The organism is Variovorax humicola, assembly GCF_037889915.1.
Lineage (GTDB): Bacteria > Pseudomonadota > Gammaproteobacteria > Burkholderiales > Burkholderiaceae_C > Variovorax > Variovorax humicola.
Genome location: NZ_JBBKZV010000030.1, coordinates 1 through 57,671, shown reverse-complemented (window position 1 = coordinate 57,671; position 57,671 = coordinate 1). Strand labels below are relative to the sequence as shown.

45 protein-coding genes, 1 tRNA gene and 3 pseudogenes (1 of these 49 running past the window's edge) are annotated in these 57,671 nt (G+C 64.4%); 17 read left to right on the top strand and 32 right to left on the bottom strand.

What is annotated here, in order from left to right:
* The 3 genes from pepN to WKW80_RS29880 all read left to right on the top strand — a co-directional run.
* Positions 1-2,473, top strand: partial view of an aminopeptidase N gene (gene pepN, locus WKW80_RS29890; RefSeq protein ID WP_340367225.1) — the 3' portion only. 221 nt of this gene lie to the left of the window's left edge; the window shows 2,473 of its 2,694 coding nt (coding positions 222-2,694); the start codon falls outside the window, past its left edge; the stop codon is at positions 2,471-2,473.
* A 25-nt stretch (positions 2,474-2,498) separates the two neighbouring features.
* Complete coding sequence (locus WKW80_RS29885; RefSeq protein ID WP_340367224.1) at positions 2,499-3,506, top strand: class 1 fructose-bisphosphatase; 1,008 nt, start codon at positions 2,499-2,501, stop codon at positions 3,504-3,506.
* A 10-nt stretch (positions 3,507-3,516) separates the two neighbouring features.
* Positions 3,517-3,592: transfer RNA gene (locus tag WKW80_RS29880), tRNA-Thr, on the top strand.
* A 296-nt stretch (positions 3,593-3,888) separates the two neighbouring features.
* Here WKW80_RS29880 and WKW80_RS29875 read toward each other — a convergent pair.
* The gene (locus WKW80_RS29875) at positions 3,889-4,209 is read right to left on the bottom strand and encodes a hypothetical protein (RefSeq protein ID WP_340367223.1); all 321 of its coding nucleotides are present in this window, start codon (positions 4,207-4,209) and stop codon (positions 3,889-3,891) included.
* A gap of 26 nt (positions 4,210-4,235) precedes the next feature.
* Entirely contained in the window at positions 4,236-5,549 is a 1,314-nt protein-coding gene (locus WKW80_RS29870) for a hemolysin family protein (RefSeq protein ID WP_340367222.1), read from the bottom strand.
* 23 nt (positions 5,550-5,572) lie between these two features.
* On the opposite strand from WKW80_RS29870, the gene WKW80_RS29865 reads away from it, so the two are divergent.
* A complete protein-coding gene (locus WKW80_RS29865) occupies positions 5,573-6,415 on the top strand; it encodes a symmetrical bis(5'-nucleosyl)-tetraphosphatase (protein ID WP_340367221.1) in 843 nt (280 codons plus the stop codon).
* Between the two features lie 33 nt (positions 6,416-6,448).
* On the opposite strand, the gene WKW80_RS29860 is transcribed toward WKW80_RS29865, so the two are convergent.
* Entirely contained in the window at positions 6,449-7,918 is a 1,470-nt protein-coding gene (locus WKW80_RS29860; RefSeq protein ID WP_340367220.1) for a DEAD/DEAH box helicase, read from the bottom strand.
* A gap of 73 nt (positions 7,919-7,991) precedes the next feature.
* Positions 7,992-9,200: an MFS transporter gene (locus WKW80_RS29855; RefSeq protein ID WP_340367219.1), complete on the bottom strand. Its 1,209-nt coding sequence runs from the start codon at positions 9,198-9,200 to the stop codon at positions 7,992-7,994.
* On the opposite strand from WKW80_RS29855, the gene WKW80_RS29850 reads away from it, so the two are divergent.
* Positions 9,199-9,921, top strand: a complete 723-nt coding sequence (locus tag WKW80_RS29850; protein WP_340367218.1) for a TetR/AcrR family transcriptional regulator — start codon at positions 9,199-9,201, stop codon at positions 9,919-9,921. The two genes, WKW80_RS29855 and WKW80_RS29850, sit on opposite strands and share 2 nt — an antisense overlap.
* On the opposite strand, the gene ypfJ is transcribed toward WKW80_RS29850, so the two are convergent.
* From ypfJ to guaD, 3 genes are all read right to left on the bottom strand, one after another.
* On the bottom strand, positions 9,918-10,790 hold the full coding sequence (ypfJ, locus tag WKW80_RS29845) for a KPN_02809 family neutral zinc metallopeptidase (RefSeq protein ID WP_340367217.1): 873 nt from the start codon (positions 10,788-10,790) through the stop codon (positions 9,918-9,920). The genes WKW80_RS29850 and ypfJ overlap by 4 nt on opposite strands.
* Before the next feature lie 204 nt (positions 10,791-10,994).
* Positions 10,995-11,561: a dCTP deaminase gene (gene dcd, locus WKW80_RS29840; protein WP_340367216.1), complete on the bottom strand. Its 567-nt coding sequence runs from the start codon at positions 11,559-11,561 to the stop codon at positions 10,995-10,997.
* Positions 11,558-12,898 carry a guanine deaminase gene (guaD, locus tag WKW80_RS29835; protein ID WP_340367252.1) on the bottom strand — a complete coding sequence of 447 codons (1,341 nt, stop codon included), beginning with the start codon at positions 12,896-12,898 and terminating at the stop codon, positions 11,558-11,560. The genes dcd and guaD overlap by 4 nt, the downstream gene beginning before the upstream one ends.
* Positions 12,899-13,042: 144 nt before the next feature.
* Here guaD and WKW80_RS29830 point away from each other — a divergent pair, with 144 nt between their 5' ends.
* Together WKW80_RS29830 and WKW80_RS29825 are read left to right on the top strand one after the other, a co-directional pair.
* Positions 13,043-14,188, top strand: a complete 1,146-nt coding sequence (locus WKW80_RS29830) for a glycosyltransferase family 4 protein (protein ID WP_340367215.1) — start codon at positions 13,043-13,045, stop codon at positions 14,186-14,188.
* Entirely contained in the window at positions 14,185-14,847 is a 663-nt protein-coding gene (locus WKW80_RS29825; RefSeq protein ID WP_340367214.1) for an acyltransferase, read from the top strand. Before WKW80_RS29830 ends, WKW80_RS29825 begins: the two co-directional genes overlap by 4 nt.
* Before the next feature lie 33 nt (positions 14,848-14,880).
* On the opposite strand, the pseudogene WKW80_RS29820 reads toward WKW80_RS29825, so the two are convergent.
* The 3 genes and pseudogenes from WKW80_RS29820 to WKW80_RS29810 all read right to left on the bottom strand — a co-directional run.
* Positions 14,881-15,183: pseudogene (locus WKW80_RS29820) on the bottom strand (BMP family ABC transporter substrate-binding protein); the annotation flags it as partial.
* 224 nt (positions 15,184-15,407) lie between these two features.
* Positions 15,408-15,611 (bottom strand): annotated as a pseudogene (locus tag WKW80_RS29815) (transposase); the annotation flags it as partial.
* Between the two features lie 104 nt (positions 15,612-15,715).
* Complete coding sequence (locus WKW80_RS29810; protein WP_340367213.1) at positions 15,716-17,140, bottom strand: aminotransferase-like domain-containing protein; 1,425 nt, start codon at positions 17,138-17,140, stop codon at positions 15,716-15,718.
* A gap of 72 nt (positions 17,141-17,212) precedes the next feature.
* Here WKW80_RS29810 and WKW80_RS29805 point away from each other — a divergent pair, with 72 nt between their 5' ends.
* From WKW80_RS29805 to WKW80_RS29795, 3 genes are all read left to right on the top strand, one after another.
* A complete protein-coding gene (locus tag WKW80_RS29805) occupies positions 17,213-18,124 on the top strand; it encodes a TauD/TfdA dioxygenase family protein (RefSeq protein WP_340367212.1) in 912 nt (303 codons plus the stop codon).
* A gap of 59 nt (positions 18,125-18,183) precedes the next feature.
* Positions 18,184-19,056, top strand: coding sequence for a DMT family transporter (locus tag WKW80_RS29800; RefSeq protein ID WP_340367211.1), 873 nt, complete (start codon positions 18,184-18,186; stop codon positions 19,054-19,056).
* A 465-nt stretch (positions 19,057-19,521) separates the two neighbouring features.
* A complete protein-coding gene (locus tag WKW80_RS29795; protein WP_340367210.1) occupies positions 19,522-21,633 on the top strand; it encodes a flavin monoamine oxidase family protein in 2,112 nt (703 codons plus the stop codon).
* Positions 21,634-21,661: 28 nt separating this feature from the next.
* On the opposite strand, the gene WKW80_RS29790 is transcribed toward WKW80_RS29795, so the two are convergent.
* From WKW80_RS29790 to xdhA, 9 genes are all read right to left on the bottom strand, one after another.
* Positions 21,662-22,759, bottom strand: a complete 1,098-nt coding sequence (locus WKW80_RS29790; protein WP_340367209.1) for a BMP family ABC transporter substrate-binding protein — start codon at positions 22,757-22,759, stop codon at positions 21,662-21,664.
* Positions 22,760-22,831: 72 nt separating this feature from the next.
* Positions 22,832-23,869 (bottom strand): adenosine deaminase, encoded by a 1,038-nt coding sequence (locus WKW80_RS29785; protein WP_340367208.1) that lies wholly within the window; start codon positions 23,867-23,869, stop codon positions 22,832-22,834.
* Between the two features lie 65 nt (positions 23,870-23,934).
* Positions 23,935-25,110, bottom strand: coding sequence for a BMP family ABC transporter substrate-binding protein (locus WKW80_RS29780; RefSeq protein WP_340367207.1), 1,176 nt, complete (start codon positions 25,108-25,110; stop codon positions 23,935-23,937).
* 55 nt (positions 25,111-25,165) lie between these two features.
* Positions 25,166-26,086, bottom strand: coding sequence for an ABC transporter permease (locus WKW80_RS29775; RefSeq protein ID WP_340367206.1), 921 nt, complete (start codon positions 26,084-26,086; stop codon positions 25,166-25,168).
* A 2-nt stretch (positions 26,087-26,088) separates the two neighbouring features.
* Positions 26,089-27,243, bottom strand: coding sequence for an ABC transporter permease (locus tag WKW80_RS29770; protein ID WP_340367205.1), 1,155 nt, complete (start codon positions 27,241-27,243; stop codon positions 26,089-26,091).
* On the bottom strand, positions 27,230-28,765 hold the full coding sequence (locus tag WKW80_RS29765) for an ABC transporter ATP-binding protein (protein WP_340367204.1): 1,536 nt from the start codon (positions 28,763-28,765) through the stop codon (positions 27,230-27,232). Before WKW80_RS29765 ends, WKW80_RS29770 begins: the two co-directional genes overlap by 14 nt.
* Before the next feature lie 105 nt (positions 28,766-28,870).
* Positions 28,871-29,830, bottom strand: coding sequence for a LysR family transcriptional regulator (locus tag WKW80_RS29760; protein WP_340367203.1), 960 nt, complete (start codon positions 29,828-29,830; stop codon positions 28,871-28,873).
* A 10-nt stretch (positions 29,831-29,840) separates the two neighbouring features.
* A complete protein-coding gene (xdhB, locus tag WKW80_RS29755) occupies positions 29,841-32,264 on the bottom strand; it encodes a xanthine dehydrogenase molybdopterin binding subunit (RefSeq protein WP_340367202.1) in 2,424 nt (807 codons plus the stop codon).
* Positions 32,265-32,266: 2 nt separating this feature from the next.
* Entirely contained in the window at positions 32,267-33,835 is a 1,569-nt protein-coding gene (gene xdhA, locus WKW80_RS29750) for a xanthine dehydrogenase small subunit (protein WP_340367201.1), read from the bottom strand.
* Between the two features lie 306 nt (positions 33,836-34,141).
* Between xdhA and WKW80_RS29745 the strand changes: the two genes are divergently transcribed.
* The 3 genes from WKW80_RS29745 (at position 34,142) to WKW80_RS29735 (ending at position 37,383) form a co-directional block, all read left to right on the top strand.
* Entirely contained in the window at positions 34,142-35,059 is a 918-nt protein-coding gene (locus tag WKW80_RS29745) for an aldo/keto reductase (protein ID WP_340367251.1), read from the top strand.
* A 274-nt stretch (positions 35,060-35,333) separates the two neighbouring features.
* Positions 35,334-36,272 carry a bestrophin family protein gene (locus WKW80_RS29740; protein ID WP_340367200.1) on the top strand — a complete coding sequence of 313 codons (939 nt, stop codon included), beginning with the start codon at positions 35,334-35,336 and terminating at the stop codon, positions 36,270-36,272.
* 247 nt (positions 36,273-36,519) lie between these two features.
* On the top strand, positions 36,520-37,383 hold the full coding sequence (locus WKW80_RS29735; protein WP_340367199.1) for an alpha/beta hydrolase: 864 nt from the start codon (positions 36,520-36,522) through the stop codon (positions 37,381-37,383).
* A gap of 50 nt (positions 37,384-37,433) precedes the next feature.
* Here WKW80_RS29735 and WKW80_RS29730 read toward each other — a convergent pair whose 3' ends face one another.
* The 9 genes and pseudogenes from WKW80_RS29730 to WKW80_RS29690 form a co-directional block, all read right to left on the bottom strand.
* Positions 37,434-38,807 (bottom strand): class II 3-deoxy-7-phosphoheptulonate synthase, encoded by a 1,374-nt coding sequence (locus tag WKW80_RS29730; protein WP_340367198.1) that lies wholly within the window; start codon positions 38,805-38,807, stop codon positions 37,434-37,436.
* 46 nt (positions 38,808-38,853) lie between these two features.
* On the bottom strand, positions 38,854-39,771 hold the full coding sequence (phhA, locus tag WKW80_RS29725; protein ID WP_340367197.1) for a phenylalanine 4-monooxygenase: 918 nt from the start codon (positions 39,769-39,771) through the stop codon (positions 38,854-38,856).
* A 158-nt stretch (positions 39,772-39,929) separates the two neighbouring features.
* Complete coding sequence (gene hppD / locus WKW80_RS29720; protein WP_340367196.1) at positions 39,930-41,015, bottom strand: 4-hydroxyphenylpyruvate dioxygenase; 1,086 nt, start codon at positions 41,013-41,015, stop codon at positions 39,930-39,932.
* A 243-nt stretch (positions 41,016-41,258) separates the two neighbouring features.
* Entirely contained in the window at positions 41,259-43,877 is a 2,619-nt protein-coding gene (gene mdeB / locus WKW80_RS29715) for an alpha-ketoglutarate dehydrogenase (RefSeq protein WP_340367195.1), read from the bottom strand.
* 222 nt (positions 43,878-44,099) lie between these two features.
* Positions 44,100-45,497: pseudogene (locus tag WKW80_RS29710) on the bottom strand (8-oxoguanine deaminase); the annotation flags it as partial.
* Position 45,498: 1 nt separating this feature from the next.
* Positions 45,499-46,920: a nucleobase:cation symporter-2 family protein gene (locus WKW80_RS29705; protein WP_340367194.1), complete on the bottom strand. Its 1,422-nt coding sequence runs from the start codon at positions 46,918-46,920 to the stop codon at positions 45,499-45,501.
* Positions 46,921-47,072: 152 nt separating this feature from the next.
* Positions 47,073-47,978, bottom strand: coding sequence for a LysR family transcriptional regulator (locus WKW80_RS29700; protein ID WP_340367193.1), 906 nt, complete (start codon positions 47,976-47,978; stop codon positions 47,073-47,075).
* Positions 47,978-48,547, bottom strand: a complete 570-nt coding sequence (locus WKW80_RS29695; RefSeq protein ID WP_340367192.1) for a nucleoside 2-deoxyribosyltransferase — start codon at positions 48,545-48,547, stop codon at positions 47,978-47,980. Before WKW80_RS29695 ends, WKW80_RS29700 begins: the two co-directional genes overlap by 1 nt.
* Positions 48,544-49,785, bottom strand: coding sequence for a metal-dependent hydrolase family protein (locus WKW80_RS29690; protein ID WP_340367191.1), 1,242 nt, complete (start codon positions 49,783-49,785; stop codon positions 48,544-48,546). The genes WKW80_RS29695 and WKW80_RS29690 overlap by 4 nt, the downstream gene beginning before the upstream one ends.
* Before the next feature lie 160 nt (positions 49,786-49,945).
* On the opposite strand from WKW80_RS29690, the gene WKW80_RS29685 reads away from it, so the two are divergent.
* The 4 genes from WKW80_RS29685 (at position 49,946) to WKW80_RS29670 (ending at position 53,917) form a co-directional block, all read left to right on the top strand.
* Positions 49,946-51,346 carry an FAD-binding oxidoreductase gene (locus tag WKW80_RS29685; RefSeq protein ID WP_340367190.1) on the top strand — a complete coding sequence of 467 codons (1,401 nt, stop codon included), beginning with the start codon at positions 49,946-49,948 and terminating at the stop codon, positions 51,344-51,346.
* 262 nt (positions 51,347-51,608) lie between these two features.
* Positions 51,609-51,878, top strand: a complete 270-nt coding sequence (locus WKW80_RS29680) for a hypothetical protein (RefSeq protein ID WP_340367189.1) — start codon at positions 51,609-51,611, stop codon at positions 51,876-51,878.
* Between the two features lie 165 nt (positions 51,879-52,043).
* Positions 52,044-53,432 carry an 8-oxoguanine deaminase gene (locus tag WKW80_RS29675; RefSeq protein ID WP_340367188.1) on the top strand — a complete coding sequence of 463 codons (1,389 nt, stop codon included), beginning with the start codon at positions 52,044-52,046 and terminating at the stop codon, positions 53,430-53,432.
* A gap of 5 nt (positions 53,433-53,437) precedes the next feature.
* Complete coding sequence (locus WKW80_RS29670; RefSeq protein ID WP_340367187.1) at positions 53,438-53,917, top strand: hypothetical protein; 480 nt, start codon at positions 53,438-53,440, stop codon at positions 53,915-53,917.
* A gap of 37 nt (positions 53,918-53,954) precedes the next feature.
* On the opposite strand, the gene WKW80_RS29665 is transcribed toward WKW80_RS29670, so the two are convergent.
* The 4 genes from WKW80_RS29665 to WKW80_RS29650 form a co-directional block, all read right to left on the bottom strand.
* Positions 53,955-56,066 carry a T6SS effector phospholipase Tle3 domain-containing protein gene (locus WKW80_RS29665; protein ID WP_340367186.1) on the bottom strand — a complete coding sequence of 704 codons (2,112 nt, stop codon included), beginning with the start codon at positions 56,064-56,066 and terminating at the stop codon, positions 53,955-53,957.
* A gap of 3 nt (positions 56,067-56,069) precedes the next feature.
* On the bottom strand, positions 56,070-56,732 hold the full coding sequence (locus WKW80_RS29660; RefSeq protein ID WP_340367185.1) for a T6SS immunity protein Tli3 family protein: 663 nt from the start codon (positions 56,730-56,732) through the stop codon (positions 56,070-56,072).
* Positions 56,733-56,857: 125 nt separating this feature from the next.
* On the bottom strand, positions 56,858-57,220 hold the full coding sequence (locus WKW80_RS29655) for a hypothetical protein (protein WP_340367184.1): 363 nt from the start codon (positions 57,218-57,220) through the stop codon (positions 56,858-56,860).
* A 3-nt stretch (positions 57,221-57,223) separates the two neighbouring features.
* On the bottom strand, positions 57,224-57,671 hold a 448-nt coding region (locus tag WKW80_RS29650; protein WP_340367183.1), incomplete at its 5' end, for a T6SS immunity protein Tli3 family protein.

Genomic DNA, 57,671 nt, shown 5'->3' with positions numbered 1-57,671 from the left:
GGGTGCCTCGTTCCGCATGGAGGGCGATCAGCTGGTCATCGACGCGCTGCCAGACGCCTTCGAACTCGAAATCTTCACGACCTGCTGCCCGGCCAAGAACACCAAGCTCATGGGCCTGTTCGTGAGCGAGGACACCTTCTTCACGCAGTGCGAGGCCGAAGGGTTCCGCCGCATCACCTACTTCCTCGACCGTCCGGACGTCATGGCGAGCTACCAGGTCATGCTGCGCGCCAACAGGTCGGCCTATCCGGTGCTGCTCTCGAACGGCAACCTGGTCGAACAAGGCGATCTGCCCGAAGGCCGCCACTACGCGAAGTGGGTGGACCCGTTCAAGAAGCCCAGCTACCTTTTCGCCCTCGTGGCCGGCAAGCTCGTCGCGCGCGAGCAGCGCATCAAGGCGCGCAATGGCAAGGAACACCTGCTTCAGGTGTACGTGCGCAGCGGCGACCTCGACAAGACCGAACACGCGATGAACTCGCTGATCCACTCGATCGCCTGGGACGAGGCCCGCTTCGGCCTGCCGCTGGACCTCGACCGCTTCATGATCGTCGCGACCAGCGACTTCAACATGGGCGCGATGGAAAACAAGGGCCTGAACATCTTCAACACGAAGTACGTTCTGGCCAACCAGGCCACCGCCACCGACGCCGACTACAGCAACATCGAAAGCGTGGTCGGCCACGAGTACTTCCACAACTGGAGCGGCGACCGCGTCACCTGTCGCGACTGGTTCCAGCTTTCGCTGAAGGAAGGCCTCACTGTCTTCCGCGACCAGGAATTCAGTCAGGATCTGTGCGCCGACGCCTCGGCCCGCGCCGTCAAGCGCATCGAGGACGTGCGCGTGCTGCGCACCTCCCAATTCCCCGAAGACGCCGGCCCGATGGCCCACCCCGTGCGGCCCGACAGCTACATCGAGATCAGCAACTTCTACACCGTCACCATCTACGAGAAAGGCGCAGAGGTCGTGCGCATGATGCAGACGCTGGTCGGACGCAAGGGTTTCGCGCGCGGCATCACGCTGTACTTCGAGCGCCACGACGGCCACGCCGTGACCTGCGACGACTTCGCCCAGGCGATCGCCGATGCGAACCCCGAGTCCGAACTGGCCGCGTTGCTGCCCCAGTTCAAGCGTTGGTACTCGCAAGCCGGCACGCCGCGCGTCGCTACACAAGGCCACTACGACGCCGTCGCGCGCACCTACACGCTCAACTTCACGCAGAGTTGCGCGCCCACGCCGGGCCAATCGATCAAGGAGCCCTTCGTGATTCCGGTCACGCTCGGCTTGCTGGCGCAAGATGGCCAGGAACTGACGCTGCACCTCGCGGGCGACGAAGATGCGGACGCCGTCAGGTCGCACACACTGGTGCTTACCCAACAACACGAAAGCGTGACGTTCAACGGCATCGACAGCGAACCGGTTCCGTCGATCCTGCGAGGCTTCAGCGCACCGGTGAGGCTCGACTTCGAGTACACCGACGCACAGTTGCTGACCTTGCTGGCCAACGACCCCGACCCGTTCAACCGCTGGGAAGCCGGCCAACGCCTGGCCCTGCGCAGCGCCATCAGCCTGATCACCAGCGGCGCCGACGTGGTGGGCACCACGACGCTGAATGACGCGTTCGTCGACGCCATGCGTGGCGTGCTGCGCAACCCAACGCTCGACTCGGCCTTCAAGGAACTGGTGCTCACGCTGCCGTCGGAGACCTACATCGCCGAGCAACTCGAGGTAGTCGACCCGCAGCGCGTCCATGCCGTGCGCGAAGCGATGCGTGCGCAACTCGCCACCGCCCTGTTCAGCGACTGGGAATGGGCTTACGAGCAGAACCAGGACACCGGCGCGTACAACCCCGATCCGCTCTCCGCCGGCCGCCGCGCGCTGGCCGGCCTTGCGCTGGTCAACCTGTGCCTTGCGGCGCGCGCATCGGGCGACAGCGTGTGGCCTGGCAAGACGCTGCAGCGCTTCAAGGACGCGGGCAACATGACCGACCGCTTCAATGCGCTGAACGCGCTGGTGTCGTCCGGCCATGCGCTGGCGCAACAGGCACTCGCACGCTTCCATGCGATCTTCAAGAACGAGGCGCTGGTCATCGACAAGTGGTTCTCGTTGCAGGCCGGCTCGCCCGACCGCGGCGGCAACGTGCTTGCGCTGGTCAAGCAGTTGATGAAACACCCGGACTTCTCTCTCAAGAATCCGAATCGCGCGCGCAGCGTGATCTTCAGTTACTGCAGCGCCAACCCCGGCGCCTTCCACCGCGCTGACGCGGCCGGATATGTCTGGTGGAGCGACCGCGTGATCGAACTCGACGCGATCAATCCGCAAGTCGCCGCGCGACTCGCTCGCGCGCTCGACCGCTGGAGCAAGCTCGCAGAACCCTACCGCAGCGCCGCCCGCGAAGCCATCGCGCGCATCGCCGCACGACCCGACCTCAGCAAGGACACGCAGGAAGTCGTGACCCGTGCTTTGGCCGGATGAGATGACGACCACCAACCGATTGAACATGGCACAGAACATTTCACTGACCCGTTACCTCGTCGAGCAGCAACGCATCGACGACAAGATCCCCGCGCAACTGCGCCTGCTGCTCGAAGTGGTGGCGCGTGCATGCAAGAGCATCAGCCAGGCCGTCAACAAGGGCGCGCTCGGTGGCGTGCTCGGTTCGGCCGAAAGCGAGAACGTGCAGGGCGAAATCCAGAAGAAGCTCGACATCATCGCCAACGAAGTGCTGATCGAGGCCAACGAATGGGGAGGCCACCTCGCCGCAATGGCCAGCGAGGAAATGGACACCATCCATCTCGTGCCCAACCGCTATCCGCAAGGCGAATATCTGCTGCTGTTCGACCCGCTCGACGGTTCCAGCAACATCGACGTGAACGTGAGCATCGGTACCATCTTCAGCGTGCTGAAGAAGCCCGAAGGACAGGCCGGCGTGCAGGAGTCCGATTTCCTGCAGGCCGGCAACAAGCAGGTCGCGGCCGGCTACTGCATCTACGGCCCGCAGACCACGCTGGTGCTGACCGTGGGCGATGGCGTCGCGATGTTCACGCTCGACCGCGAACAGGGCTCGTTCATCCTTACGCAGGAAAACCTCACGATCCCGGCGGACACGAAGGAGTTCGCGATCAACATGAGCAACAAGCGCCACTGGGCGCCGCCAGTCACGCGCTACATCGACGAGTGCCTCGAGGGCAAGGACGGCCCGCGGGGCAAGGACTTCAACATGCGCTGGATTGCCAGCATGGTGACGGACGTACATCGCATCCTCATGCGCGGCGGCATCTTCATGTACCCGTGGGACAAGCGCGAGCCCGAGAAGGCCGGCAAGCTGCGCCTGATGTACGAGGCCAACCCGATGAGCTGGCTCGTGGAGCAAGCCGGCGGCTTGGCCACCAACGGCCGCCAACGCATCCTCGACCTGGAACCCGGCAAGCTGCACGAGCGCGTCGCCGTGATCCTTGGCTCAAAAAATGAAGTGGAACGCGCGACCCGCTATCACGACACGCTATAATGGAAGGCTAGCCGGTGTAGCTCAGTCGGTAGAGCAGCTCATTCGTAATGAGAAGGTCGGGTGTTCGATTCATCTCTCCGGCACCAAGTCAGTAAAGGAAACCTTGCTATCAAATTGGTAGCAAGGTTTTTTCTTTTGGTTCCGCGTAGGCGCTGCGTAGGCGCCAGCGCCACGACTGAGGGGCGGCGCTAGATCATTCATGGTCGGCGACCATTTGGGGCTGAACGCCAGTCAACCACGCAATGCTCAATCAGCATGGGCCCGCTTCCATAACGACTATCAAGAGCGGCAGATTGGATCGAATGTCAATTCCGCCAGCAGTACCCGAAACAACCCCGTGGTGCGACCGCCGGCCGGCAGCAACGCCTGCGTCGCGACCCAGCTACTCGGTTGGCGGCATCACGATCCGCCGCTTCTTCTTCACAGTCACCGTCACGGCAGGCGACGGTGCTCGCGGGATATTGACAATCGGCTCGCCCGGCTTGGTGCCCGTGGCGGCACGCAGGGCGAACTCGACACGGCTGCGGTTCAGCGTCTCGACGATGTCGCCGTTGACTTGCGCGTAGTCACCGTCGGGCATCCTCGCCAGCGCGCCGATCTGCATACCGCGTTGCACGGTTCCAATCAATTGAAAGCCATCACGCTGGTACGTGAACATCTGCCACCGAGGGCCAACAATGATACGGAGAGGTTCCTGGCTCATGAATAAATCGTTCGGGTTGGCCGTATTCAGCCGTCATCAAGAGCGTACGCCGGGTCGGGACTCGCCAGCACTTTGTCGATTCGACGGCCATCGAGCGCTGCAACCTCGAATATCCATCCGGCGCATTCGATGCGCTCGCCCACCGAGGGCAATTGGCCCGACACCGACATCAGCAATCCGGCCACCGTGTTGTAGCGGCCTCGCTCCTCGTCGGGCAATTCCTTGATGGCAAGTCGAGCCCTCAATTCTGACACGGGCATCAAGCCATCGAGTTCCCAGGTGCCATCCGCCTTTCGCGTCGCCCAAGCATCCGTCTGCATGCCGGGTTGCAATTCGCCGGTGATGGCCTCCAGCAAGTCGCGCGGTGTCATCAGGCCCTGCACTTCGCCATATTCATCGACCACGAAGACCAGGCGACCAGCCCGCTCGCGAAACTGCTCGAGCAGTTCCATTCCTGTCAGCGTTTCAGGCACGAACGATGCTGGCTGCGCCGCGGTCTCGATCGGCCCTTCGTGCTGCGGCCCCAGTTGCAGCAGCCGCGCCACACTGATCACGCCGACCACGTCGTCCAACGAACCGCGGCATACCGGGTACCAGGAATGCACCAGGTTCAACCCGGCTGCCGCGGCTACCTTCTCCAGCGCCTGCGCCACGGTGGCGGAGGCCTCCAGCCATTCGATGTCGGCGCGCGGAATCATCAGCGACGACAAGCGCCGATCATCGAGGTGAAACACGTTGCGCACCATCTGGTGCTCGTGGTGCTCGATGACACCGGCGTCGACGCCCTCCTCCAGGCTGGCCGAGATTTCCTCCTCGGTGACAACGCGCGCCGCGTTGGCATCGATGCGCAGCAAACGCAGGATCATGGCGGTGGCGCTCGACAGCAACAGCACGAAGGGCTTGGCGCCGGTGGCCACGGCGCGCATGGGCCGCGAAACCCAGCGCGACACCGGCTCGGGGTACAACTGCCCGATGCGCTTGGGCACCAGTTCTCCGACCAGAATGGTGAAAAAAGTAATGACGGTCACCACCAGGCCGGTCGAAACCACGCTGGCAGCACCTTTGCCCATGCCCAGGATTTCGAACCATTCGGCCAGCGGCGCCGCAAAGGCGGCCTCGCCCACGATGCCGCTGAGCATGCTGATCGACGTGATGCCGATTTGCACGGTGGAGAGAAACTGCGTCGGGTCTTCCATCAAGCGCAGCGCCGCCACGGCACCGGCATCGCCGCTTTCGGCCATGGCCGCTAGCCTTGCACGGCGGCTGGTCGAAAGGGCCATTTCGGACATGGAGAACAACGCATTGAGCGTCGTCAGCACGGCCAGCAGAAAGACATCCATGTACGCGCGAGAGAATGGGAAGCATGGCACTTTACTTGATAGGCGATGTGCAGGGCTGCGACGACGCGCTGGGGCGGCTGCTGGACAAGATCGATTTCTCGCCGAGCCGCGACCGGCTGGTGTTGCTTGGCGACATGGTCAACCGCGGTCCCGGGTCGGCAACCGTCCTGCGTCGGGTGCAGGGCTATGGCGCGTCGGCGCGCAGCCTGCTCGGCAATCACGACCTGCATCTGCTGGCGGTCGCGATGGGCGCACACAAGGCAGGCCGGCGCGACACGCTGGCGGGCGTGCTGGATGCGCCCGACCGCGATGCGCTGCTCGATTGGCTGCGCCACCAGCACATGGCACTGCACGAAAACGTTGGCGGCTCCGACCTGTTGATGGTCCATGCCGGCGTGCTGCCGCAATGGAACGTCGGTGACGTACTGGCATTCGCCTCGGAAGTCGAATCCGTACTGCAGGGCTCCGCATTCGGTGAATTCCTGCATTCCATGTACGGCAACGAGCCGACACAGTGGCGAGACTCCCTGACCGGCGACGCCCGCCTGCGCGTGATCGTCAACGCACTCACGCGGTTGCGCTTTTGCAATGCCGACGGCGTGATGGAGTTCGAGGTCAAGGACGACGCCAGCGCGGCGCCGCCCGGATTCATGCCCTGGTTCGACGTGCCGGGCCGACGTACCGCCAAGGCAACAGTTGCTTTTGGCCACTGGTCCACGCTGGGCTGGTTGTCGCGTCCCGGTTTGCTGTCGACCGACACCGGCTGCGTCTGGGGCGGCTGCCTGAGCGCGGCACGCATCGGCGCCACGGCGGCAGAGCGCGAGCAGATCAAGGTGGAGTGCGCCCAAAGTCAAAAGCCCGGCTGAACCGGGCTTTTGTCATCGTTTCCGGACCGAGATTCAGTTGCTCGGCTCAGGCGTCTTGAACAGCGCGGCGACCTTGCGCTTGCTCTTGATGTTGGCCGAGATCCCGCGCACCGTAGGCACGCTCTTGCCGGCTGCTTCCCATGCCGCCGCCGCCTCGCGCTGGCCCGGCTCATAGGGTTGGTCGAAGAACGGGTCGCGCGGTGCGGCAGGCGCGCGGTGCGGGCGGCCACCGCCGCGCAGGCCGCGCGATTCGCCACTACGCTCGCGCGGCGCGTCGAGCACATCACGCGCATCGCCTGCCTCGCCCTCTTCGCGCCAGTGGCGACGGCCGTCGTTGATGCGCCCACGCGGCCGGTCTTCGTCGAACTCCAGGGCTTCCAGCTCGATCTTGTTCTTGATCAGTTTCTCGATGTCGGCCACGAGGCGCACATCGTTGCCGCCGCTGGCAAAGCTCAGGGCCAGGCCGGACGCGCCGGCACGGCCGGTGCGGCCGATGCGATGGACGTAATCCTCGGCGTTGAACGGGATGTCGAAGTTGAACACCGCCGGCACGTCCTTGATGTCGAGGCCGCGCGCCGCGACGTCGGTGCATACGAGCAGGTCGACCTCGCCCTTCTTGAACGCATCGAGCGCCTTGAGCCGCTCGTCCTGGCTCTTGTCGCCATGCAGCGCCGTCGTCTTGAGGCCTTCCCGTTCGAGCGAACGCGCCAGGCGCGCGCAGCCCAGCTTGCTGTTGACGAACACAAAGGCCTGCGTGATGCCGCGCTGCTTGACGATCTGCTTGAGCGCGCGGCGCTTGTCTTCGTCGCTCACGCTGTAGAAATGCTGTTCGACGGTGGAGGCGGTTTCGTTCGGCCGGGCGACTTCGATGGTGACCGGGTTCTGCAGGTAACTGTTGGCCAGGCGCTTGATTTCAGGCGAGAACGTGGCCGAGAACAACAGCGTGGTGCGTTGCTTGGGCAGGTAGCTGAGGATGCGCTGCAGGTCGGGCAGGAAGCCGATGTCGAGCATGCGATCGGCCTCGTCGAGCACGACGTATTCGACCTGGTTGAGCACCGCGTTCTTGGCCTCGATGTGGTCGAGCAGACGGCCGGGCGTCGCAACGAGGACTTCGACACCTTTCTTCAACTCCAGCGTTTGCGGCTTCATGTCCATGCCGCCGAATACGACGGCGCTGCGCAGGTTCGTGTACTTGGCGTACAACTCGACCTGCTGGGCGACCTGAACGGCCAGTTCGCGCGTGGGCAGCAGCACCAGCGCACGCACGGGGTGGCGTGCCGGCGACGTCGAGGCGTTCTCGTGCGCGAGCATGCGCTGCAGCAGCGGTAGCGCGAAAGCAGCCGTCTTGCCGGTGCCGGTCTGGGCGGCGCCCATCACGTCCTGGCCCGCGAGCACAACCGGGATGGCCTGCTCCTGGATCGGCGTCATGGTTTCGTAGCCCATTTCGGCGACGGCGCGTGCCAGCGGTTCAGCCAGCGAAAGATTGGAAAAAGAACTAGTCATTAACCCTCTATTGTCGCACTGCCGCAAAAATCAGCAAAAAAACCAGAGAAAACCCTCCGTCAGCGCTTCCAGCCTACCGTCGTACCGTTCCCAGGAGCGCCGTCAGCGCGAGGAAGATCACGCCCGAGCCGAACTCGTACGCGGTGCGCGCAATGTCTCCCTGATGCGCGACGTCATACCCCGCGACCATCGCCGGCAGGCCCATCGCGAGATACGAGATGACGAACAGGACGGCAAGCACACCGGCGCGATCCTGCGGCTGGATCAGCGTCACGATTGTTCGCAGCGCCCCCTGGAAACCGGCCCCGAATCCCACACCCGCCACGGCCGTGCCCAGCAGGAACAACAACGGCGAATGCAGTGAGACGGCGAACGTGGCCGTCGACATGCCGGTCACCAGCGCCGCGGCACCCAGCCGCATCAGGGTATGAGGAGGCAGGTTCTTGCTCGCCATGACAGTCGCCGCGCCGCTGCCCGCCAACACGAAAAGGGCGCTGCTGCCGAGAAGCACCGAAGACGTCCCGGCGAGGCTGACGACCAGCGTCGGGCCGAGCGAAGCGTAGAAGCCGGCCAGCGCCCACGCCGAAATGAGCACCGGCGTCACCCGCAGCAAGGCGCCGCGGATGGCGGGCGGAACCGACATGCGAGGCCGAAGTGATGCCAGGGCACCGCCTTTGACGGCGGCAGTTTCTTCCGTGAAGTACATGAGCACGCCCTGCACCACGAACACCACGGCCAGGACCGCGTAGACCAGATGCATCGGCGCCGGCAGGAAACGGATCATCAGCCCCGCAAGCAAGCCGCCCACCGCGGTCCCCAGCATCGGCGCAACCGAGTTCGCCAGGGCGCCCTTGCCCTTGTCGATGTCGAGCAATCCGGCGCCGGCGGCAGCGATGGCCGCGCCCGCGGAGACGCCCTGGATGACACGCGCAAGCAGCAAGTCCGCCAGGTCACCCGCAGTCGCAAAGATCAACATGCTGATCGCCTGCGCCAGTGCCGCGCCGATCAGCACCGGACGGCGTCCGACGTGGTCCGACAACCGCCCGCCGAACAGCAGCGCCAGCAGCACGGCGATGGCATAGATACCGAAGGCTACGGTCAGCATCGTCGATGAGAAACCCCACATCTGCTGGTAAATCCGGTAGAACGGCGTTGGCGCGCTGGAGCCAGCAAGAAAGCCCAGCGTCATCGAGGCCTGGAGCAGGAAAGCCGCGTTGGGCGTGAGCCGACGCCCACTCCAGAACGCTTGGCCCGACGAGGCCACGGAAGTCACTTGGTTCATGAAGTCACCTTCGAACAAGGAGGGATTGATTCAAACTTCAAACAGACTGGTCTGTCTGATTTGCTTGCAGTGTACAGACCGGTCTGGTAATGTCAAGCCCATGGAAACGAAAAAATCCCCTCCACCGGAACGCCGCTCTGCCCGCGAGCGCTTGCTGGCCGCCGCCGACGAGTTGTTCTACGAAGGTGGCATCAACACTGTCGGCATCGAACGGGTGATCGAGCGTGCCGGCGTGGCCAAGGCATCGCTCTATGACTGCTTCGGCAGCAAGGAGGAGTTGATCCGCGCCTACCTGCAGTCGCGGCAAGAGGCGCGAAAACTGCGTCTCACCAGCAAGCTGGCGGCATACGAGACACCGCGCGACAGGCTCTTGGGCGTCTTTGATGCGATGGGAGAACTGATGGCGGCGCCCAACTTCCGCGGTTGTGCGTTCAACCGGGCGGCCAGCGAGTCAAAGTCGGGCAGCGCTATCAAGTCCACTTGCGACGAGGCGCGGGGCTGGATGAAGGACTTGTTCACCGGGCTTGCAAAGGACGCCGGCGCTGCAGACCCGGAAAATCTTGCGCGACAGCTGGTGCTGCTCTACGACGGTGCCTCGGTCTCCGGCCAACTCGAGTTCGGCAGCGGCGCCGCGGCCACCGCGCGCGCCATCGCAGCACACATGCTGGACGCCGCGATGCCAAGCCCCAAGGGCAAGGCCGCGGTGGACTCGACCGCCTAAAGGCTGCGCGCGGCGAAGGTATCGCAGGACTGGATTTTCCCGCTCTGGAAGCCCGCGCCAAACCAGCGCTGGCGCTGGGCACTGGTGCCGTGGGTGAAGCTGTCGGGCACCACGGCCCGGCCGGCGGAGCGCTGCAGGGCATCGTCGCCAATCTTCTGGGCGGCATTCATGGCTGCCTCGATGTCGCCAGGGTCGAGCCATTGCTTCGACTCCTGCGAGTTGCGCGCCCACACGCCAGCGAAGCAGTCCGCCTGCAGCTCGACGCGCACGCTCAGGGCGTTGTTCTGGGTTTCGCTCAGGCGATTGCGCATTGCATCGACCTTGCCGGTCACGCCGAGTTCGTCCTGCACGTGATGGCCGACCTCGTGCGCGATGACATAGGCCTGCGCAAATTCGCCCGGCGCGCCGAGTTTGTTCTTGAGCGTGTCGTAGAACGCGAGGTCGATGTAGACCTTCTTGTCGCCCGGGCAGTAGAACGGGCCCATCGCCGACTGGCCCGTGCCGCATGCGGTGGGCGTGGCGTTGCGAAACAGCACGAGGCGCGGCGGCGTGTAGGTCTTGCCGTTCTGCTGGAATATCGCCGTCCACACCACTTCGGTGTTTCTCAGCACGGTGGACACGAAGGCCGCTTCGCGGTCATTGCTCGGCGGCTTGGGGGCCGGTCCGGATTCTTGCTGCACCTGGGGTGAGCCGCCACCGGTGAGCAGGCCCAGCACGGTGAGCGGATTGATCCCGAAGATCCATCCGCCAATCAACGCAATCGCAATCGTGCCAATGCCGATGCTGCGGCCGCCGATGAATCCGCCCCCTCCACCGCCATCGCGGCGGTCTTCGACGTTGTCCGACTGCTCGTTGCCTTCCCATCTCATGGTTGTCTCCTCACCGGCGCAGGCCGGATAGCGCTTGAATAGTACCGGCTCAGAGCCTGCGCGTGTAACCGGCCGTCATGACGCCAGCGGGCGCGGCCCACGCGACTCTCATCAGGGAATGACGCTGCGCGAGGGGTGGCGCGCAGGGGTGGCGCGCAGGGGTGGGGCGAAGGGGTGGCGCGCTGCGTAAGCAGGCGCTGTAACTCAGGCCTTGGGCAGCGTCACGCCACGCTGACCCTGGTACTTGCCGCCACGGTCCTTGTAGCTGGTCTCGCAGACCTCGTCGCTCTCGAAGAACAGCACTTGCGCACAGCCCTCGCCCGCATAGATCTTGGCGGGCAGCGGCGTGGTGTTGCTGAATTCGAGTGTGACGTAGCCTTCCCATTCGGGCTCGAAGGGCGTCACGTTGACAATGATGCCGCAGCGCGCGTAAGTGCTCTTGCCGAGGCAGATGGTCAGCACGTTGCGCGGAATGCGGAAGTACTCGACCGTGCGCGCCAGCGCAAAGCTGTTGGGCGGGATGATGCAGTACTCGCCGTGCATGTCGACGAAGCTCTTCTCGTCGAAGTTCTTCGGGTCGACCACCGTGCTGTGGATGTTGGTGAACACCTTGAACTCGGGCGCGCACCGGATGTCGTAGCCGTAGCTCGAGGTGCCGTAGCTGATGATCTTGTGGCCGTCGCGCTCGCGGATCTGGCCTGGCTCAAAGGGCTCGATCATGCCGTTGCGTTCGGCCATGCGCCGGATCCATTTGTCGCTCTTGATGCTCATGTGAAGTCGGGGCTGCGGAAAGTTGGCGCGGATTTTGGCACGCCGCCCGCAATGGGTTCCGCTTGCGAGATGACCGTGCGTTCGATCACGCGGTCGTCGCCGAGCACGATCAGCGAGAACAACAGTTCCTCCAGGTTGTTTGCGCGCCCGGTCTTGCGCGCCAGCAGCGGGGTCGCCTTGAGGTTCAGCACCAGGAAGTCGGCCTCGCAGCCGGGAAGCAGGTTGCCGACAACGCCATCGAGCCCGAGTGCGCGCGCGGCGCCCGCGGTGTGACGCCACCAGAGTTGCGACGGAGCGATGCTCATGCCGGGCTTGGTCCGGCCTTCGCGACCGACGTAGTAGGCAGCAAGCATGGTGTGAAACGGGCTGAAGCTGGTGCCACCGCCGACGTCGCTGGCCAGTCCGTAGTGGTAGCCGATGCGATTCGCACCCTCGAAATCGAAGAACCCGCTGCCCAGGAACAGGTTGCTGGTGGGGCTGACGGCGGCAGCCGCACCGGTTTCACGCATGAGCCGGCGGTCGTCGTCGTCGAAATGGATGCAATGCGCGTACACCGAGCGGGCACGCATCAGGTCGAAGCCGAGGTAGACATCCAGATAGGAGCGCGCCTTGGGAAACAGCTTCATCACCCACTTCACCTCGTCCTCGTTCTCGGCAACGTGGGTGTGGATCCAGGTATCGGAATAACGGGCGGCCAGTTCACCGGCGCCGCGCAATTGCTCGTCCGTGCAGGTCGGCGCAAAGCGGGGCGTGATGGCGTAACCCAGGCGGTCGACGTTGTGCCAGCGCTTGATCAACTCTTCCGTGTCGATCAGGCTCTGTTCAGTTTGATCCCGTACACCGTCGGGCGAATGGCGATCCTGCAGGACCTTGCCTGCAATCATGCGCAACTTGCGTCGCTGCGCCGCCGAAAAGATGGCGTTGACGGAGGCCGGGTGCGACGTGGCGAAGGTCAGTGCGGTGGTCACGCCGTTGCGCGCCAATTCGTCCAGGAATACGTCAGCTACCTGCGCTGCATGCGCCGGATCGGAAAACTGGCTCTCGGCTGGAAATGTGTAGTTTTCCAGCCATGGAAGCAGCCCGTCCGCTGGCGCTCCGATGATGTCGGTCTGCGGAAAGTGGATGTGCATGTCGATGAATCCCGGCGCCAGGATGCGGCCGGGCAGGCGTGTTGCATCCAGGCCGGCATGGCGGGGAGCCAGTTCATGCCAGGGCCCGGCGTCCTGCACGACCTGCCGGCCCTGCGAGTCGGGGCCGACGACCAGCAAGCCATCTTCGTCAAACAGTACGCCTCCATCCAAGTCAAATCGCAAAAGTGAGGCACGGTAGGCTTTCATGGAGGTTAGCTTACGCAGAAACAGTACGGCAATAGTGCTCGTAAACCGATAATTAGTATCCGCAACCGTACACAATGGTCGCGGCTTCCAGGGGGGCACCTTTCCACCACCACACGACCCTTTCCCCAGAATCCCTGCAAATCAATGAAAGTGCTCCTGATAGGTAACCTCCATTTGGACGAGCAGACGAGCATGCTGCTGTTCCAGACTGTCATCCAACGCGAAGTCGCGCGGCTCGGCCATGATGTGCGCCTGCTCACGCCCACGCCACTGTTGCGGCGCCTGCCCTGGCCGCACCGGCTGCCCAGGAAGTGGGCGGGCTACTTCGACAAGTTCGTGCTGTTCCCCCTCACGCTGAAGCGGCACCTGCGCTGGGCCGATGTGGTCCATATCACGGACCATTCCAACGCGATGTACGTGCCCCGGGTGGTCGAAAAGCCGAACATCGTGACGTGCCACGACGTGATTGCGATACAGGCGTCCCTCGGAATGATTCCCGGCTGGACCATGAGTTGGACCGGACGCTTGTTCCAGCGGCTGATTTCGCGAGGGCTGGGTCGCGCGGACGAGATCGCCTGCGTTTCGCACCTGACACGACGCCACCTGCTCGCGCTGCGCCTGGCCGAGCAACAGAGGGTCGATGTGGTGCTGAATGGCCTCAATGCCGCCTTTGCGCCCGTCGCGCCGGAAGTCGCCGCGTCCGCGGTCCAGAGAGCCGGCCTGGGTCCGCAAGAGCGCTATCTGATGCACATCGGCCTCGACCTGCCGCGCAAGAACCGGATCACGGTGCTCAAGACATTCATCGAACTGCAGCGGCGCAGCGTCGCCAACGGGCACGCCCCGCTGGTCGACAAGCTGTTGATCGTGGGGGTTCCCTTGTCGCCGCCATTGGCCGAAGTTGCACTCGCCGGCGGCGTATCCGACAAGGTCGTGGCGATCCAGAACGTGTCCCATGAAGACTTGTGCGCGCTCTACACCCGTGCCACAGCCTTGCTGTTTCCCTCGCTGCAGGAGGGCTTCGGCTGGCCCATCATCGAGGCGCAGGCCTGCGGCTGCCCGGTGTTCACCTCCGATCTAGCGCCGATGAACGAGATCGGTGGTACAGCCGCGGTGTACGTCGATCCCGAAGACGCCGACGGCCTCGCGACTGCGATCGAAGAGGCCGCGCCCCGGCTGGACGAAATGCGCAGGCTGGGTCTCGAAAATGCCGCGTCCTTCTCCTCGGAGCGCATGGCCCAGGGATACGTCGACACCTACCGCAAGGCGATCGACGCCCGGCAGACTTCATGAAAAAGCTGCTGTCGCTGATCGTTGTCGCGATGCCCTGGCCCCTCAAGCGCTGGCTGCTGCGCAAGGTGTGGGGCTACCGCATCGCGGACAGTGCGCGCATCGGGCTGTCGTACGTCTTCCCGGGTGAACTGGAAATGGGCGAGCATGCATACATCGGACATCTCAATGTCGCGATCCACCTCGGGCGCCTGGTGTGCGCAGAGTATTCGAGCATCGAGCGGGGCAACTGGATCACGGGCCACCCGCCCGCCGGCGCCCACTTCACGCACCGCACTGGACGCGACCCTGCCCTGCTGCTTGGCGCGCATGCCGCCATCACCAAGTCGCACATCATCGACTGCACGGACCGCGTGGAGATCGGCGCCTTCACCACCATGGCGGGCTATCACTCGCAAATCATCACGCATGGCATCGACGTGGTGACGGCGCGCCAGGACTGCAAGCCGATCTCCATCGGCGCCTATTGCCTGGTGGGCACGCGCGTGACCGTGATCGGCGGCGCGGTGCTGCCTGACAGGTGCGTTCTCGGCGCCGGCTCGCTACTCAACAAGGCGCACGTGGAAGAGTGCGCGCTCTACGCGGGACAGCCGGCGATGCGGGTCAAGGCCGTGCCGGCGGATGCCGCCTACTTCCAGCGCGAGCGCGGCTTCATCGACTGAGCGGTGCCGGCCGCCGGCCTCGCTCGTGCACTGTCACGAGCCTTGCCGACCGACCTTGCCCTGCACGCCGTCCACCAGCCGGTTCATCTGCAGGATCTGCGCATCGGTCAGCGATGTGCCGCGAGGGATCATGACGCGGCCCTGGTTGTCACGCACGTCGGCGGTCGCGGCGAAGGGCTGCAGCTTGCCGCTTGCGATGTCTCGCTGCCGTGCGAGCACCTCGTCCTGCACGGCCTTGGGCACCTTGGTGCCGAAGTCGCCGACGCGGATCATTCCTTCCTTCACGCCGCCCCACACCGAACCGCTCTTCCAGGTGCCGTCGAGCACCGCGCGGGCCGCGCAAATCTGAACACGCCGCAAAGTGGATAGGCCGCACCCGCGCTCCGGGATGTGCTTCCTGCTCAACCACGGGGCCACCTATAGGCGAGAACCGTAGTCTTTGGATAGAAATGCTCTCGCACTTGCTCAAGTTGATTGCCTCCAAGCATTGCCCTTGCCGGGTGTATTCCCCTTCACTGCGATCCAACCAACATGGAATCCCATTCGTGCTCCTCTGAGTTCTAAGGATAGCCTGCAAAACACACGCGGCGCGCGCTCAGCCCGAACCACTGTTGAAGGTAGTGAATGCGCAGCATCCTCTCAATCGCAAACGGCGGGCGAGCGGTCTTGGCCCGCGGGCTGTGCGGCTCGACGATCTGAACCAGCGCACTCCAAGGCACCACCCGATCCATCTCGTCGAGGAACTCGCGCTTGCGCGTCTTCTCGTCTCGACTAAACCGGGCAAGTCATACCCATCATGGCTGCTTACCATCCAAACGGGCGGGCGCTGATGAAAAGAAAGAACTCATGTCCCGCGCGCAACCCGGATCTACAACAAGTCGGCGTGCGCAGTGAGCGCTGTTGCGATCCTGCCAATCGCGTAGTTGAAGTTCTCGTCCTTGAACACGCCGGTCAGGTTGATTCGAATGAAGTTACCTGAATGCTCGCCTATCGTGAAAAGGTCAGCACCCTCGACATGGATCCGTTCGGCCTGCAACCAATCAATGAGCAATGCCGGTCTAAGTGTCGGAGGAAGATGTACAACCGCATGCGGGCAACAAACACCAAACGAAACGCGATGCCCCTTTAGTAGCTCGACCAGTCTCGAGGTTCTGTGATTCAGGATCTTCTTGTTCTGCTCGATGATTCTTGAGGCGGACCGATTGGCAAGCATGGAGCCGATGACTGATACGTCGACCTGCGATGGCATCCAAGTCGTGGCACGCACCGCTGTACTGAGTTGAATGTCGAACTTTGCTGGGCAGATGATCACCCCGACTCGCAACCCTGGCCCCAAAGCCTTTGACACCCCGTTGATGAGAAATGTGCCTTCTGGGTAGTGGCTGAAGATGGGGGCGATCTTGTTGCCTGCCAGCAGGCCGTAGACGTCGTCCTCAATTACGAGAATTCGGTGCCGCGCCGCGACCGAGGCCACTTCCCTCCGGCGCTCCTCACTCATGGTGGTTGCTGTTGGGTTCTGGTAGTTGGGGACACACACCACACCTTTGATGCTGTGGGCAACAATGGCGGCCTGCAACCTGTCAGGCTTTATCCCCCTTTCATCCATCTCGATAGGTATCAGGTTGAGCCTGGCGATGCGAGCCGCGTACTGAAGACCACGATAGGTGAAGTGCTCACAGCCAATGTTGTCCCCAGGAGAGAACAGTGACAGCAAAGCGCATACGAGCGCATTCTGGGCACCCGAGGTGAGGATGAGGTTCTGTGCATCCAACGACAGTTGATAGTGCGCTGCGAAGAATTCAATGAAGCTCTTGCGCGCATTGACATCCAACTGCCCTGAGCTGTAGCGTAAGTTGTTGAACAGCGCTGCGGGATTGTCTGAGAGGGTTGCCAGTGCGTGCTTCACGCTCTCTGCGTACAGCGGGCTGATCAAAGCCTGCTTCGTGAGGTCGTAGACGTCGGATTGCTCGAAAAACGAGGGTGGCACGAGAGGGGCGTCTCTTCGCACATGTCCAGTTTCGTCCTTGCCGAGCACCGTACTCCCGTTCCTGCGGTCGGTGCGTATGAGTCCACGTGAGACGGCATCTTGATAGCCGCGCGTCACCGTACTGAGTGGCCATCCAATTCTTTGCGCGAGTTCCCGCTGGGTCGGCAGAACGTCCCCCGCCTGAACCATCCCCTCCCTGATTGCCTGATCGATAGCCACGAAGATCCTGCTGTACAGCGGCTTTGTATCGAGCGATCCAATGACGGCTGCGAACCAACCATCCATATTACTAGCTTTTATATTCATACAATAATCACTTCTTTGGCCCTCATTGATTGCATGTAAAGTGCGCACATTGATCAATCAAGGGGGACAAAGGTGAAGGTAAAGAGGGTTACAAACACGTTCGTGGGCGAGGTCACGGATTTTCGAATCAGCGTGGACAGCGTCCGAGCGTATCGGGGCGAAATTGCCAAGCTCTTTCTGGAGCATAAGGTCTTGGTTTTTCGAGATCAGGACATCTCGATAGAGGACTTCGTCGAATTTGGGACTATTTTTGGCAAAGCTGAAGAGCACCATGTGCGAGCCATGCGCCACCCCAAAATCTCCACACTGACGATGCTGTCCAACCAGTCGGAGAAGGGGCGCAACGACGTCATGAAGTACTTCGGAGATGGGTGGCACGCTGACTCGTCATACAAGCCTGTCACGGCCGGCGCAACGATGCTTATTGGAACGGAAATTCCCAGCGCGGGGGGCGACACTTTGTTTGCGAATCTGGAGGCGGCCTATGAGGACATTCCAGAACATGAAAAGGAATTCCTGCGGAGTCTGCGATTGCGGCATCAGTACCGCTGGTCGCCGAACCGGGACGATCCATGGGCCCGTTGGAAGTTTGTAGGGGAGGCAGAACGCCGGGATACGCCGGAGGTCGTGCATCCGTTGGTCAAGCAGCATCCGGAAACCGGCGCAGAATCCCTACACATTGCACCGCGAATTATTGGGTCCGTGATTGGCATCGAGGGCTTGAGCCAAGAGGATAGCGACAAATTGATTGATTCGCTGATAGCTCATGCAACAAAGAGTGAGTATGTGCATTGCCATAAGTGGAGGCCCTTCGATGTAGTCGTTTGGGACAACCGCAGTTTGCTTCATTCGGCAACAACCAAAGACTTGCCTCAGGATCAGGTGCGTCGCCTGCTCCGTATCACGACAACTGGCGCCTCGCTGATGGGCGTCACCCCCGAGGCTGGCGTAACCACTGTGGTTCTCGACGAGGAATTCGCGTGACCTCGCGAGGCACAACTACCTGTGCAGGTAGTTGTGCAGCCCTCATGGGGGTGACCGCCATGTACAGCGTCGCATGGATGCTCTTGGCGACGAGCAGCTTCACTCTGATGGCGTTCATCATCAAGTTGCAGTCGCCTAAGTTCTCGGTCGCCGACATCCTCTTCTTGCGGTCCACCTCGTCGATCGCCTTCGTGCTCGGACTGAACCTATTTTTTAGATTCAGGCTAAGAACCCGGGTCTTCTCGGTCCACGCGCGCAGAAGCATTTGCGGCCTAGTGTCGATGAGTACTTGGTACTACACCCTGGGTGTGCTGCCCATGGGGGTGTCGGTAACGCTGAACTACATGTCGCCCCTCTTCTTGGGCTTGATCCTGTACTGGGTTGGCGGTCAGCAATCCCGGCCAACGAGGAGCGAGCTTGCGTTCGTCTTGCTAGGCTTCTTTGGAGTGCTGATCATGCTCAACCCATTTGGCAGCACCCTTGGCGCAAGCGATGTGCTACCCGTGCTGTTGGGGGTGGCAGCCGCCTTTGTGGCCGCGCTTGCGTTCAAGGATGTGCGAGCCCTCAAGAATGCGGGGGAGAACGAGTGGCAGATGGTGTTCTACTTTTCGATGACGGCCGCCCTCTTCTCATTTCCCCTCACATCCCTAGCCAGGCTGGAGTTCACCGCCCAACCCGTCGGTTACGTGCTCCTCGGGGTCGCAGGGATCTTCGGTGCTCTCGGGCAATTTGGTGTCTCCAAGGCGTTCGGATCGGGAAGCCAGATCGTTTCTGCGTCGCTGCAGTACCTGAGTGTCGTTTTCTCGCTGCTGCTGTCGTGGCTTGTATTGGACGAACGAGTGTCGATCGCGCAAGTCTCGGGTATCGCTCTAATCACCTGTGCGGCCGTCATGACGATTGCGGCGTCTCAGCGACGAGTCGCCCAGGCTTGATCTGTCCTGGAACCCCGACCCGGGCATATGCCGTGGCGGGTTACTGCCTGCACCCAAGATCGAAAAGGCGGTCGAAAACCTCAAGGTCTACGGTGATCACTATGCCGCCACCTCAGCCGAATTGAGGTGCCAGACCTGGTACGCAAGCGACGCCATGTTCGCCGGCATCACCCAGCGCAGAAAGATCTACGAATCGATCCAAGACTTGCACAGCGACCTTGACGCCTAGACCCCATGCAGACGTTCCTCGATTCACTCGACCTCGCAAAGGAGAAACTCATCACCCACTGCCACGTTCACATCCATCCGGCCGGCCAGATGTCAGATCTAGCCCCGCCACGTACACCTAAAGAGCGTGTTCAAAGTCTCGTATTGCCGCGTGAACTGAATTGTCCCGTCATGACATGCGGGCGCGTGTCGCGGGCTTCGAAACGCTCTCGCATCTCAACAATCAAGGAAAAAAACATGCTGCGAATTCAACACCAGGCCGCCGGTCGCGCGCCAACCGTGACTCCTACCGTCGACAACTTCAGGGCCCAGGATGTCTACTATCCCGATCAGCCGCTGGTACGGTGGAAGAGCGTCGTGATGGGCCAGATGATCAAGCCCGCCGTGCTGGCCAGCGGGCCACTCGACATCTGCATCGTCGGGCGTGGCGCCGGCGCAGTGGCGGCAATGACGGAGTTCAACGAGATCGCCCGCAACAACCCCAGCGCGACATTCAACGTCACCAACTTCAACTACGACTCCGAGGTCGAGGAGGACCCCGAAACCACCTTGGTCACCTATTCGGGCAAGTACGGGCGCATCTTCACCGTCAAGCCGGGGCCCAACTATCAGGAAATCGGCTGCATGCGCTTTCCGTCGATTGCTCTGCTGACCTGGAACTACATCGGCAAGGCCTATCCCAACGGCGGTGGCGTGGCGCTCACGCGCTTTCCCAACCCGGGCCGGGTGCCAACGCAATTCCTGTTCCGCGACATGAACGTTGTCTTCGAGATCGACGACACCGGTACCGGCGTTGCAATCGCAGGGATGAACGATGCGCAACAGGTCCAGAACTTCGCCACGATGGAGGCCGTCAAGAACGGCGTCATCAACTACATGCTGACGCAGGTGGTTGACTCCACCTACAGCCGCTCGGTGGGCTACTTCACCACCATCCTGGTCGGCAACGCGGGGCAGGCCCCCACCATCCTCGGCATGAGCGATGTGCAGGTCCTGCAGGTCTGGAAAGAGTGGGACAGCTTCCTCAAGGACTACGACGTACCCTTGATCGATATCGTCCAGGACGCCATCGAGCAACTCATCAACGCCGGCACCATCCAGATCACGGCCACGCGGGACCGCTCCTACTACATCGAACTGTTCGGTCGCTACGGCTTCGGCACAGGCGGCTTCCGCGCTCTGAACAACGTCACATTCAACGAGATCGCGCGACTGCTCATCTGGAACTACAGCGACGAGTACCTTTTCCCGGGCAACACGGGCACCAGCGCCAGCACCAACACGGACTTCCCATCCCGGCTGATACAGGGCCTGGACATCATCCAGCGCACCGAGACGATAGGCAAGGTGCTGTTCATCGGCCGTCAGGCCGGGAACGCGAAGCTGGTCGTCGTGCGCTACGACAAGGCGACGGACGCGATCGCGACATCGACGCACGACTACGTCATCGTCGCCACCTCCCACCATGCGGCGCAACGCATCCTCGAGCCGTTTGCAGGCATGCAGGCCGGTGAGCAGATTCCCGCCGGCAGCACCTTGCGTTTCGAGGTGAAGGGCGGGATTCTTACTTACACGACGACGGAGGCGCTGCTGCACCCTTTCGATCTGCAAAAGGGCGGCAGTGGCAACTTGTATGCGGCGCTGAAGAACATGCACATGATGCGCACGACCAAGTACTTCACCGACCTGCCCACGGCCGAGTTCAACACATTTGCTCCGGTGAACCCCTTGGGCACCAAGCGGGTGAAGATGGTCCTTTCCGACACTGACCTGGCGGCTACCTACTGCCTCGACGGGCAGTTGGGCACCACCAACGTCCTTGCCTCCTATGCCTGGGGCGACGAGGCGACCAACGAAGCCTCTAGGTTGCGGGGACTGTCCGCCTACGCGGGATCGGCCCAGGACGCCACGCTGCGCTGGCGTCACGCCCAGGATGCCAATCGCTTCGCGCAGGTCAACAATGGTGACACCGTGCAGGAGTTCTGGGTCTCGAACATGCTAGCGAACGCGACTCAGAGCACCGGCTACATGTACGACTGGTCGGCCGACCAGGACGGACGCGGCGGATTCAAGCTCGACTGGGCCAGTGAAACGGCCTTCTCGAACGCGCTCTATGACCACTACCGCACCAGCGTGCTCAGTGCCGAGGCCAGCACACAGCCAAAGCAGCGGCTGTTCGTTGCGGGGGACAGCATGAGCCACCACGGGGGGTGGCTTGAAGGCGCCTTCATGACGGCCGTCACGGCGGTCGCCGGCGTGATGCGCTCGCAGTACGGCGGCACGGTCTTCAGCCTCGAAGGTGAACGGCTCTTCGCGACGACATCCGGCCCGCGCCATCACCGCAGGTAACGCGCGCGCGGCTTCATCGACTGAGCGATCAAGTGCCTTGGCGGCCGACCTTGCCCTGCACGCCGTCCACCAGCCAGTTCATCTGCAGGATCTGCGCGTCGGTCAGCGATGTGCCGCGCGGGATCATGACGCGGCCCTGGTTGTCGCGCACGTCGGCGGCTGCGGCGAAGGGCTGCAGCTTGCCGCTTGCGATGTCTCGCTGCCGTGCGAGCACCTCGTCCTGCACAGCCTTGGGCACCTTGGTGCCGAAGTCGCCGACGCGGATCATTCCTTCCTTCACGCCGCCCCACACCGAACCGCTCTTCCAGGTGCCGTCGAGCACCGCGCGGGCACGCTGGGTGTAGTAGCCGCCCCATTGGTGCGTGACCGCGACGATCTGTGCGTCGGGCGCGATCTTGCGCATGTCGGAGTGATAGGCCACGGCCATCTTGCCGCGCTCCTGCGCCGCGGTCATGACGGCGGTGGAGCCGGTGTGGAATGCGATCACGTCGGCGTTCTGGTTGAACAGCGACATCGCCGCGTCGCGCTCCTTCGGCGGGTTGAACCACTCGTCGAGCCAGATCACCTTGACCTGCGCCTTCGGGTCGACCGAGCGCATGCCGAGCGTGAAGGCATTGATGCCCTGCAAGACTTCGGGAATCGGGAAGCCCGCGACATAGCCTGCGAGGTGCGTCTTCGTCATGCGGCCAGCGGCAACCCCGGCCAGGTAGCGCCCTTCGTAGTAGCGGGCATTGGCGATGGCGACGTTGTCCGCGGTCTTGTAGCCGGTGATCGATTCGAACTTGACGTCGGGGAAGTCACGCGCCACTTTCATGGTCGGCTCCATGTAGCCGAAGCTGGGCGTGAAGATCAGCTTGTTGCCCTGCTGGGCCAGGTCGCGGATCACGCGCTCGGCGTCCGGGCCTTCGGAGACGTTTTCGACATAGGTGGTCTTCACCTTGCCGGGCAGCGCGGCTTCGACGGCCTTGCGGCCTTCTTCATGCTGATGCACCCAGCCGGCGTCGGTGAGCGGCGCGACGTAGACGAAGCCGATCTTGAGCGGAGCGGCCGCGGGTGCCGGGGATTGGGAGAAAGCGGGAGATAAAAAGCAGGCGGCCGCGAATGCGGCCACGAGGTTTTTGTACATGGTGGTCCTCTACATGGCCCCGGAAAAACACAAACCCGCTGCAGCCGGGACGCCTGCAGCGGGTACGCGATTTTAGGCGAAGGCCGCGAACGCCTCGTTCAGGCGGTCGATGTAGCGGCTCTTGGCCGGCGCGTCGATGAAGCTCCCCTGGAAGCTGTTGGCCGCAAGCTGCCAGGCCTGCTGCGCGGTGAGTCCGGTCGCGGCGAAGGTCTGCACGAAGTTCTCGTTCATGTAGCCGCCGAAATACGCTGGGTCGTCGGAATTGACCGTGGCAACCAGGCCGGCATCGAGCAAGGCGCCGAGGTTGTGCTTCGACAGGTCGGGAAACACGCAAAGCTTGAGGTTCGACAGCGGGCACACCGTCAGCGGGATCCTGTCTTGCGCGAGCCGCTTCATCAGCGCCGGATCCTTGCTGCTCTGCACCCCATGGTCGATGCGCTCGACCTTGAGCACGTCGAGCGCGCTCCAGACGTATTCCGGCGGCCCCTCTTCGCCTGCATGCGCCACGAGATGGAAGCCCAGCTCGCGGCAGCGCGCAAACACCTTGGCGAACTTCTCGGGCGGATGGCCCAGTTCGCTCGAATCCAGCCCGATGCCGATGAATTTGTCTCGGTATGGCAGCGCCTGCTCCAGCGTCTCGAAGGCGTCCTGCTCGCTCAGGTGGCGCAGGAAGCAGAGGATGAGCGATGCGCTCACGCCGAGCTTCGCCTGCGCATCGACGCAGGCGCGATGCAGCCCGTCGATCACGGTCTTGACGTCCACGCCGCGCGCCGTGTGCGTCTGCGGGTCGAAGAACATCTCGCAGTGAACGACGTTGTCGGCCGCCGCACGCTCCAGGTAGGCCCAGGCCATGTCGTAGAAGTCCTGCTCCTTCACGAGCACGCTGGCGCCGGCGTAGTAGATGTCGAGGAAGCTCTGCAGGTTGGTGAAGGCATAGGCGCGGCGCAAATCCTCGACGCTCGCGTACGGGATGCTCACCGCATTGCGCTGCGCCAGCGCGAAGATCAATTCGGGCTCGAGCGAGCCTTCGATATGCATGTGCAGTTCGGCCTTGGGCATGGCGCGCAGCAAAGCGGGCAGGCGGTCGGCGGCAACGGGCTTGACGTTCATCGTGTGTGACTCCGGAAACGAAAAAGGGCCGCCGGGAGGCGACCCTTCCATGGCAGGTTGCGAGCTTACTTCTTGTCGCCCGGAACCTTGCCGTCCACGCCCTTGACGTAGAAGTTCACGCCCGACAGGAACTTGTCGTCGGCCACAGCGCCGGCGGCGATCAGTTCCTTGCCGTCGTTGCCGACGATCGGGCCCTTCCAGATCTGGAAGCTGCCGTCCTTCAGGCCCTTCTTGGCCTCGTCGACCTTGGCCTTGACCTCGGCGGGCACGTCTTCGGCAATTGACACGATGTCGATCGCGCCCTCCTTCACGCCCCACCAGCTCTGGCCGGTCGTCCACTTGCCGTCCAGCACGTCCTGCGTCGCCTTGATGTAGTACGGCGTCCAGTTGATGACGGCGGAAGCCAGGTGGGCCTTCGGGCCGTAGGCGGTCATGTCCGAATCCCAGCCGAAGGCGCGCTTGCCCTTTTCCTGTGCGGTCTTGAGCACGGCCGGCGAGTCGGTGTTCTGGAACAGCACGTCGGCGCCGCCGTTGATCAGTGCGGTGGCGGCCTCGGTTTCCTTCGGCGGGCTGAACCATTCGTTGACCCACACCACCTTGGTCGTGATCTTCGGATTGACCGACTGCGCACCCATGGTGAAGCTGTTGATGTTGCGCAGCACTTCGGGAATCGGCACCGATCCGACCACGCCGAGCTGGTTGCTCTTGGTCATGCCGCCCGCAATGATGCCGGCCATGTAGGCGCCTTCGTAGGTGCGGCTGTCGTAGGTGCGCATGTTCGGCGCGGTCTTGTAGCCGGTGGCGTGCTCGAACTTCACGTCGGGGAAGTCCGGCGCGATCTTGAGCATGGGCTCCATGTAGCCGAACGTGGTGCCGAAGATCAGCTTGGCGCCCGAGCCGGCCATTTCGCGGAACACGCGCTCGGCGTCGGCCGATTCGGGCACGCTCTCGACGAACGTCGTCTTGATCTTGTCGCCGAACTCCTTTTCCACCGCCTTGCGGGCGTTGTCGTGCGCGAAGGTCCAGCCGCCGTCGCCGACGGGGCCCACGTAGGCAAAGGCGATGTTCAGCGGACCTGCGGCCGCGGCTGGCGCAGGCGCCGCGGCGGTGGGTGCCGGAGCGGCGGGGGCGGCCGGCGCCGCAGCTTCTTCCTTCTTGCCACAACCCACCAGTGCGGCCGAAGCCACGGCGGTCAGGGCGGCCAACTTGAGCAGGGAGCGCTTGTTCATCAGATCAGTCATTGTTGGAAATCCTCAAAGGGACGGGTTGGCAAACACAGAAAGTCACAAAGGCGGATTATGAGCCGGGGTAGAACGGTTTCCCGATCGATGCCGGCATGTTCACACGGATGAACGCCGGGTTGCGGGAAATCAGCGCCAGCACCACGATGGTCGCGACGTACGGCATCATGTTCAGGAACTGGCTGGGAACGTCCACGCCCACGCTTTGCAGGTGGAAGCCCAGCATCGTGACCCCGCCGAACAGGTAGGCGCCAAGCAACACCCGTGCCGGCCGCCAGGTCGCGAAGGTGGTGAGCGCCAACGCGATCCAACCCTTGCCCGCCACCATGTTCTCGACCCACAAGCCGGTGTAGATCACCGACAGATACGCGCCCGCCAGGCCGCACAGTGCGCCGCCTGCGATCACGGCCAGCAGGCGGATGCGGCGTACCGGGTAGCCCAGCGCATGCGCCGAATCGGGCGATTCGCCGACCGAGCGCAGCACCAGCCCGGAGCGCGTCCGGTACAGGAACCAGATCAGGGCGAAAGTCAGGAACACGGCGAAATAGACGATCGGGTGGTGCCGGAACAGCGCCGGCCCGACCAGAGGAATGTCCCCCAGGAGCGGCAGCGGGTACTGCACGCTCTCAGGCAGCTTGGCCTGCACGTAGTCCTTGCCGGCAAAGGCCGAGAAGCCCACTCCGAACAGGCTCAGCGCCAGCCCGGTCGCGTACTGGTTGGTGTTGAGCCAGATGACCAGCAGGCCGAACAAGCCCGACAGGAAGGCGCCCACCGCCATGCCGGCCAGGAAGCCGATCCAGGTGCTGCCGGTCTGCACGGTGGTGGCAAAGCCGGCGATGGCAGCGCAGAGCATCACGCCCTCGGCGCCGAGGTTGACGATGCCGGCCTTCTCATTGATGAGCAGGCCGAGCGAGGCGATGGCCAGCACGGTGCCGGCGCTGAGCATCGAGCCCAGCAGGAGTGCGTAGGAGTCCATGTTCAGAGCGCTCCTTCAGTGGCGCGTGCGACGGGTTGTGCAGTGATGGGGGTGCTGGCCTGCAGCGAGGCCGTACCGGTGGAGAGAGGCGCCGGCTTCGGTGCCGCCTTGCGCCGGACGCGATACGCGATGAGCGTGTCGCAAGCCAGCAGCGTGAACAGCAGCAAGCCCTGGAACACGCCGGTCAGCGACTTCGGCAAGCCGAGGCGCGATTGCGCCAGCTCGCCGCCGATGTAGAACATGCTCATCAGGATGGCCGAGAACACCATCCCGACCGGATGCAAGCGCCCGACGAAGGCCACGATGATGGCCGCGAAGCCGTAGCCCACCGGCAGGTAGGGCGTGAGCTGGCCGATCGGGCCTGCGACTTCGAGCGCACCCGCGAGGCCCGCTGCGGCGCCCGAGGTCAGCAAGGCAATCCACACCGCGCGCCGGGCCGAGAAACCCGCGTAGCGCGAAGCCGCCGGCGCCAGGCCGCCGACCTGCTGGGCAAACCCGGCCCGCGTGCGGAACAGGAAGACCCACAGCGCCGCGACGCCCACCAGCGCGATCACCAGGCCGATGCTCACGCGCGAGCCCTTCATGAGGCGCGGTATCTGCGTGATCACGTCGAACGGCTTGCTCTGCGGGAAGTTGAAGCCCGCCGGATCCTTCAACGGCCCGGCGACGACATAGCCCAGCACCAGGATCGCGATGTAGACCATCATCAGTGTCACGAGGATCTCGTTGGCGTTGAACTTGTCGCGCAGCACGGCCGCGATCGCCGCCCAGGCCATGCCGCCCGCGATGCCCGCCGCAATGATGGCCGGAACGATCCAGGGGCCGGTGCTCTTGTCGGCCAGCACCGCCACGAATGACGAGCAGATCGCGCCGATCACGAATTGGCCTTCGGCGCCGATGTTCCACACGTTCGAGCGGAAGCACACGGCCAGGCCCAGCGCAATGATCAGCAGCGGCGTCGCCTTGACCATCAACTCGCCGAGCGCGTAGCCGTTCTTGATCGGCTCGTAGAAGAACACCAGCAGGCCCTTGACCGGGTCCTTGCCGAGCGCGGCGAACAGCGCCATGCCGATCAGCACCGTGATCAGCAGCGCCAGGATCGGCGAGCCATAGCTCCAGAATTTGGAGAGCTGCGGACGGGCTTCAAGCTTGAACATGTGCGGCCTCCCTTGTTGCGGCGGCACCATGCCAGAGTCCGCTCATCCATTCACCGATCTGCGGCACGGTGGCCGCGGCCCGATCGACCGAGGGCGACAACTGCCCCTTGGCGATCACATACAGCCGGTCGCTGATCTCGAACAACTCGTCGAGTTCTTCGCTGACCACCAGCACCGCGCAGCCCGCGTCGCGCAACGCGAGGATCTCGGCGCGAATCAGCGCCGCGGCACCCACGTCCACGCCCCAGGTCGGCTGCGCGACGATGAAGAGCTTGGGGTTCGCATCGATCTCGCGCCCGACGATGAACTTCTGCAGGTTGCCGCCCGAGAGCGATCGTGCCGCCGAGCCCGGGCCGCCGGCCTTGACGTTGAATCGCTTGATGATGTCGGCCGCATGGCCCTGCAATGCGCCGGTGCGGATCCAGCCGCTCTTGCTGATCGCGTTGTCGCGAGTCAGCAGCATGTTGTGGGCGAGGCTCAGCGTCGGCACCGCGCCACGGCCCAGGCGCTCTTCGGGCACGAAGTGCATGCCGAGCCTGCGCCGCCCGCGCGGTCGCATTCGCGCCGCGGCCTGGCCGAACATCTCGATCATGCCGGCCTCGGCGCGCGTGTCTTCGCCGGAGAGCGCATAGAGCAGCTCTTTCTGCCCGTTACCCGAGACGCCGGCAATGCCGACGACCTCGCCCGCGCGCACATCCATGTTCACGCCGTCGAGGTCGACGCCGAACTGGTCTTCGCGCGCCAGCGTAAGCCCCTTGACGCGCAGCGCCACCGCGCCGACCTTGACCTGGCGATGCTGCAGCGGCGGCGGCTCGGCGCCGATCATCAGGCGCGACAGCGACTCGTTGCTTTCCTGCTGCGGGTTGCAAACACCCGTGACCTTGCCGCCGCGAAGCACGGTGCAGGCGCTGCACAGTTCGCGGATTTCATGCAGCTTGTGGCTGATGTAGAGGATGCTGCAGCCCTCGGCGGACAACTGCTTCAGCACCACGAACAGCTTCTGCACGGCCTGCGGCGTGAGCACCGAGGTCGGCTCGTCGAGGATCAGCAGCTTGGGGTTGGTGAGCAGCGCCCGGATGATTTCGACGCGCTGCATCTCGCCGACGGACAAGGTGTGCACCGGCCGCGACGGGTCCATGTCGAGCCCGTATTCGCTCGCCTTGGCCTCGACGCGGCGCGCCACCTCGGCCAGCGCCAGACTCTTGTCGAGCCCGAGCCAGACGTTCTCGGCCACGGTGAGCGTGTCGAACAGGCTGAAGTGCTGGAACACCATGCTGATGCCCAACGCCCTCGCCTCTTGCGGGTTGCGGATATTGACCGGCTGGCCGTTGAAGCTGACGGTGCCTTCATCCGGCTTCACCGAGCCGTAGATGATCTTCATCAGCGTCGATTTGCCGGCGCCGTTCTCGCCGAGAACGGCATGCGTTTCGCCGGGTTGGACCACGAGCGAAACATCGCTGTTCGCAACCACGGCCGGATAGCGCTTGGTGATGTGCGCAAGTTGGAGTCTGTAGGGTGTCATGACCTGTAATCGTTGTCATTTCATTCAGGAACAGTCGCTGAAGTCCGTCCGGCTGACGACGCCAGTCGCTGTCCTTTTTTATCACCCCCTACTTGTTGCCGGGCTTCAAGCCTTCTGTTTGAACGCGCTCCTCGTACTTGATCGCAGCGATGCGGCCACGTTCTTGCTGCGCTCTCGCAGCCATTGCGCGGAGCTCGACGAATGCGTTCGCTCGTGCCAGAGCTGGTAATACATCAATTGCGGCAGCGCGACCGGGCATTCCAGGATGCGCACCGGCAGCCGGTCGACGAGGCGCTCGCAGTACTGTCGCCCCGTGGTCAGCACGAGCAGGCTCGACGCAACAATGTCGCCGATGAGGCTGAAATGCGCGCAGCGCGCGGTGATGTTGCGCTGCAGGTTCAACTCGTCCAGCATCTGGTCGATGACGCCGCGTGCGCCGGGATGGGTGGGCATCGGCGCGATGTGCTCGGCCGACAGCCAGGTCCGTGCGTCCCAGCCGCGCCGCACCGCGGGATGGTCGGTGCTGACCAGCGACACCACCTCGTCGCCGAACAACCGGGCCATGTGCAGCTCTTCCGGCGGCTTGAGCCAGTTGCCGATCACCAGGTCGACATGGCCCAGCGACAGGTGGGCGAGGTAGTCGGAGTCTGGCGACAGCGGATGGATCTCCATCTTGCACAGCGGCGCCTGGCTCTTGACCTGCGCCACCAGCATCGGCAGGAAGAGCGGATCGAGGTAGTCGCTGGCGGCGATGCGGAAGGTGGTCTTCGCGGTCTGCGGGTCGAAGCCGCGCGCGTCGCTGAACAACACTTCGGCCGCGCGAAGGATGCTGGCGCTGGGTTCGATCATGCGCAGGCCGGCGTCGGTGGGTACCATGCCCGTGCCGGAGCGCACCAGCAACGGGTCGCCCGAGAGATCGCGCAGGCGCTTGAGCGCGGCAGAGACTGCCGGCTGGTACATGCCCAGCCGGATGGCCGCACGCGACACACTTCTGTCCGTCAAGACCGTGTACAGCACCCGTATGAGATGCAGGTCGATCTTGTCGAAAAGGGCGTTGTCTCTCATGACGCCTCGATCAGGCAGCCGACTGGACAGCGGTGATGGCGTCGAGAATGGCCTCGCTGGTGGCGGGCGCGCGCAGCGGCGGATCGCTCTTGTGGTCGCCGACCGCCGACACCGCATCGCGGATGGCGAAGAACACCGAGAACGGCAGCAGCAGCGGGGGCTCGCCGACAGCCTTGCTGCGGTGGATCGAGTCCATGAAGTTGTCGCCTTCGAAAAGCTGCACGTTGAACACCGGCGGGCAATCGTTGGCCGTCGGGATCTTGTAGGTGCTTGGCGCATGCGTGGTGAGCTTGCCGCTTTGCGGGTGCCACACCAGCTCTTCCGTCGTGAGCCAGCCCATGCCCTGGATGAACGCGCCCTCGACCTGGCCGATATCGACAGCCGGATTGAGCGAGCGGCCCGCGTCGTGCAGGATGTCGGCACGCAGCAGCTTCCATTCGCCGGTGAGCGTGTCGATGATGACCTCGCTGACCGCTGCGCCGTAGGCGAAGTAGAAGAACGGGTTGCCCTTCATATTCTCGCGGTCCCAGCTCAGGCCCGGCGTCGCATAGAAGCCGTCGGACCAGAGCTGCACGCGGTCGATGTAAGCCTCGCCGACGAGCGTGGCGAAATCGATCGTGCGGCCGTTGACTTCGACCTTGTCGTTGGCGAAGCGCACGGCGGAGGCCTCGCCGCCATGGCGTGCAGCGGCACAGGCCGCGAGGCGTTCACGGATCTGGCGCGCGGCGTCCTGGGCAGCCTTGCCGTTGAGGTCGGCGCCGGTCGATGCCGCGGTGGCCGAGGTGTTGGCGACCTTGGTCGTGTCGGTGGCGGTGGCGCGCACGCATTCGAAGCTCACGCCGAGTTCATGCGCCACGACCTGCGCCACCTTGGTGTTCAGGCCCTGACCCATTTCGGTGCCGCCATGGTTCACCAGGATGGAGCCGTCGGTGTACACGTGGACGAGTGCGCCGGCCTGGTTGAAGTGCTTGACGTTGAACGAGATGCCGAACTTCAGCGGCGCCAGCGCAATGCCGCGCTTGAGCACCGGGCTCGTCGCGTTGAACGCGGCCACCGCTGCGCGGCGCGCGCGGTAGTCGCTGCTGTCTTCCAGTTGGGTGACCAGCTTGTCGATGATGTTGTCGGTCACCACCTGTTCGTACGGCGTGACGTTGCGCTCGGTCTTGCCGTAGAAGTTGGTGCGGCGCACGTCGAGCGGATCGCGCCCGAGCGCGCGGCCCACCGAGTCCATGATGTTCTCGATGGCGATGGCGCCCTGCGGACCGCCGAAGCCGCGGAACGCCGTGTTGCTCTGCGTGTTGGTCTTGCCCGAATAGCCGTGCATCGACACATCCGGCAGCCAGTACGCGTTGTCGAAGTGGCAGAGCGCGCGGGTCATCACCGGACCCGACAGGTCGGCCGAATGGCCGGCGCGCGACACCATCGTGACCTCGGCGCCGAGGATGTGGCCCTCGTCGTCGTAGCCGACTTCGTATTCGTACCAGAAGCAGTGGCGCCGGCCGGTGATGAGGAAGTCGTCGTCGCGGTCCAGCCGCAGTTTGACCGGGCGCTTCAACTGATTGGCGGCGATCGCGGCCACGCAGGCGAACAGGCCCGACTGTGATTCCTTTCCGCCGAAGCCGCCGCCCATGCGCCGGCATTCGACATGCACCTCGTTGGCATGGAGATGCAGCGCATGCGCCACCAGGTGCTGCATTTCGCTCGGATGCTGGGTCGAGCAATACACGTGCATTGCGCCGCCTTCCTTGGGGATAGCGTAGCTGATCTGCCCTTCCAGGTAGAACTGTTCCTGGCCACCCACGTCGAAGGTTCCCTTGAGCCGGTGCGGCGCCTTGGCAATGGCGGCTTGCGCGCCACCTTCGTTGGTCGAGCGCACAAGATGCATGGGCGGCAACACGTACTGGCCCTTTTCATGGGCCTGGCGCGGCGTCAGCACCGGCGGCTCGGTCTCGATCGTGAGAACGCTCTTTGCCTTGGCGGCGGCGCGGCGGGCGACGTCGCGCGTTTCGGCAATTACCGCAAAAACGGGCTGGCCGAGGTGGCGAATGTCGCCGGCGCAAAGAATCGGATCGTCGTGAACGATCGAGCCGCAATCGTTGGTGCCGGGAATGTCTTGCGCGGACAGCACTGCCACCACGCCGGGGATGGCTCGGATCGCGTCCAGATCCATGCCCACCAGCCGGCCGTTGGCCACCGGCGAAAGGCCCAGCGCGCAATGCAGCGTGCCGGCCAGTTCGGGGATGTCGTCGATGTAGGTGGCCTCGCCGGCAACGTGCAACTGCGCCGATTCGTGCGGCCGGCTGATGCCGACGCGGGCACCGTCGCCATGGGCCTTGGCTTCCGCGGCAACGTCGATGCGTGCTTCCGCGTTCTTGAGGTAGTCCGCGAAAGCCTCCGCGGTCTGCAGCAGGCGAGCGTCGATGGGCTTGTTCATTTTCAGACTCCTTCGGCAACGACGTGCGGCATCACGCTCCAGACGCTGGTGGCTTCCAGCGGCAAGGCGTCGGCGGCGCGGGTTTCGAGCCAGAGACGCTGAATGAGATTCTGCGCCACCTGCAGCCGATAAGCGGCCGATGCACGCATGTCCGACAGCGGTTTGAAGTCTTGCGCCAGTGCGAGCTTGGCCGCGTTCACGCTGGCCTGCGTAAAGGGCTTGCCGACCAGGGCCGCCTCGGCGCCCGCCGCGCGCTTGACCGTCGCGGCCATGCCGCCGTAGGCCAGGCGCACCTCCCGGACCACGTCGCCGTCGAGCTCGATCGAGAAGCCCGCGCACAGCGCCGAAATGTCGCAGTCGAAGCGCTTGCTGATCTTGTAGGCGCGCACGCGCCGCTTCGCGACCGACAGCGGCACCGACACCGCCTGGACGAACTCGCCGGGCTCAAGCTTGTTCTTCATGTAGTCGACATAGAAGTCGACCAGCGGCATGCGCCGCACCCTTGCGCCCCGCCGCAGTTCGATTTGCGCGTCGAGCGCCATCAGCACCGGCGGCGAGTCGCCGATGGGCGAACCGTTGGCGACGTTGCCGCCCATGGTGCCGGCATTGCGGATGGGCGGCGAGGCAAAGCGGAGCCAGACGTCGGTCAGGCCTTCGAAGCGCTGCGCCAGCGCGCGCCATGCGTCTTCGAGCGACGCGCCGGCGCCGATGTAGAGCTCGCCGTTGCGCTCGTCGACGACCTTCATTTCGGCCAAATCGCCGACATAGATGATGTCGCCGAGATCGCGGAACAGCTTGTTGACCCACAAGCCGATGTCGGTCGAACCCGCAAGCACCTGCGCCGCAGGCATCTTCTCGCGCAGCGCGGCCAGTTCGGCCAGCGTCTTCGGCGCGTGGAAGCGGTCCGTGCGCCCGCCCGCGGTGGCGCTGTATTCGAAGGTGCCTTCGCGCTGCAGGGCGGTCAGCGCCTGCCTTACCGGCTTGGTGTCGAGACGCACGGCCGGCAGGTCGAACATGCGCTGGCCCGCATCGAGGATCGGCCGGTAGCCGGTGCAGCGGCAGAGATTGCCCGACAGCTCGTCGGCCAATTGCTGGCGCGTGGGCTGGGTCCCGGCGGTCTGGTGGTGTTCGTACGTCGACCAGAGCGACATCACGAAGCCCGGAGTGCAGAAGCCGCATTGCGAGCCGTGGCACTCGACCAGCGCCTGCTGCACCGGATGCAGGCACTGGACCGCATGCTTGCCGTGCTGCGCGGTGTCGACCGCCTTGCCGCACTGGCGCTTCAGGTCTTCCACGGTGAACAGCGCCTTGCCGTGCAGGGTCGGCAGGAACTGGATGCAGGCGTTGACCGTTTGCAACTGCAGCCCATCGACGGCGCCGGCCGCTCCGGGCGCGGCCAACTCGCCGATCACCACGGTGCAGGCCCCGCAATCGCCCTCGTTGCAGCCCTCCTTGGTGCCTGTGCAGCGCGCGTCTTCGCGCAACCAGTCGAGTACCGTGCGGGTGGGATGGACGCCAGAGACGTCGACAACGCGCCCCTGATGGAAAAAACGGATGGGTTGGGTGCTCATGCTCGTGGGTGCCTGCAAGAAAGACGCCGCAATTGCGGACCATTGCTCTAAGTTAGTACTTCCGGCGCCTAACGGAATACGAGTGAGGCGATATGGAACATCCGCTGTCCGATATGTCACCGGCTGCGATCCATTCTGCACCTCCGGGATTCATGGGTACATAGGGCTGCGCCCCCGGAACGGCCAGCGCGCAAGCGTATGCAAAAGCGCACGCCCACGGGCACTGGAAATCCTGGGCTTGATCATCCTGATCGCTTTCCCGATCATTGCGCCATGGCTGCCGACATGCATGGGCCGGACCAGGGCCTGACCCGCGCGCAATTGTTGCGATGGGGCGTATGCGCGTCCGCGTGTGCTGCCTTACCCTTCCCCGCTGCCGCACAAATGCCGGCACCGGCAACGCGCATGAACACCCGCTCCATTCCCTCGACGAACGAAGCCCTGCCCGTCATCGGCTGCGGCACCTGGCTCGGCTTCGACCATTCGCCGGGCACCGCCGAATACGCGCGATTGCCCGGCGTGCTCGACGCGCTGTTCGACGCGGGCGGCCGCGTCATCGACAGTTCGCCGATGTATGGCCGCGCCGAAGCCAACACGGGCGACCTGCTCGCCGCTGCGAAGAGCCGTGACAAGGCGTTCCTGGCCACGAAGGTGTGGACCAGCGGACGCGAGGCCGGCATCGCGCAGATGGAGCAATCCTTCGCGCGGCTGAAGACGCAGCGAATGGACCTCATGCAGGTGCACAACCTGGTCGATTGGCGCACACAACTGGCGACGCTGCGCGACTGGAAGGCACGGGGCCGCGTGCGCTACCTCGGCATCACGCACTACACCGCGTCGGCCTATGCGGAAGTCGAGTCGGTGCTGCGTGCCGAGAAGCTCGACTTCCTGCAGATCAACTATTCGCTGGACGAGCGCACCGCGGAGAAACGCCTGCTGCCGCTCGCGGCCGAGCGCGGCGTGGCCGTGATCGTGAACATGCCTTTCGGCGGCGGTGGACTGCTGCGCCGGCTGCGCGACAAGCCGCTGCCCGCATGGGCCGCGGAGATCGGTTGCACCAGTTGGGCACAAGTCCTCCTCAAGTTCGTCCTGAGTCATCCGGCGGTGACCTGCACGATCCCGGGCACCAGCCGCCCGGAGCACATGGCCGAGAACGCCAAGGCTGGGGCCGGCGCGGCGCCCGATGCGGCGTTCTGGCGGGCTCGCGCATCGGAAGTGCTCTAGGTTTCTTCCGTCTTGCAAACGTTCGTACGATGCCCGAGTGCGATGGCGTCGAATCCCCGGCACGGAGGCAGGCCTGCGACGGACTCCATGCCACCGCATTCGATGAATGCGAGTGGCGCCGCCTTCGAAGTTGAGCGCAATGTCGTAGCTCGCGGACTTGTCTCCATTCTTCCGCGCGAGAATTCCCGTCTCCGCGAAGAAAATCAGTGTTGGGGCAAGCCTGCGGCTCCCCTCTTCAATTGCCGCATCGCCCGGCCTCACCCTGGATGACCGAATGATCGTCTTGCAACGCCCTCACGGTATTCGACTGTTCTTCGTCCTCAAGGGGTCGGTGCTGCAGAGCATTGCGCCGGCCATCCTGACGTGTACGGCCATCGCGCTGGCCGTGACGCTTTCGCGAGGCGTCCTGTTCAACTGGAAGGTCACGCTGTCGGCGGTGCCGTTCTCGCTCATCGGGCTGGCCTTGTCGATCTTCCTGGGCTTTCGCAACAGTGCGGCGTTCGACCGGTATTGGGAGGCGCGAAAACTGTGGGGCGACCTGGTGCATCGATCGCGCAGCTTCGCGAGGCAAGTGCAGAGCCTCTTCCATCGCGATGCGCCCGCCACGCCGGCCGACCCGCACGATGTCCGCGCGGCGCTGATCCGCCGGACCATTGCCTTTGCGCATGCGCTGCGCCATCAGCTTCGGCGAAGCGATGCGGGCGCCGACGTCGCGCCGCTCCTTTCATCGACCGAAGCGCGGGAGTTTGCCGAGGCCCGGCTTGGCACCCACTACCTGCTCGGACGCATCGGCGCCGATGTGGGTGCAGCCATGCGCGCCGGCGAACTCGACCCCGTCATCGCCGCGCACATGGACGACATGCTCTCCGCAATGGCAGCCGTCGCCGCGGGATGCGAGCGGATCAAGACGACGCCCATCCCCTTCGTGTACACGCTGCTCCTGCACCGCACGGCGACGCTGTTCTGTCTGCTGCTGCCGTTCGGCCTGGTGGACCTGATCGGGTACATGACACCCGTCATGGTCGCCTTCGTGTCCTACACGTTCTTCGGACTGGCCGCGGTCGGGGACGAAATCGAGGATCCCTTCGGCATCGAGCCCAATCACCTGCCGCTGGAAACCATCTGCCGGACGATCGAGATCGATCTGCTCGAGGCACTTGGCGAAAAGACCCTGCCTGCGCCGCTGGCACCCGTGAACTTCCGGCTGAGCTGAAGGGAGCGACTCGGGGCCGGCACGCGCGACACCTGCGCGTCCCTCGCGCCTGGCAAGCGCCGATGCAATCAGCGGACGATGCGAAGGCACAGGCGTGCAGATTCTGGCTAGCCTGCCCGCGTACCCCGTGTTTAGACTGCCGCTGCACTGAACTGTACTGAACCATGGCTGGAGCCATGGTGTTGCACGACCCCGTTTCAATCCAGCGCCGAAGCGCGCTCCAACCGCGAGATACAAAGCCGTGTGGATGCCCCCTCTCTACCGTGACTTCACCAGCCACGCCCAGATCGACGAACAGTACGGCACGCAGCGATGGGTTGCCGACCCGGCCGCCGAGGCCCGCCATTTCGTCGAACGCAGCGCGCTCGCCCGAGCACGACTGCGCTGCACGCTCGACGTGCCCTTCGGCCCCACCGTCGATGAAACGCTCGACATCTTCCACGCCGACAAGGCCGGCTCGCCTGTTTTCGTGTTCATCCACGGCGGCTACTGGCGCGCCAACACGTCCAAGGAGTTCAGTTGCGTCGCGCTCGGCTTGCAGGACCTGGGTTTCACCACGGTCGTGGTGAACTACTCGCTATGCCCGAAAGTCAGCATCGACGAGATCACCCGCCAGACGCGCGCCGCGGTGGCATGGGTTGCGCGCAACATCGAGAGCCACGGCGGCGACCCGCGCCGGATTGCGCTCGGCGGCCATTCGGCAGGCGGCCACCTGGTCGCGATGTGCCTGCAAACGGAATGGGCAGAGGAATACGGCCTGGCGCGCGACCCGCTCGCCGCGGCGGTGCTCGTGAGCGGCATCTATGACCTGCAGCCGCTGCGCTACAGCTACCTGCAACCCCAGATCCAACTCGACGACGGCGTCATCCGGCGGAATTCGCCGCTGTTTACCGTGCGATCCTGCGCGACGCCGGCGCTGATCACCTGGGGCGGCGCGGAGTCGGATGAGTTCGCGCGCCAATCGGACAGCTTCCATACGGCATGGCAAGGCGCCGGCAACCGCTCGGAACTGGCACCCCAAGCCGGGGCGCACCACTTTTCCGCCATTCACGGTTTCGAGCATCCGTCCAGCCAGCTTTGCCAATGGCTGGCTCGCACGCTGAGCGACTAGAGCGTGTTGGCGCTATGCAACGGGATCGCGTTGCATGGCGTCAGCAGGCCCTAGCCTCGTCGCCGCGCCTTCAGCATCTCCGCCAACAGGAAGGCCAGTTCCAGGCTCTGCGAGCCGTTGAGCCGCGGGTCGCAGGCGCTCAGGTAGCGCGCCTGCAGACCGGCCTCGGTCAGTCCTTGAGCACCGCCGGTGCATTCGGTGACGTCTTGCCCGGTCATCTCGAAATGCACGCCGCCCGCATAGCTGCCCGCCGCCGCGTGCACTGCAAAGAAGCTGCGCGCTTCCGCAAGGATGCGCGGGAAGTCGCGCGTCTTGTAGCCGGCCGACGTCGTCACCGTGTTGCCGTGCATCGGGTCGCAGCACCACACCACCCTGCGCTGTTCGCGCTGCACCACTTCGATCAGCGCCGGCAGGCGCTCGGCCAGCAGATCGGCGCCCATGCGCGTGATGAGCACCATACGGCCCTCGGCGTTGTCGGGGTTCAGAGCGTCGAGCAGGCGCAAGAGGTCGTCGGGCCTTGCGTTCGGCCCGAGCTTGCAGCCGATCGGGTTGTCGATGCCGCGCAAGTACTCGACGTGCGCACCGTCGATCGCGCGCGTGCGCTCGCCCAGCCACAGCATGTGGGCCGAGCCGCCGTACCAGCGGCCCGTGGCATCGTCCTGGCGCGTCAGCGCCTCTTCGTAGTGCAGGTGCAGGGCCTCGTGCGAGGTGAAGAATTCCACCTCCTTCAACTGCGGCGTGCTGCGCGCATCGAAGCCACAGGCCTCCATGAAATCGAGCGCTTCGGTGATGCTCTGGGCCACCGCCTCGAAACGCTCGCCCTGCGGGCTGCTGCGCACGAAATCAGACGTCCAGCGGTGCACCTCGTGCAGGTCGGCAAAGCCCCCCTGGGCCATTGCGCGCAACAGGTTCAGCGTGGCTGCCGAATTCGAATATGCGCGCAGCAGGCGCTGCGGATCGGGCATGCGCGATGCGGCCGAGAACTCGGCACCGTTGACGATGTCGCCCCGGTACGAGGGCAGGCTCACGCCGCCTTCGGTCTCGACGTCGGACGAACGTGGCTTGGCGAACTGGCCCGCGATGCGGCCGACCTTGACCACCGGGCACGAGGCCGCGAAGGTCAGCAGCACCGCCATCTGCAGGATCACGCGGAACGAGTCGCGCACAGTGCCGGCACTCAGGTCGTCGAAGCTCTCCGCGCAATCGCCGCCCTGCAGCAGGAAGGCGTTGCCGCGCGAGACTTGGACCAGCCGCTCGCGCAGCGTCGCGGCCTCGCCGCCGAAGATCAACGGCGGCCAGACGGATAGTTGCCGGCCAGCGCCTTCGAGCGCGACAGGGTCGGGGTAGTTCGGCATCTGGGCCGCCGGAAACCGGCGCCAGCTGGCCGGGGACCAGGCATGGGGGATTCGAGCAATGTCCGTCATCGTTCCGCGCCTCCGCGAGTGAGGACCAACGATAACGCGACTGGACTCAGGCGTGCACCACCGCGCGCTTGGCGTCGTGATAACGGCCGGTGCCGCGGCTCACCAGGGTGTCGGACGGCAGCAGCGTGCCCGGTTCGAAATCGGGGAGGTTGGCGATGCGGTCGTAGATTGGCGCGAAGTCGATCTTCGCCAGTTCGAGCAGCCGGTCGAGGCTATCGATCACGAAGTAGCTCTCCTGGAAATCGTCGATCCGGTAGTTGGTGCGCATCACGCGCTCCAGTTCGAAGTCGATGCGGTTGGGCGACGGGTCGTCCAGCGAAAACACCGTCTCGGTGTACGACGACGCAATGCCCGCGCCATAGATGCGCAAGCCATCCTTCTGCTTCAGCAAGCCGAACTCGACCGTGTACCAGTAGACGCGCGCCAGCTTGTCGAGCACGCCCAGCCTCTGCGCGCGCAGGCCGCCTTCTCCGTAGGCCTGGATGTAGTCCGCGATGGCCGGGTTCATGAGCATCGGCACGTGGCCGAAGACATCGTGGAACACATCGGGTTCCTCGAGGTAGTCCAGCTCGTGCGGCTTGCGGATGAAGTGGCCGGCCGGGAAGCGCCGGTGCGCCAGGTGCTCGAAGAACACTTCGTCGGGCACCAGGCCCGGCACAGCCACCACCTGCCAACCGGTACGCTTCATGAGCACGTCGCTCAACTGCTCGAAGTTCGGAATCTGGCCGGGGCCGATCGGCAGGTTCTTCATGCCATCCACGAACTCATCGCAGGCACGACCCGGCAGCAGTTTGGACTGGCGCTCGAACAGCGTCTTCCAGACCGCGTGTTCGGCCGGGGTGTACTTGTCCCAGCCTTGGTCGATGGTCCAGTCGGGACGCTCGGGCTGGGCCGCATCGCCTGCGGCCAGGCCGTGCTTGCCCTTCAGGTTGTCGCTCGTGTGCTCTTTGAGGTGCTTCAGCATTTCAGTTTTCCACTACGCAATCGCGTGACCCGCACGCATGAGCCCGGGACGAGCACTGCGAAGTCTGTTCGTGGGCACCCGCGGAACCGGCTTTGCCGGGCCGCTGGTATCGCCCCCTCGAGGGGGAGGCGCCGAAGGCGCATCGGGGGTGTTCCATTTCAAGCGGCCTGCAGCACGCCGCGGCGCACCTGGTCGCGCTCGATCGACTGGAACAGCGCCTTGAAGTTGCCTTCGCCAAAGCCGTCGCTGTAGTCGCCCTTGCGCTGGATGAACTCGAAGAACACCGGGCCGCCGAAAACGGTCTCCGAGAAGATCTGCAACAGAAGGCGAGGCTGCCCGCCCTCGGTGGTGCCGTCCAGCAGAATGCCGCGCGCCTGCAGTTCGGGAATGGACTCGCCATGGCCCGGCAGGCGCGTTTCGAGCATCTCGTAGTAGATGTCGTTGGGTGCGGTCAACAAGGGAATGCCGGCCAGGCCCAGCTGGTCGATGGTGTCGATGAGGTTGTCGCTCAACAACGCGATGTGCTGGATGCCCTCGCCGTTGAACTTCATCAGGAACTCCTCGATCTGGCCGGAGCCCTTCGACGACTCTTCGTTCAGCGGGATGCGGATCTTGCCGTCGGGCGCGGTCAGTGCCTTCGAGGTCAGGCCGGTGTATTCGCCCTGGATGTCGAAGTAGCGGATCTCGCGGAAGTTGAAAAGCTTTTCGTAGAAGTTGGCCCAGAAGGTCATGCGGCCGCGATAGACGTTGTGGGTCAGGTGGTCGATCACCTTCAGGCCAACGCCCGGCGGGTGGCGGTCCACGCCTTCGATGAATTCGAAGTCGATGTCGTAGATCGACTTGCCGTCTTCGAAACGGTCGATGAGGTACAGCGGCGCACCGCCGATGCCCTTGATGGCCGGCAGGCGCAGCTCCATCGGGCCAGTGGCGATCTCGATCGGCTGGGCGCCGAGTTCCAGTGCGCGCGCGTAGGCCTTGTGCGAGTCCTTCACGCGAAACGCCAGCCCGCAGGCCGAGGGGCCATGCTCCGCGGCGAAGTACGCGGCCGGGCTGTGCGGCTCGCGGTTGACGATGAAGTTGATGTCGCCCTGGCGGTAGAGCACCACGTCCTTGGAGCGGTGTTTGGCCACGAGCGTGAAGCCGAGCTTCTCGAAGAAGGGTTCCAGGGTGTTGGCGACGGGCGCCGCGAATTCCACGAATTCGAAGCCTTGAAGGCCCATGGGGTTCTCGAAAAGATCGGTCATGCAGTGGTCTCTTTGTGGGTTGGAATCGATACCCACGATGCTAGGGACTTGTGCCGCAACAATCCTGCAAGTTTTGTGTCTGACCGGAGCGATACGCAAGATTCATGCGCTTTCGAAAGCAGTCTTGCATGTAAGTCTTTCAAGAACCCCATATCACGCGGTTTTGCGCGGTAACACCTGTCATACGAGACGGCGTCAGGATTCGCCCGGACTCGCACCGCCAATGGAGGGCTTTTCCTTCGATCAGCCCAGCGCGTGCCTTGCGGCCCTCGCGATGCTCGCCGCGTCCACCCCGAAGAAATTGCGCAAGGCGGCGCGCGTGTCGCTGCGGCCGAACCCGTCGGTACCGAGCGTGACGTAGCGCCGGCCTCGCGCAACGTAGGCGCGCACGCTTTCGGGCACGCTGCGAACGTAGTCGGTGGCGGCGATGATCGGGCCGGCCCCGTCGGCAAGCTGTTGCGCGATGAACGGCGTGGGCGCTGGTTCGCCGCGCAATGCAGCCGCCTCGCAGGCTGCGCCGTCGCGGGCCAGTTCGCTCCAGCTGGTGATGCTGATCACTTCGGCCGCGATACCCTCGTGCGCCAGTTGCTGTGCCGCCTTGATGACTTCGGTGAGGATGGCGCCGGAGCCCATCAGCGTCACCTGCGCCTTCGTCGCATCGGCCGGGAAGCGCCCGAAGCGATAGCACCCGCGCAGTACGTCGCCATGCACTTCCGATGGAAGGCTCGGCTGCGCGTAGTTCTCGTTCATGAGCGTGACGTAGTAGAAAACGTCCTTCTGCTCGACCATCATCTCGCGGATTCCGGCATTGACGATCACCGCCATCTCGCCCGCGAAGGCCGGGTCGTAGGCCTTGCAGTTGGGGATGGTCGCAGCCACCAGGTGGCTGGTGCCGTCCTGGTGCTGCAGGCCCTCGCCGCCGAGCGTGGTGCGGCCCGAGGTTGCGCCGAGCAGGAAGCCCCGCGCACGCTGGTCCGCCGCCGCCCAGATCTGGTCGCCCACGCGCTGGAAGCCGAACATCGAGTAGTAGATGTAGAAGGGCAGCATCGCCAGGCCGTGCACGCTGTAGCTCGTGGCCGCGGCTGTCCAGCTCGCGATGGCGCCGGCTTCGCTGATGCCTTCCTCGAGGATCTGGCCGTCGGTGGCTTCGCGGTAGCTCAGGATGGTGTCGATGTCTTCCGGCGCATAGCGCTGGCCCACGCTCGAATAGATGCCCACCTGCTTGAACAGGTTGGCCATGCCGAAGGTGCGCGCCTCGTCGGCCACGATGGGCACCACGCGCGGTCCGAGCGCCTTGTCCTTCAGGAGGTTGCCGAGGATGCGCACGAAGGCCATTGTGGTGCTCATGTCCTTGCCGTCGGCTTCGACGGCGAACTTCGCATACGCAGGGAGGTCGGGCTTGGCGACCCCATCGCACGCCGTCTCGCGCCGCGGCATCGAACCGCCGAGCGCCTGCCGGTGCTGCTTCAGGTACTGCATCTCCACGCTGTCGTCCGCCGGCTTGTAGAAGGCGAGCGACGTGGCCTGTTCATCCGACAACGGCAGATTGAAGCGGTTGCGGAAACCGATGAGATCGGCGCTCTCGAACTTCTTGTGCGAGTGCGTGGTCATCTTGCCCTGCCCTGCGCCCATGCCGTAGCCCTTCTTGGTGTGGGCGAGGATCACCGTCGGCTGGTCCCGGTGCGCAGCGGCCGCGGCGTAAGCCGCATGAATCTTCACGAGGTCGTGGCCGCCGCGCTTGAGGCGGTCGATCTGCTCGTCGGTCATGCCTTGGGCCAGCTTCGCGAGTTCCTCGTTCTGGCCGAAGAAAGTGTCGCGGTTGAAGCGGCCGTCCTTGGCGGCAAAGGTCTGCATCTGGCCGTCGACGGTGTTGGCGAAGGCGCGCGCCAATGCGCCGGTGGTGTCGCGCGCAAACAGGCCGTCCCAGTCGCTGCCCCAGACCAGCTTGATGACGTTCCAGCCGGCACCGGCGAAGAGCTTTTCCAGCTCGTCGATGATGCGCCCGTTGCCGCGCACCGGCCCGTCGAGGCGCTGCAGGTTGCAGTTCACCACCCACACCAGGTTGTCGAGCCTTTCGCGTGCAGCCAGCGTCAGCGCGCTCATCGATTCGGGTTCGTCCATCTCGCCGTCGCCGAACACGCCCCATACTTTTCGCGCGCCGCAGTCGAGCAAACCGCGATGCGTGAGGTAGCGCATGAAGCGCGCATGGTAGATCGAGCTGATCGGGCCGATGCCCATCGAGCCGGTCGGGAACTGCCAGAAGTCGGGCATCAGGTACGGATGCGGATAGCTCGACAGCCCGCGGGCGCCTTCGCCATTCCGGGAGGCCGGCGCCGTCAGCTCCTGGCGGTAGTGACTCAGGTCTTCCTCGCTCAAGCGACCTTCGAGAAACGCCCGCGCATAGACACCCGGCGCGCTGTGCGGCTGGAAGAACACGAGGTCGCCGCCATGCCCCGCGTCCTTCGCATGGAAAAAGTGATTGAAGCCGGTCTCGAACAAGTCCGCGGCGCTCGCGTAGCTTGCGATGTGGCCACCAAGTTCCCCATACGTATGGTTGGCGCGCACCACCATTGCCAACGCGTTCCAGCGCATCAGTGAAGCCAGTCGCTCCTCGATGGCCAGGTCGCCGGGGAATACCGGCTGCGCATCGACCGCAATCGTGTTGACGTAGGGCGTGCAAAGCTCCGGCGACCATCCGATGCGTTGCTCACGCGCCAGCCGAGCCAACTCGTCCAGCATCTGCCGAGCCCGCGCGGGACCATCTGCCGCTACCAGCGCGGCAAAGGACTCGCGCCATTCGGCGGTCTCCTGCGGATCGGGATCGAGGGTGCCGGCGAGGTGGGAGGTGGACTGGGCATTCATGCCCGGCACTTTAGACCGCATGCCATCGAATGTCTTGTCGATGGAAGCGCGATCACTCCTTCCGCGCAGAGGTCATCGAGCGCCGAGCCAGCTCCGGCCAGCGCCCCGGCCTGGGGAACCTGCGCCCGGGCTTCGCGCTCAAGCCGGTTCGATGCAAGCCGGCTCTGCCGCTGCGCAGCCGGAGCTGAGGGCCCGCTCGCCCCGCACTGTGTGCGGATGCCGTGCCGACTCGTAGAGGCTGCGCGCAAGTGCGCGATGCATCGCCAGCAACGGCTCGAGTTCCAGATCGACGAACTGCCCGTCGCGAATCCTGACGCGGCCATTGATGACGCTCAGCGACACATTGGCGCTGTGGCAGAACACCAGTGCAGCCACCAGGTCGTGCCCCGCCCCCGCATGCATCACGCCGCGCATGTCGAACGCCACCAGATCGGCCGACATGCCAGGCGCGAGCGCACCGATGTCATCGCGGCCGAGCACTTTCGCGCCGCCGAGCGTCGCGATCTCCAGCGCTTCACGTGCCGTCAATGCCGCAGGCCCGAAGGCGACGCGCTGCAGCAGCAGCGCCTGCCGCGCCTCGCCCAGCATGTGCGCGCCATCATTCGATGCACTGCCATCCACGCCAAGCCCCACTGTCACCCCGGCGCGTCGCATTGCCCCCACCGGCGCAATGCCCGAGCCGAGTCGCATGTTGGAACACGGGCAGTGCGCAACGCCCGTGCCGGTACGCCCGAACAGCGCAATGCCCGCGGGATCGAGCTTGACGCAATGCGCATGCCACACGTCGCGCCCCACCCAGCCCAGGTCTTCGGCGTACTCCGCAGGCGTCATCCCGAACTTCTCGCGCGAGTAGGCGATGTCGTTGTCGTTCTCGGCCAGGTGCGTGTGCAGCGACACGCCGTATTCGCGCGCCAGGAAGGCCGACTCGCGCATGAGGTCGCGCGACACCGAGAACGGCGAGCACGGCGCCAGCACGATGCGCCGCATGCTGTGGCGCGATGCATCGTGCCAGCGCGTGATCAGGCGTTCGCTGTCGGCCAGGATCGCGGCTTCGCTTTCGACCACCGAATCGGGCGGCAAGCCGCCGTGGCTGCGTCCCACGCTCATGCTGCCGCGCGCCGCATGGAAGCGCATGCCCATGCCCTCGGCTGCCTCGATGGAATCGTCAAGCCTGGCACCGTTGGGGAACAGGTAGAGGTGATCGCTGGTCGTCGTGCAGCCCGACAGCATCAACTCGGCCATGGCGGTCTGTGTCGACACCTGCACCATCTTCGGCGTGAGCCGTGCCCACAGCATGTACAGGTTGGTAAGCCAGCCGAACAGTTCCGCGTCCTGCGCCTCGGGCACCACGCGCGTCAGGCTCTGGTACATGTGGTGGTGCGTGTTGACCAGGCCCGGCATCAGCACGTGGCCGCGCAGGTTGATGGCATCGGCGCCGCCGCTGGCCAGCGCGTCGCGCCATTCAGGAGGCAATTCGCTCGTGGGACCGACCCAGGCAATGGCCGGCCCGTCGACCACGACTGCGCCGTCGGCAATCTCGCGCCGCGCGGCATCCATCGTGACCACCACGTCGGCGTGGCGCAGGATCAGCGGGCGATGTTTTCCAGCGTGAATGCTCATGTCACTCCGTTGCGTGCGAAGTACTTGCAGCCAGTGCGAACGAATGCTCCTTCGACAACACCCCGTGATAGAACAAGTTCAGGATCACTGCCGAGCAGGTGCCCAGCACGATGCCGCTGTGCGTGATCGGATGCGTCCATGACGGCAGGTGCTGGAAGAACGTGGGTGACAGCGTCGGGATCAAGCCGAGGCCGATGGAGATCGCGATGACGTACAGGGCGTGCTTGTTCTTCGCATAGTCGATCGAACCGAGGATGCGAACGCCGGTCGCCGCCACCATGCCGAACATCACGACGCCCGCGCCGCCCAGCACGAACGAAGGCACCGAGGCCACGACGTGCGCGATCTTCGGGAACAACGCGAGCAGGATCAGGAAGACGCCGCCCATCGCCGCGACATAGCGCGAGCGCACGCCCGTCACCGTCACCAGCCCGACGTTCTGCGAGAACGAGGTGTAGGGAAAGGTGTTGAAGATGCCGCCGATGACCGTACCGAGGCCGTCGGCGCGCAGGCCGCGCGTCAGCAGGTCGGGCGTCATTCGGCGTCCGGTGATCTCGCCGAGCGCGAGGAACATGCCGGTCGATTCAACCAGCGTGATCATCATCACGATGCACATCGAAGCGATGGCCGGAAACTCGAAGCGCGGCATGCCGAAGTGAAACGGCGTGGTCACGGCCAGCCAGCCCACGTCCTGGATGCCGTCGAAGTTCATGCGGCCCAGCGCCAGCGACACCACCACGCCGGCAATGATGCCGAGCAGGACCGCGATGTTGGCCCACAGCCCGCGGCCGTATCGCGTGATGAGCAGCACCACCGCCAGCACCAGCGCGGCGATGGCGAGCTTGGCCGGGTCGCCGTAGTCAGGGTTGGCAATGGCATGCGACACGCCTTCAACCATGCGCGTCGAGCTGGGTTGTCCGCCCGCGGCCCAGTTGATCGCCACGCCCATCAGCGAGACGCCGATCAGCGTGATCACCGTGCCGGTCACGAGCGGCGGAAACACTCCGAGCAGGCGGCCCATCATCGGCGCGGCAACGATGCCGAAGATGCCCGCGGCGATGGTCGCGCCGTAGATCGCCTGGATATTGAGCGACGGGTCGAGGCCGATGGCGATCATCGGCCCGACCGACGCGAAGGTGACGCCCATCATGACCGGCATGCGAATGCCGAAGCCCCGGATGCCCAGGGCCTGGATCAGCGTTGCGATGCCGGCTGCCAGCAGGTCGGCGTTGATGAGGAAGGCGATGTCCGCCTTCGACAGCCCCAACGCACCGCCGACGATGAGCGGCACCGCGACGGTACCCGCGTACATGACAAGGACGTGCTGCAGGCCGAGCGCCGCGCAGCGTGGGAGGGGGACTTTCTGGTCGACCGCATCGCGCGTGGTGTTGTCTCCGGCGCCGGTCGTCGTGGGGGTACGCATGTCTCTGGACCTTTCTGCCGTGTGGCGCACGAGGCGGCGCATCTGTCGGCGGGACCGGAGTATGGGAGCGCACCCTTCCCTGGCGCAAAGTCAATAAATGGCGTGGCGCGTCCACAAAAAGTGCACGTCAGGGTTCCTGCGGATTGCCGAGATCAGCCGGCGACCAACGCCTCTTCGATACAGGCAACGACCTGTTGCGCCAGCACTTCCGCGGCGGCGCTGAGCGTGGCCCCTGCGCGCGAGACGAGCGCCAGGCTTTGCAGGCGCAGCCCGCTGTCGCGCAGCGGCACGAAGACCAGGGTGCCGGCACGCACGTCGTCGCTGACATCGAGGCGGTTGAGCAAGCTGATGCCCACGCCCTGACGCGTGAGTTGCCGCATGAGTGCGGTGGACGTCGTCTCGATCACTGGCGACACGCTGATGGCCGAACGCCCCAGTGCGCCGTCCAGAATCGGCCGCAGCGACAACGATGCGGTCGGCAGGATCAACGGAAATCCGACGCAATCGGCCAACGTGACGGTTCCGCGCGCACTCAGCGCGTGCCCGGGCGGTACCACCGCGCCAATGGGCCACTCGCTGCTGAACAACGTGCGCAGGCCAGCGCTTTCGGGAACGTCGTACGCCAACGCCAGGTCCACGTCGCCCTCGGTCGCGGCGCGGACCACCCCGCCGATCTGCATGTCGACCAGCTTCAGGTAGATGCCCGGATACCCCGCCCTGCAGCGCTGCGCCACCATGGGCAGGAAGGCGCTGGCCAGGCCCGCGGTGGTCGCCAGCGAAGCCTCCCCTTGCCGCAGGCCGCGCACCGCGTCGATCTGCTGGCGCACCGCTTCGAACTCGCGCAACGTGGTGCGCGAATGGGCCAGCACGATCTCGCCCACCGGCGTCAGCTTGAGCTTGTTGTGGATGCGCTCGAACAGCGGCGCGCCGAGTTCCGCTTCGAGGTTGAGGATCTGGCGATTGACCGCCGTCGGCACCACATGCAACTGCTCCGCCGCCTTGCGGATCGAGCCCGCACGGACCACTTCGACGAAGTAGCGCACGACCTTCGCATGCATCAGGCTGCCCCCTGCCTCTTCACGCTCTCCAGCAACCCGGCCAATCGCGCCAGCGCCGCCCCGGCATCGGCCTCCAGCGCCGCCGAGCGCGTCAGCATCAGGTTGAGGCGCTGCCCAAGCCCCTCCACCATCAGGCCGTTGCCAGCCTCCCGCATCACGCCCTCTGCGTCCGGGCGGCAGGGAACGGCAGCGGACACGCGCTCCGCGTAGCTGCCCTCTTCAACGCCGTAGGCCACCACCGGCTTGCCCAGCGCAACGGCAAAGCCCACCTCGAACACCGTGCCCGAATCCGGCTCATGGCCGCGAAAGCTCATGAGGTTGGCGATGACGCCGTCGGCCTCGCGGATCAACGCGATGTTGCCTTCGTAGATGCGCTGGGCCTTCTCGTCATCGGTGCCGTCGAACCCTTCGGCGATGCCGCCGTCGGACGGCTCCACGCCGACCATGCCGAGCCGTTCGCACTGTGCCTTGAGGGCCTGGAAGATCTCCCTGCTCTCGAGGAAGAACACGTCGGGGCCGGCCAGGTAGATGCGGGGTCGCCGCGACGGCGGAACTGCGTTCGTGTTCAAAAGTAGACGATGCCTTCCTTCATCACCATGCGCAGGTTGGACTGCTGTTGCAGCAGGCGAACGTCTTCGGTCGGGTCGCCCTCCACCAGCAGCAGGTCCGCGAGAAATCCTTCGCGCACCAGGCCCAGTTCATGGCGCAGCCCCATCAGGTCCGCGCCGACGCAGGTGGCGGAATGCAGTGCCTCCACGGGCGCAAAGCCGAAGAAGTTGACGAAGTGTGCAATGTCGCGCGCGTTGGTCCCCATCGGCGTGAGGCTGAAGCCGTAGTCGCCTCCCACCACGATGCGCACGCCGCGGCGGCGCAGTTCGCGGTAGGTGGCCACGCAGCTTTCGAACTTGCGCTGCATATTCATGCGCTCCACCACCTCGGCGGGCACACCGAACTTGTCATGCTCCAGCAGCGTGTTGTGCAGCAGGCCGAAGGCCGGGCCGACGAACAGCTTGTCGCGGTTCGCTTCGAGCATGTCGAGTGCTTCGCTGTCGGCATAGTCGCAGTGGTAGATGCAATCGATGCCGGCGCGCACCGCCAGCTTCACGCTCTCGCTGGAGCGTGCGTGGGCCACGGTGGTCTTGCCGTACTTGCGCGCGATCTCGACGAACGCCTCCAGTTCGTCGACGCACAACGGGGTCTGCTCGCCCAGCGCATGCGGCACGAACTGGTCCCCCGAGATATTGATCTTCAGGTTGTCCACGCCCTCCCGCACGCAGGTGCGCGCGGCTTGCCGCATGGCCAGCGGGCCGTCCGCGACCAGGCCGAAACCGGTGCGGTCCTGGTGCATCTGGCGTTCATCGCCAAGGCCGCCGGTCACCGTCAGTTCAGGCCCCGCGGCGCGCAGGCGGGGGCCGACCAACTGGCCCGCGTTGATCGCGTTGCGCAGGGCCACGTCGATGCGCATGCGCGCCGACGCAGCCGAGAAGGCGCTGGTGAAGCCGTGGCGTAACAGAAGTGTGGCATTGGCGGCGGACGCCAGCACGTGGTCTTCCGGCGGGATGTTGCCGATCTCGGCGTTCGAACTGATGCCGGTGAAAGACAGGTGGCAGTGCCCTTCGACCAGGCCCGGCATCAGGGTGCAATCACTGCCATCCACGTAGCGGCCAACGTCCCCCGTCTGCTCGCGCAGGGCGCCCCGCTGCTCGCTGATCTTCGCAATCCGCTGGCCGTCGACCAGCACATCTGCCGCGCGCCGTTCGGCATGCTCCGCATCCCAGACGAGCGCATTCTCGATAAGTGTCCGCATGATTCCGCCGCAATTGAAAAGACTGGCCGAGTGTCCACGCGAAGCCTGCGCGCTGCAATTGGCAATTGGCACACTCCCTGCGACCCACCAGACGGCGGCTTGTTTCTCCGTCCTGCGAGGCGTAGAGTCCCCGCCTCACGATTGGCTTCAGGAGCCGAGCATGGCGCAGCAGACGAATGACCGCATCGACGCTTTCCGCGCGGGATTCAGCGGGCAGGCCTTGACTGCCGGGCACGCGGAATACGACAAGTCACGCTCGCTCTGGAACGGTGCGATCGATCGCAAGCCGCTCCTGATCGCGCATTGCAACTCGGCCGCGCAGGTTGCCGAGGCCATCCGCTTCGGGCGCGCCGAAGGCCTGCAGATCGCGGTGCGCGGCGGGGGTCACAACTACGCTGGCAATTCGTGCTGCGACGACGGGTTGATGATCCATCTCGGCACGATGAACAGCGTGGTCGTCGACCCCGTCAAGCGTCGCGCCGTGTGCGGTGGCGGCGCTACCTGGGGCGACCTCGATGCGGCGACGCAGGCGCACGGACTCGCCACGCCGGGCGGTTTCATCAGCCATACCGGCATTGGCGGCCTGACGCTCGGCGGCGGCATCGGCTGGCTCTCGAAAATGGCCGGCCTCTCATGCGACAACCTCGTCGCCGCGGAGGTCGTCACCGCCGATTCGCAGATCCTGCGCGCCTGCGCCGACGAGAACCCCGATCTCTTCTGGGCATTGCGCGGTGGCGGCGGCAACTTCGGCGTCGTCACCTCCTTCGAATTCGCGTTGCATCCCGTCGGCCCGATGCTCAACCTTGGCCTGTTCTTCTACGGGCTGGAGACGGGTTCGGAAGCGCTGAAGTTCTCGCGCGATTTCATCAAGACATTGCCCCCGGACGTCAATGGTTTCCTTGCCATTGGCCTGAGCGCGCCACCCGCGCCCTTCGTGCCGTCGGCGTATCACTTCCGCCCCGGGCACGGGTTGCTGGTCGTGGGATTCGGGTCGGCCGAAGCGCATCAGGCGGTGGCGGCGCAGGTCCGCGGCGCCATGACGCCGCTCTTCGAGTTCGTCACGCCGATTCCCTACGTCGCCCTCCAGCAGATGTTCAACGAAAGCGCCACATGGGGATCGCTAGGCTACGAAAAGGCGCTCTACCTCGACGAGCTGACCGATGCGGCCATCGCAGTCATCGGCGAGCACGTCCCGAAGAAGACGAGCCCGCTCTCGTTTTGCCCGACCTTCACGCTGACCGGCGCCTACCGTACGCCGGCCGATGGCGACACGGCCTTCGGCGGCAGCCGCGGCGCGCGCTACATCTTCAACATCGAGGCCGCCACGGCCGACCGCGAAACCTACGAAGCCGACCGCACCTGGGTGCGCAATTTCTGGGACGCCATGCGCCCGCACGCCACCGGCTCGGGCGGCTACGTCAACTTCATGGTGGATGCCGACGAAGACCGGGTGCGCGCCTCGTACGGCGACGCCAAGTACCGGCGTCTGGCCGCCATCAAGGCCCGGTACGATCCCGACAACATCTTCCGCCTGAACGTCAACATCAAGCCGGCGCAGTAATGCCGCGGTGACACGCGCCGCCTCCCCACCTTTGTTTACGGCATTCGGCGTATACGCCATCTGGCCCTTTGCGTTTCTGCTGCGCGGCAGGTGAAATGGAACACCCCCGATGCGCCTGCGGCGCCTCTCCCTCGAGTCCCCTCGAGGGGGCGCACCCAGTGGCCCGGCAAAGCCGGTTCCGCGGGTGCCCACGAAAGGACTTCGCAGGGCTCGTCCTGGTTTCATGCTCGCGGGTCACACGATAGCGTGGTGGAGAACTGATATGGCATACGCTGCTTCCTTCTTTCGCACGTCGCTGCTCGCTGCGATCGCGCTGCCTTTCTTCTTCGCTGCGCTGTCGGGCAACCCCGGTTTTGTCGACCCGTTGCCGGTGGAAGGCAGCCCAGCCTATCTGGCGATCGAACGTGTCCACGATGCCTTCTCACTCGACGACACCGACACGGCGGCCGGTGACGATTCGTCCGGCACCGACGAGGCGCTGGCCAACATCGTCCAGGCCAACCAGATCGTCGCGCCGACCTTCTACTTCTAGAGAACCAGCAGACAGTGCGGCGATGAAGCCTACTTCGTTGGTCGCGAACCGCCCGGCACGTCGCTGATCGTCAGCTTGACCCCCTTGGCCTGCGCGCATCCGACGCGATGGACAGGCCGGTTTTGATGCGATCATTGAAGCCTTGTCCCCTCAGGATACTGCGCGATGAGCACGCTTCTGATTCGAAATGCGGACTGCATTGCCACCTTCGACAACCAACGCACCGAACTGCGGCATGGATCGATTCACATCCGGGACAACCGCATCGAAGCGATCGGCGCCGATGCGGACATTGCCCAGTCCGCAGACGAGATCATCGACGCGCGCGGACACCTCGTGGTTCCGGGGCTGGTCAATACGCACCATCACATGTACCAGTCGCTTACGCGTGCCATTCCTGGCGTGCAGGACGCGGAGCTGTTCTCGTGGCTGCGCGGGCTCTATCCAATCTGGGCCGAGCTCACGCCGGAGATGGTGCGCGTGTCGACGCAACTCGCCATGGCGGAGTTGCTGCTGTCGGGCTGCACCACCAGTAGCGACCACCTCTACGTCTACCCCGACGGTGTGCGACTGGACGACAGCATCGAGGCGGCGCTGGAGATCGGCATGCGCTTCGTGGCCACACGCGGCAGCATGAGCGTGGGCGCGTCGCAGGGCGGCCTGCCGCCCGACAGCGTGGTCGAGCGTGAAGACGCGATCCTGAAGGACACGCAACGCCTCATCGAAACCTGGCACGACGCGTCGCACGGCGCGATGGTGAACGTGGCCGTGGCGCCTTGCTCGCCCTTCAGCGTGAGCCGCGACCTGATGCGCGAATCGGCGGTGCTTGCGCGCCAATGCGGCGTGCGGCTGCACACCCACCTGGCCGAGAACGACCACGACATCGCCTACAGCCGCGAGAAATTCAATTGCACGCCCGCCGAATACGCGCAGGACCTCGGCTGGCTCGGCCATGACGTCTGGCATGCACACTGCGTGAAGCTGGACGAGGCCGGCATCGCGCTGTTTGCAAAGACGCGGACAGGCGTCGCCCACTGCCCATGCAGCAACATGCGGCTGGCCTCGGGCATCGCGCCGATCCGCAAGTTGCTCAACGCGGGCGTGCCGGTCGGCCTCGGCGTGGACGGCAGCGCCAGCAACGACGGCGCACACATGGTGAACGAGGCGCGCCAGGCGTTGCTGCTCGCGCGCGTCGGCCGCGCGCTGGCGCCCTTCGGCTGCGACCACGGCCCCTCGGAAATGACGGCGCGCGATGCGCTCGAAGTGGCTACGCGCGGCGGCGCGCAAGTGCTGGGCCGCGGGGACATCGGCCATCTCGCGCCCGGCATGTGCGCCGACCTCGCGCTGTTCGACTTGCGCACCCTGAGCTTCGCCGGCGGTGCCGTGCACGACCCGGTCGCCAGCCTGTTGCTATGCGCCAGCCCCAACAGCGCCTGGACCATCGTCAATGGCCGCGTGGTCGTGCGCGAAGGCCAACTGACAACCGTCGACCTTGGCCCGCTGGTCGAACGTCACAACCGACTGGCAATCCAACTGGCTCAACTCGCTCGATAGCAGTCGTGCTCCTTCCAGAAACACCGCGGAACCGGCTTTGCCGGCCGCTGGTGTTGCCCCGGCAGGGGCTTCGTGAAAATAAAGCCAAAAATATCGTTTTCATTGGGAAAACTGTTGTTTTTTCAGGCTCGATCCTCCGTCAAGAATCCGAGAAAAGTATTGGTAAATGTGCGGTTCTGATTGACCCAGTCTCCCCACTTGCTCGCGTCCCGTGGTGTCGAGGGAGCGAAGACCATGGCCGGCAGCGGATAGCCCTCGATGAACTCGGCCGGTGCGCTGCCATCCGCCGGCCAGTGGCGCAGCGCACCCCTGAGCGCCGCCGCGCGAAACAGTTCGGCCTGCGCCCGGCATCGGGCCAGCGATCCGGCGGGCGTTGGGGGCGGAATGCGGCCACCCGCCGCGCGCTCGACCTGCGCCCACAGCGTGTGCGCGGGATGCTGGTCGAGACTCAGCCCGTACCGATCACCACCAGCGCGTTGGCATGAGTCGGCGTCGATGGGGCGTAGCGAGCGCGCTGCTCGCTCATGGCGCGCCGCCGATCGCGGCCATCCCGGCGGGCACGGGCCTTGGCGCGGGCCTGTCGTCGGGCGGCGCGGTGGCGGTGACGATGTCTTTCGGTATGGAGTCGTGCTTTTCCTTCAACGGCTCGCCGAAGTAGTAGGGGTCGCTCTTCTTCCAGTCTGCGAGATTGAGCAGGTACTCCCAGTATTCCTGATGGCCCCACGCATACCCTTGGCCGACTGTCAGGTCGTAGCTCAGGACATGGGAGACGGGGCCGATTCCTGTCTTTGGATCGCGATACCGAAGAATCTGCGAATGATTAGTCGGCGACACCAATTTGTGCCCCACGGCCTCGCGCAGACGGAGTTCAACCTCTTCGGTGGTCTCGAGCCGCTTCGTCTTGAAGCCCTTCTCGTCGACGCATTGGATTTCCTGCGGCATGCAGGAAGAGGCATCCCGCTTCTCGTAGTTCACGCGATCCTTGAAGTCTTCCTGCTGCTCCGGGTCGGCCTCGATGCCCCGCTCCGGATCGGCCAGCCCGTCATAGCGTATGAGTTTGCCATCGAAGTCCTCGCCCAGCCAAGAGCCTGGCCCCGGCACCAGCGGTGCATTGATCCAGGCGTATTCGGACCGCCCGCCGTCGCCCGGCGGGCGAATGCTGCCCATCGCGGGTATCAGGCCTAGCGTCTTCTCGGAGGCGACGTACCAGAAGCCGCTGGCCGAGCCGCCATCCAGATAACGCCAGTTCTCGGTGACCGCTGCCTGCAACGGCTCGCCCGAACCGGTGGTCCATGTCAGACCGTACTCGGACTGGACCAGCTGGCGATCGATCTGCGTATAAAAGTAGGACATCTTGAAGTTCGTCCTGCTGCCCACCGGCGGGTTGTTCTCTTCATTGCTGCCCCGCGCGAACATGCGCTGCATCACACTGGGGCCGAAGGCGCTCTTGCCTTCGTCAAGGTAGCGGCTGGGAATGCCGCGCCAGCCGATACCCTCCACCACGCTGACGCCGATCACGCGGTCGCCGGGGTCGAAGTTCACGAACAGCTTGCCCCGGTTGTCGCGGTCACGCTGCCGGTCCTGCCACCACTTGCGGCCTTCCCTGTCGATGTCACGTGCGCCGATCTCGGCTTTCCAGTGGGGGTTGTCCGGCGGCTGGTGCACGAAGATCTTGTCGTCGTACTTGTGCCGGTGCACGGGCTGGTGTGTGCACTCGGTCTTTGGGGCGGGGGTGTAGTTGAACTCGTCCTTGGCCTTTTGCATGATCTCGGCCGCCTTGGCGAATGTGGCGACGCGGGCTTCCGTACTCGCCACCTTCTGGGTGCCGCCTGCGGCCGCGAGATAGTCGGTGATGCCGGTGTCGAAGCGGTAGGGCGAGCTGTTGAGGATCAGCGTGTCGGGGCCGCGCACGCCATCGAGGTAGAACAGAGAGCACAGCGCGATCATGGTGCCCTGGCTGTGAGAGATGATGTTGATGGGTTCGTTGGGCAGGTCGATGCGAATGGTCTTGACGAGATTGGCCAGGCGGCGCGCGGCGTGCACGTAGTAGAGGCGATCCGGGCAGTCGAGCAGCGTGCGACCCTCGATGGAGTTGATGAGGTTGATGTCGAAGAGGTCGAAGAAGACCTTGCGCCGGAAGCCTTCGCGGTGCCAGAAGGGCGAGAGGTCGCCGGTGCCGTTCTGGAAGGGGCCGCCGCCCCAGCTGCTGTCCTTGCGCAAAGCATTACCGTAGCGATCGACGATGACGTCCGGACGGTCTACCCAGCACCGCACATCCTCAGGGGAGGCGCAGTAGCCCCAGTAGAAGGGGATGATGGGGGAGCGCGCGCGTCTGCGTCCATCGTTCTCTCTGAGAAAGCGCTTCTTGCTCAGATCGGGAACAAGCGGCTTCAGATCGTCCCGCCCGAGGCGAATGTTCAAGCCACGCGCGAACTGCGCGGCGGCATCGCGATACCACTCGCCATCCGAATTCACGCCGTGCACGAAGATGATGGTGCCGGGCATCAGGTGCGGGATGCCCACGGTATGGGTGCGCACGGGGTTGTCCCTGTCGATGCCGGTCATGACGCCTTCGACCCACTGGCCTTTGCCTTGGTCGAATGCGACGGGGTCAAGCTTGCTGAGATCGCTCATTGCTTATTCCTTGCCTTTCGAGTTGCAGTGGAAGATGTTGTCGATGGGGGTTTTTCTGGATTGAGGGAGTTGACCGTTCTTCGAAACAACGCGCCAATCCCGCCTCGATGGGGAATCCTTGCTGAGGTCAAGCGATTGCGTCGTGTCGAATCCCGAATCAACCTCGTAGACGATGGATCCGCTTACGCTCATTGGATCTGAGGGTGACAACGCTTCGGCTCTCTTCCAAGTTCGGCCTGCATCCGTCGAATAGGGCAAGCGGTCGCCTCGGCAATACCCGCCTCCCGACGAACAGTCGGTGTTGCCTCTTGTGACAGGGCCGATCAGATACTGGTCGTTGGCCGCGTCGATGATGAAGTTGCTGCCCATCGAGGCGCCATCCATCTTCACCACATAGGAGCGAATGCCCTGCGCCTTGTCAACGTAGTAAATCGGACTGCCGTTCTCGCAGAAATGCCCGGCTTCAGAGGCATCTTCGAAATACCTGTTGTCATCAATGCGGTACAGCACTCGCGGCGCTGCACCCGGACGTCCACGCTGATTAACGCTGCCTGCCGGTAGTAGCTCCGGCACACCTGGATAAGGCCCACCTCGAAGGGTGCACGCCACCAGGAGCATGCTCCCCGTGATCACCGCGAGGACTGCGGCGGTTCTTGTGTATTTCATCTTTGCTATCTCCCTGAAACTTTTCGTTGTGTTCTGCTCGTCAACCGCACCGCGTGAGACACAGCACACCGAGTCGGCGACGTGATCGACGACACCGGTTGTCCGTCGGCTGGTGCACAAAGATCTTATCGTCGTACTTGTGCCGTTGCACCGGCTGGCGGGTGCACGCGGCCTTTGGGGCGGGGGTGTAGTTGTACTCGTCCTTGGCCTTCTGCATGATCTCGGCCGCCTTGGCGAATGTGGCGACGCGGGCTTCCGTACTCGCCACCTTCGCCAAGGCGGCCGAGACCCCCGCCCCGTTCGCTATACCACTCGCCATCCGAGGTCACGCCGTGCACGAAGATGATGGTGCCGGGCATCAGGTGGGGGATGCCCACGGTATGGGTGCGCACAGGGTTGTCCCGGTCGATGCCGGTCATGACGCCTTCGACCCACTGGCCTTTGCCTTGGTCGAATGCGACGGGGTCAAGCTTGCTGAGATCGCTCATTGCTTATTCCTTGCCGTTCGAGTTGCAGTGAAAGATGTTGTCGATGGGGTTCGCGCGAGGTTTTGGAAGGGGTGTGCCTCTCGGCGTCCCCTGCCAATCCTTCATTGCGGGAGAGTCCTTGGTGAGATCGATGAACTCAACGCTACCGGTTCCCCCTGCGGCGTAAGCCAGCGACCCTGTGACGCTTATTGGCGCAGCAGGTGACAACGCATCGGCTCTCTTCCAGGTTCGGCCTGCATCCGTCGAATAGGGCAAGCGGTCGCCTCGGCAATACCCGCCTCCCGACGAACAGTCGGTGTTGCCTCTTGTGACAGGGCCGACCAAGTACTGATCGTTGGCCGCGTCGATGATGAAGTTGCTGCCCATCGAGGCGCCATCCATCTTCACCACATAGGAGCGAATGCCCTGCGCCTTGTCAACGTAGTAAATCGGACTGCCGTTCTCGCAGAAA

Bases quoted from the DNA above. Each gene is read 5' to 3' on its own strand.
- WKW80_RS29790 (WP_340367209.1), bottom strand. From the start codon at position 22,759: ATGTACAAAAACCTCGTGGCCGCATTCGCGGCCGCCTGCTTTTTATCT.
- WKW80_RS29660 (WP_340367185.1), bottom strand. From the start codon at position 56,732: ATGAAATACACAAGAACCGCCGCAGTCCTCGCGGTGATCACGGGGAGC.
- WKW80_RS29885 (WP_340367224.1), top strand. From the start codon at position 2,499: ATGGCACAGAACATTTCACTGACCCGTTACCTCGTCGAGCAGCAACGC.
- WKW80_RS29730 (WP_340367198.1), bottom strand. From the start codon at position 38,807: ATGACGGACATTGCTCGAATCCCCCATGCCTGGTCCCCGGCCAGCTGG.
- xdhA (WP_340367201.1), bottom strand. From the start codon at position 33,835: ATGAGCACCCAACCCATCCGTTTTTTCCATCAGGGGCGCGTTGTCGAC.
- WKW80_RS29795 (WP_340367210.1), top strand. From the start codon at position 19,522: ATGCTGCGAATTCAACACCAGGCCGCCGGTCGCGCGCCAACCGTGACT.
- WKW80_RS29850 (WP_340367218.1), top strand. From the start codon at position 9,199: ATGAAGTCACCTTCGAACAAGGAGGGATTGATTCAAACTTCAAACAGA.
- WKW80_RS29870 (WP_340367222.1), bottom strand. From the start codon at position 5,549: ATGGATGTCTTTCTGCTGGCCGTGCTGACGACGCTCAATGCGTTGTTC.
- hppD (WP_340367196.1), bottom strand. From the start codon at position 41,015: ATGACCGATCTTTTCGAGAACCCCATGGGCCTTCAAGGCTTCGAATTC.
- WKW80_RS29855 (WP_340367219.1), bottom strand. From the start codon at position 9,200: ATGAACCAAGTGACTTCCGTGGCCTCGTCGGGCCAAGCGTTCTGGAGT.
- WKW80_RS29690 (WP_340367191.1), bottom strand. From the start codon at position 49,785: ATGCGGACACTTATCGAGAATGCGCTCGTCTGGGATGCGGAGCATGCC.
- WKW80_RS29875 (WP_340367223.1), bottom strand. From the start codon at position 4,209: ATGAGCCAGGAACCTCTCCGTATCATTGTTGGCCCTCGGTGGCAGATG.
- WKW80_RS29810 (WP_340367213.1), bottom strand. From the start codon at position 17,140: ATGAATATAAAAGCTAGTAATATGGATGGTTGGTTCGCAGCCGTCATT.
- WKW80_RS29700 (WP_340367193.1), bottom strand. From the start codon at position 47,978: ATGCATGCGAAGGTCGTGCGCTACTTCGTCGAAGTGGTCCGTGCGGGC.
- WKW80_RS29680 (WP_340367189.1), top strand. From the start codon at position 51,609: ATGGCATACGCTGCTTCCTTCTTTCGCACGTCGCTGCTCGCTGCGATC.
- WKW80_RS29785 (WP_340367208.1), bottom strand. From the start codon at position 23,869: ATGAACGTCAAGCCCGTTGCCGCCGACCGCCTGCCCGCTTTGCTGCGC.
- WKW80_RS29705 (WP_340367194.1), bottom strand. From the start codon at position 46,920: ATGCGTACCCCCACGACGACCGGCGCCGGAGACAACACCACGCGCGAT.
- WKW80_RS29860 (WP_340367220.1), bottom strand. From the start codon at position 7,918: ATGACTAGTTCTTTTTCCAATCTTTCGCTGGCTGAACCGCTGGCACGC.
- WKW80_RS29655 (WP_340367184.1), bottom strand. From the start codon at position 57,220: ATGAGCGATCTCAGCAAGCTTGACCCCGTCGCATTCGACCAAGGCAAA.
- WKW80_RS29780 (WP_340367207.1), bottom strand. From the start codon at position 25,110: ATGACTGATCTGATGAACAAGCGCTCCCTGCTCAAGTTGGCCGCCCTG.
- WKW80_RS29760 (WP_340367203.1), bottom strand. From the start codon at position 29,830: ATGAGAGACAACGCCCTTTTCGACAAGATCGACCTGCATCTCATACGG.
- WKW80_RS29740 (WP_340367200.1), top strand. From the start codon at position 35,334: ATGATCGTCTTGCAACGCCCTCACGGTATTCGACTGTTCTTCGTCCTC.
- dcd (WP_340367216.1), bottom strand. From the start codon at position 11,561: ATGAGCATCAAGAGCGACAAATGGATCCGGCGCATGGCCGAACGCAAC.
- WKW80_RS29825 (WP_340367214.1), top strand. From the start codon at position 14,185: ATGAAAAAGCTGCTGTCGCTGATCGTTGTCGCGATGCCCTGGCCCCTC.
- WKW80_RS29675 (WP_340367188.1), top strand. From the start codon at position 52,044: ATGAGCACGCTTCTGATTCGAAATGCGGACTGCATTGCCACCTTCGAC.
- ypfJ (WP_340367217.1), bottom strand. From the start codon at position 10,790: ATGAGATGGGAAGGCAACGAGCAGTCGGACAACGTCGAAGACCGCCGC.
- WKW80_RS29735 (WP_340367199.1), top strand. From the start codon at position 36,520: ATGCCCCCTCTCTACCGTGACTTCACCAGCCACGCCCAGATCGACGAA.
- xdhB (WP_340367202.1), bottom strand. From the start codon at position 32,264: ATGAACAAGCCCATCGACGCTCGCCTGCTGCAGACCGCGGAGGCTTTC.
- WKW80_RS29775 (WP_340367206.1), bottom strand. From the start codon at position 26,086: ATGGACTCCTACGCACTCCTGCTGGGCTCGATGCTCAGCGCCGGCACC.
- WKW80_RS29800 (WP_340367211.1), top strand. From the start codon at position 18,184: ATGTACAGCGTCGCATGGATGCTCTTGGCGACGAGCAGCTTCACTCTG.
- guaD (WP_340367252.1), bottom strand. From the start codon at position 12,898: ATGAAAGCCTACCGTGCCTCACTTTTGCGATTTGACTTGGATGGAGGC.
- WKW80_RS29765 (WP_340367204.1), bottom strand. From the start codon at position 28,765: ATGACACCCTACAGACTCCAACTTGCGCACATCACCAAGCGCTATCCG.
- phhA (WP_340367197.1), bottom strand. From the start codon at position 39,771: ATGCTGAAGCACCTCAAAGAGCACACGAGCGACAACCTGAAGGGCAAG.
- WKW80_RS29865 (WP_340367221.1), top strand. From the start codon at position 5,573: ATGGCACTTTACTTGATAGGCGATGTGCAGGGCTGCGACGACGCGCTG.
- WKW80_RS29665 (WP_340367186.1), bottom strand. From the start codon at position 56,066: ATGAGCGATCTCAGCAAGCTTGACCCCGTCGCATTCGACCAAGGCAAA.
- WKW80_RS29685 (WP_340367190.1), top strand. From the start codon at position 49,946: ATGGCGCAGCAGACGAATGACCGCATCGACGCTTTCCGCGCGGGATTC.
- WKW80_RS29830 (WP_340367215.1), top strand. From the start codon at position 13,043: ATGAAAGTGCTCCTGATAGGTAACCTCCATTTGGACGAGCAGACGAGC.
- mdeB (WP_340367195.1), bottom strand. From the start codon at position 43,877: ATGAATGCCCAGTCCACCTCCCACCTCGCCGGCACCCTCGATCCCGAT.
- WKW80_RS29770 (WP_340367205.1), bottom strand. From the start codon at position 27,243: ATGTTCAAGCTTGAAGCCCGTCCGCAGCTCTCCAAATTCTGGAGCTAT.